The 57,671-nt window shown below is 44.3% G+C and carries 39 protein-coding genes (1 of these 39 running past the window's edge); 15 read left to right on the top strand and 24 right to left on the bottom strand.

Features of this window, described 5'->3' with window-relative positions; all coding sequences use genetic code 11:
- Window positions 1-718, top strand: the 3' end of a protein-coding gene (locus tag IH597_00195; protein ID MBE0660863.1) for an iron ABC transporter permease. The gene continues 920 nt to the left of window position 1, outside the view; the window shows 718 of its 1,638 coding nt (coding positions 921-1,638); the start codon falls outside the window, past its left edge; the stop codon is at window positions 716-718.
- Entirely contained in the window at window positions 715-1,770 is a 1,056-nt protein-coding gene (locus IH597_00190; GenBank protein MBE0660862.1) for an ABC transporter ATP-binding protein, read from the top strand. The genes IH597_00195 and IH597_00190 overlap by 4 nt, the downstream gene beginning before the upstream one ends.
- Before the next feature lie 127 nt (window positions 1,771-1,897).
- On the opposite strand, the gene IH597_00185 is transcribed toward IH597_00190, so the two are convergent.
- Window positions 1,898-3,292, bottom strand: a complete 1,395-nt coding sequence (locus tag IH597_00185) for a hypothetical protein (protein MBE0660861.1) — start codon at window positions 3,290-3,292, stop codon at window positions 1,898-1,900.
- A gap of 197 nt (window positions 3,293-3,489) precedes the next feature.
- On the opposite strand from IH597_00185, the gene IH597_00180 reads away from it, so the two are divergent.
- Together IH597_00180 and IH597_00175 are read left to right on the top strand one after the other, a co-directional pair.
- On the top strand, window positions 3,490-3,783 hold the full coding sequence (locus IH597_00180) for a type II toxin-antitoxin system HigB family toxin (protein ID MBE0660860.1): 294 nt from the start codon (window positions 3,490-3,492) through the stop codon (window positions 3,781-3,783).
- A 4-nt stretch (window positions 3,784-3,787) separates the two neighbouring features.
- Window positions 3,788-4,141 carry a helix-turn-helix domain-containing protein gene (locus IH597_00175; GenBank protein ID MBE0660859.1) on the top strand — a complete coding sequence of 118 codons (354 nt, stop codon included), beginning with the start codon at window positions 3,788-3,790 and terminating at the stop codon, window positions 4,139-4,141.
- 10 nt (window positions 4,142-4,151) lie between these two features.
- Here the strand turns inward: IH597_00175 and IH597_00170 are convergent, their stop codons facing one another.
- The 6 genes from IH597_00170 to IH597_00145 all read right to left on the bottom strand — a co-directional run bounded on the left by IH597_00170 (window position 4,152) and on the right by IH597_00145 (window position 10,292).
- Complete coding sequence (locus IH597_00170; GenBank protein ID MBE0660858.1) at window positions 4,152-6,269, bottom strand: ComEC/Rec2 family competence protein; 2,118 nt, start codon at window positions 6,267-6,269, stop codon at window positions 4,152-4,154.
- Window positions 6,270-6,349: 80 nt separating this feature from the next.
- Window positions 6,350-7,231 (bottom strand): tetratricopeptide repeat protein, encoded by an 882-nt coding sequence (locus tag IH597_00165; GenBank protein MBE0660857.1) that lies wholly within the window; start codon window positions 7,229-7,231, stop codon window positions 6,350-6,352.
- A 22-nt stretch (window positions 7,232-7,253) separates the two neighbouring features.
- Window positions 7,254-8,369 carry a lipid-A-disaccharide synthase gene (lpxB, locus tag IH597_00160; GenBank protein MBE0660856.1) on the bottom strand — a complete coding sequence of 372 codons (1,116 nt, stop codon included), beginning with the start codon at window positions 8,367-8,369 and terminating at the stop codon, window positions 7,254-7,256.
- A 111-nt stretch (window positions 8,370-8,480) separates the two neighbouring features.
- Complete coding sequence (locus IH597_00155; GenBank protein ID MBE0660855.1) at window positions 8,481-8,783, bottom strand: hypothetical protein; 303 nt, start codon at window positions 8,781-8,783, stop codon at window positions 8,481-8,483.
- A 27-nt stretch (window positions 8,784-8,810) separates the two neighbouring features.
- A complete protein-coding gene (gene surE / locus IH597_00150; protein ID MBE0660854.1) occupies window positions 8,811-9,587 on the bottom strand; it encodes a 5'/3'-nucleotidase SurE in 777 nt (258 codons plus the stop codon).
- Window positions 9,588-9,677: 90 nt separating this feature from the next.
- Window positions 9,678-10,292: a DUF502 domain-containing protein gene (locus IH597_00145; GenBank protein ID MBE0660853.1), complete on the bottom strand. Its 615-nt coding sequence runs from the start codon at window positions 10,290-10,292 to the stop codon at window positions 9,678-9,680.
- A gap of 192 nt (window positions 10,293-10,484) precedes the next feature.
- On the opposite strand from IH597_00145, the gene IH597_00140 reads away from it, so the two are divergent.
- Entirely contained in the window at window positions 10,485-12,395 is a 1,911-nt protein-coding gene (locus IH597_00140) for an AMP-binding protein (GenBank protein ID MBE0660852.1), read from the top strand.
- Window positions 12,396-12,414: 19 nt separating this feature from the next.
- Here the strand turns inward: IH597_00140 and maf are convergent, their stop codons facing one another.
- From maf to IH597_00120, 4 genes are all read right to left on the bottom strand, one after another.
- Window positions 12,415-13,011 (bottom strand): septum formation protein Maf, encoded by a 597-nt coding sequence (gene maf, locus IH597_00135; GenBank protein MBE0660851.1) that lies wholly within the window; start codon window positions 13,009-13,011, stop codon window positions 12,415-12,417.
- A gap of 22 nt (window positions 13,012-13,033) precedes the next feature.
- Window positions 13,034-13,963 (bottom strand): geranylgeranylglycerol-phosphate geranylgeranyltransferase, encoded by a 930-nt coding sequence (locus tag IH597_00130; GenBank protein MBE0660850.1) that lies wholly within the window; start codon window positions 13,961-13,963, stop codon window positions 13,034-13,036.
- 78 nt (window positions 13,964-14,041) lie between these two features.
- Window positions 14,042-14,563: an HAD-IIIA family hydrolase gene (locus tag IH597_00125; GenBank protein MBE0660849.1), complete on the bottom strand. Its 522-nt coding sequence runs from the start codon at window positions 14,561-14,563 to the stop codon at window positions 14,042-14,044.
- 3 nt (window positions 14,564-14,566) lie between these two features.
- A complete protein-coding gene (locus IH597_00120) occupies window positions 14,567-15,364 on the bottom strand; it encodes a DUF2520 domain-containing protein (protein MBE0660848.1) in 798 nt (265 codons plus the stop codon).
- Between the two features lie 236 nt (window positions 15,365-15,600).
- On the opposite strand from IH597_00120, the gene IH597_00115 reads away from it, so the two are divergent.
- Together IH597_00115 and IH597_00110 are read left to right on the top strand one after the other, a co-directional pair.
- On the top strand, window positions 15,601-17,895 hold the full coding sequence (locus IH597_00115; protein ID MBE0660847.1) for a BamA/TamA family outer membrane protein: 2,295 nt from the start codon (window positions 15,601-15,603) through the stop codon (window positions 17,893-17,895).
- Between the two features lie 223 nt (window positions 17,896-18,118).
- The gene (locus tag IH597_00110) at window positions 18,119-19,552 is read left to right on the top strand and encodes an AAA family ATPase (protein MBE0660846.1); all 1,434 of its coding nucleotides are present in this window, start codon (window positions 18,119-18,121) and stop codon (window positions 19,550-19,552) included.
- Here the strand turns inward: IH597_00110 and IH597_00105 are convergent.
- From IH597_00105 to porU (IH597_00090), 4 genes are all read right to left on the bottom strand, one after another.
- Window positions 19,538-20,032 carry a 2-C-methyl-D-erythritol 2,4-cyclodiphosphate synthase gene (locus IH597_00105; GenBank protein ID MBE0660845.1) on the bottom strand — a complete coding sequence of 165 codons (495 nt, stop codon included), beginning with the start codon at window positions 20,030-20,032 and terminating at the stop codon, window positions 19,538-19,540. The genes IH597_00110 and IH597_00105 overlap by 15 nt on opposite strands.
- A gap of 4 nt (window positions 20,033-20,036) precedes the next feature.
- Complete coding sequence (gene porV, locus IH597_00100; protein MBE0660844.1) at window positions 20,037-21,269, bottom strand: type IX secretion system outer membrane channel protein PorV; 1,233 nt, start codon at window positions 21,267-21,269, stop codon at window positions 20,037-20,039.
- A gap of 131 nt (window positions 21,270-21,400) precedes the next feature.
- A complete protein-coding gene (gene porU / locus IH597_00095) occupies window positions 21,401-25,210 on the bottom strand; it encodes a type IX secretion system sortase PorU (GenBank protein MBE0660843.1) in 3,810 nt (1,269 codons plus the stop codon).
- 85 nt (window positions 25,211-25,295) lie between these two features.
- Window positions 25,296-29,126: a type IX secretion system sortase PorU gene (porU, locus tag IH597_00090; protein MBE0660842.1), complete on the bottom strand. Its 3,831-nt coding sequence runs from the start codon at window positions 29,124-29,126 to the stop codon at window positions 25,296-25,298.
- A gap of 315 nt (window positions 29,127-29,441) precedes the next feature.
- On the opposite strand from porU (IH597_00090), the gene IH597_00085 reads away from it, so the two are divergent.
- The 8 genes from IH597_00085 (at window position 29,442) to IH597_00050 (ending at window position 42,957) form a co-directional block, all read left to right on the top strand.
- On the top strand, window positions 29,442-30,506 hold the full coding sequence (locus tag IH597_00085; GenBank protein MBE0660841.1) for a type IX secretion system membrane protein PorP/SprF: 1,065 nt from the start codon (window positions 29,442-29,444) through the stop codon (window positions 30,504-30,506).
- Between the two features lie 31 nt (window positions 30,507-30,537).
- Window positions 30,538-32,016, top strand: coding sequence for an SUMF1/EgtB/PvdO family nonheme iron enzyme (locus IH597_00080; protein ID MBE0660840.1), 1,479 nt, complete (start codon window positions 30,538-30,540; stop codon window positions 32,014-32,016).
- 108 nt (window positions 32,017-32,124) lie between these two features.
- Window positions 32,125-33,417, top strand: a complete 1,293-nt coding sequence (murF, locus tag IH597_00075; protein ID MBE0660839.1) for a UDP-N-acetylmuramoyl-tripeptide--D-alanyl-D-alanine ligase — start codon at window positions 32,125-32,127, stop codon at window positions 33,415-33,417.
- 8 nt (window positions 33,418-33,425) lie between these two features.
- Window positions 33,426-34,505, top strand: coding sequence for an anhydro-N-acetylmuramic acid kinase (locus tag IH597_00070; protein MBE0660838.1), 1,080 nt, complete (start codon window positions 33,426-33,428; stop codon window positions 34,503-34,505).
- 50 nt (window positions 34,506-34,555) lie between these two features.
- Window positions 34,556-37,576 carry a tetratricopeptide repeat protein gene (locus IH597_00065; protein ID MBE0660837.1) on the top strand — a complete coding sequence of 1,007 codons (3,021 nt, stop codon included), beginning with the start codon at window positions 34,556-34,558 and terminating at the stop codon, window positions 37,574-37,576.
- A 29-nt stretch (window positions 37,577-37,605) separates the two neighbouring features.
- Entirely contained in the window at window positions 37,606-39,300 is a 1,695-nt protein-coding gene (locus IH597_00060; GenBank protein MBE0660836.1) for a hypothetical protein, read from the top strand.
- A 358-nt stretch (window positions 39,301-39,658) separates the two neighbouring features.
- Window positions 39,659-41,632, top strand: coding sequence for a DNA topoisomerase (ATP-hydrolyzing) subunit B (gene gyrB / locus IH597_00055; protein MBE0660835.1), 1,974 nt, complete (start codon window positions 39,659-39,661; stop codon window positions 41,630-41,632).
- Window positions 41,633-41,655: 23 nt separating this feature from the next.
- Window positions 41,656-42,957: an aminotransferase class I/II-fold pyridoxal phosphate-dependent enzyme gene (locus IH597_00050; GenBank protein MBE0660834.1), complete on the top strand. Its 1,302-nt coding sequence runs from the start codon at window positions 41,656-41,658 to the stop codon at window positions 42,955-42,957.
- A 219-nt stretch (window positions 42,958-43,176) separates the two neighbouring features.
- Here IH597_00050 and IH597_00045 read toward each other — a convergent pair whose 3' ends face one another.
- From IH597_00045 to IH597_00005, 9 genes are all read right to left on the bottom strand, one after another.
- Entirely contained in the window at window positions 43,177-45,981 is a 2,805-nt protein-coding gene (locus IH597_00045; protein MBE0660833.1) for a T9SS type A sorting domain-containing protein, read from the bottom strand.
- 116 nt (window positions 45,982-46,097) lie between these two features.
- Window positions 46,098-47,624, bottom strand: coding sequence for a sugar transferase (locus IH597_00040; protein ID MBE0660832.1), 1,527 nt, complete (start codon window positions 47,622-47,624; stop codon window positions 46,098-46,100).
- A 114-nt stretch (window positions 47,625-47,738) separates the two neighbouring features.
- Entirely contained in the window at window positions 47,739-48,770 is a 1,032-nt protein-coding gene (locus IH597_00035; GenBank protein MBE0660831.1) for a GNAT family N-acetyltransferase, read from the bottom strand.
- A 504-nt stretch (window positions 48,771-49,274) separates the two neighbouring features.
- A complete protein-coding gene (gene wecB, locus IH597_00030; protein ID MBE0660830.1) occupies window positions 49,275-50,510 on the bottom strand; it encodes a UDP-N-acetylglucosamine 2-epimerase (non-hydrolyzing) in 1,236 nt (411 codons plus the stop codon).
- A 274-nt stretch (window positions 50,511-50,784) separates the two neighbouring features.
- Entirely contained in the window at window positions 50,785-51,024 is a 240-nt protein-coding gene (locus IH597_00025; protein MBE0660829.1) for a hypothetical protein, read from the bottom strand.
- A gap of 127 nt (window positions 51,025-51,151) precedes the next feature.
- Window positions 51,152-52,261 (bottom strand): DUF354 domain-containing protein, encoded by a 1,110-nt coding sequence (locus IH597_00020; protein MBE0660828.1) that lies wholly within the window; start codon window positions 52,259-52,261, stop codon window positions 51,152-51,154.
- Between the two features lie 458 nt (window positions 52,262-52,719).
- Window positions 52,720-53,688, bottom strand: a complete 969-nt coding sequence (locus IH597_00015; GenBank protein MBE0660827.1) for a glycosyltransferase — start codon at window positions 53,686-53,688, stop codon at window positions 52,720-52,722.
- A 215-nt stretch (window positions 53,689-53,903) separates the two neighbouring features.
- Window positions 53,904-55,586 carry a hypothetical protein gene (locus IH597_00010; GenBank protein MBE0660826.1) on the bottom strand — a complete coding sequence of 561 codons (1,683 nt, stop codon included), beginning with the start codon at window positions 55,584-55,586 and terminating at the stop codon, window positions 53,904-53,906.
- A gap of 856 nt (window positions 55,587-56,442) precedes the next feature.
- Window positions 56,443-57,561, bottom strand: coding sequence for a hypothetical protein (locus tag IH597_00005; GenBank protein MBE0660825.1), 1,119 nt, complete (start codon window positions 57,559-57,561; stop codon window positions 56,443-56,445).
- Between the last annotated feature and the right edge of the window lie 110 nt (window positions 57,562-57,671).

The raw sequence follows: 57,671 nt of genomic DNA, 5'->3' as shown, positions 1-57,671 counted from the left end.
CCTCCTACCTTTTAGCATGATGATTTACTGGACAACCCATGTTTTTGCAGAAGTGCTATCATCTGATTTCCTGATGCTTTTGCGCAACAGTTTTACCCTGGCATTATTGGCTTCAATTATAACAACGGTGTTTGCCGTTTTTATCGCCTACACGGTTCGAACCTTTCCGTTGCCATTTGTTAAACTGGCAGTATACTTTTCAACCCTTGGTTATGCGCTGCCGGGTGCGGTTGTAGCCATAGGATTGCTGGTCGCTTTACTGTGGTTCGAAGCGGGTGTAGCTGGCTTTATCAGAAACGCCGTGAAGATTACATTGCTGGGAACCTGGTTCACGCTGGTATTCGCTTACCTGGTTCGATTCATAGCCATTGGTTACAACAGCATCGGTAGCGGTAATGAAAGGGTGCCCGTAAGCCTCGACCAAGCCTCGCGTTCATTGGGAGTTTCAAAACTCAAAACTTTGATAAGCGTAAATTTACCGCTGATAAAAACTTCGGTGCTAGCTGCAGCGTTGCTGGTTTTTATAGATGTGCTGAAGGAATTGCCACTGACCCTAATACTGCGCCCATTCAACTTCGACACCCTGGCCATCAGGACCTTTGAGTTTGCCAGCGACGAACGTCTGGCCGAAGCGGCGCCGGCAGCGGTTATTATTGTGATCGCAGGGTTAATCCCTGTTTATCTGTTGAATAAAATGATGAGGAGAGGAAGAACATGAGTGTTTTAAAGGCGATAAATCTTGGAAAAGAATATCCGGGCGCTGCCACCTGGGCGGTCAGCAGTTTTAACCTTGAAATTGAACAGGGCGAAATCCTTGCGCTGCTTGGCGAAAGTGGTTGTGGTAAAACAACTGTGCTTAGAATGATATCCGGATTTGAAGTTCCTGATGCTGGTGAGTTATGGCTTGGTACAAAACGTGTTTCAGGTGATGGTTTTTTTGTCGAACCTGAAAAAAGAGGCATCGGCATAGTTTTCCAGGATTATGCTTTGTTTCCGCATAAAACTGTATCTGAAAACATTGGTTTTGGCTTGTTCAGGCTTGGAAAGAAAGAGAAAGCAGTCAGGATCAGCGAACTCATTGAGCTTACAGGCTTGAAGGATCTTGAGCATCGCTATCCACATCAACTCTCCGGTGGGCAGCGGCAGCGGGTTGCCCTGGCAAGGGCCCTGGCGCCCAATCCAAACCTGATCCTTTTTGACGAACCCTTTAGCAATATTGACAGTGTTCTCAAAAACCAGATACGTAGCGAGATCCGGGATATAATAAAGGCTTCCGGCACTACTGCTATTTTTGTGACCCACGACACCAAAGATGTACTTGCCATTGCCGATAGAGCCTTGGTACTGAAAGATGGAAAAATTCTGCAAATTGACTCGCCCGGAAATCTCTATCAAAAACCTGTCAATTCATATGTGGCCAGTTTTTTTGGGAAAAGCAATTTCATCTCAGCCAAACCTGTAAAAAACGGATTTGAAACTGCGATTGGGTTTATTACTGCTGAAAGCGAACTTTATCTGGATAAACCGAAAGTTACCCTTTCCATCCGCCCGGAATCATTTCAACTTACTGAGCCAAACAAGGAAAATGCCTTTAAGGGACGTATTTTGAGCCAAAAATTCTTTGGGGAATACACTGAGCTGATTGTTGAGGTTCCGGCAAAAGATAAACCTGAAACCATCACAATTCATTCAAAGAAGGGGAATTGGTATCCGGTTAACGAATGTTGGTTTGTGGTTAATGAAGAAGGAGGAGTTGTGATTAATGAATAAACTGCTAGTTATATCCTGACTTTTTACACAGTCTGACGTTATGATCTGTAAATTTACTCAGGACTTATAATAGTTAACTTTGACTTTTGATTAAACTTTCCCGCTTTGTAGAATCAACGGTTCCGTGTTATTGTCTGAGTTCAACAAGCCTATATTGGTATTTTTCAGTTACATTTTTATGTTGTTCAATTTCCAGAGAGTAGTAAGACTTGCCCAGAGTGATTATTGAATGCTCATCACGCATACTATGCAATACTTTTGCATACGAAGTCAAAACAATTAAATAATCTTCTAAGCTTTTCTTTTCATTCACCTCATACAGGATGATATAATTCGAGTCTTCTCTTATTATATTTTCATAGAACCTCGTAAGCTCATCTGCCAATACCAACGAGTCGTTAATAATATATAACCTGGAGTCTACATGCTGTATTAGAATCACATTTTTTATTCCATCCGCCTCACTTACAAGTTTATAAATCTCATCTTTAGTGTATTTGAAATCAGGGAGTCGAACATTAAATGAGAAATCCCGGTAATATCTTTGATCAAATTCCGGGTTATGCGGTATTATGGCATAAGCAACCCTATGAATGCCAGATTTTAATAGTTCTTCTTGCAATCGGAGCACATATTGCATTGGAACTCCCTTATGAATGATGAGGCGAAAAGCCATGAATCTAGCCCGAAATTCATCTATTTGACTCAATAGGTCAGAAAGAACTATTGGCAAATCATCAAATGCCACCTCATAATTATTAATTATAATGACTGGAATGCTTTTCTTGTCACTTCCCTTTGACATAGCAAGGTAAATAGGTTCTTTAAAGTTCGGATACCACAAATGCTCAGCATTCGATTCGGGGAGATCCAATAAAAAGTTATTGTAAACGCTCTTATTCAAGATTATCGCATTTATAGCCCTGTAATCAATCATGTTTATTTTTGAAAATGAGAAGGAAATCAAAGAAACCACCAGAGCGGATGCTAAAAACCAAAATTTTCTTTTGCCATTTATTATTTTTAAAATGCTTATCCAGGAATTTAAGAACAGTACAATGATTATCAGGATAAAGAGGTATTTATAGTCGGGATATAGGCTGAAAGTGTAAAAAGCGCCTTTAATTGTAAACCCAAAATAGTAACCATAGAAAACTGCAAGTTGAAAGAAAACATAAAGGAAAAACCAATTTAAGACTCTTTGATCGTTTAGAATTGATATTCTTAATCGCTTATTCTTCTCGAGTAATTTTCGGGGCCTGTCGTTCCAATACCAAAAGCAAGTTGACTGCCCAATAATGACTGAGATAAATGCAAGAACAAGATTATAGAAATTTACTTCTTCTCGTGAAAGTAACCAAACATCATAGTCATCAGTAACAGAGAGTATTCTGAGCGATTCTCTCATGATGTATAAGAAAGAATACAATGAGAAGGAATAAAGCAATCCAAGCACAACACCTGAAATTATCCTGATTTTAGTCAGGCTAATCACGTTTGTTGGTTTTATTTCGAAGTTCAAATGGTACTGTTTTGATGCTGTGTGCTTCAATAGTGCACAAATATAGAAAAAATAAGTTCATATTGTTGCTATTGAAATGTATAAACCAGCGGTTTGAAAATGTTATTAACAACCTTATGTCAACTCAAGAATTAATTTAGCAGATTTTTACCAAATTGGTAACTTTGTTTTATCTTTGCAGGTAATAATGTTAGTTGATGAGAGTTATAGCCAAAAAGACAATCAGGCAGTTTTGGGAAATACATGCTGATTCGGAGGAGCAGCTTAAAACCTGGTATAAAGAAGCTTCAAAAGCTGTATGGAGAGCTCCCACTGATATTAAGTCTGAGTTTCCGAAGGCCAGTATTCTGAAAAGCAGCAGAGTAGTTTTTAATATTTGCGGAAACAGGTACAGACTTATAACCCGGATTAATTATCATAGAGGATGGGTCTTTATAAGATTCATCGGATCACACCAGGATTATAATAATATTGACGCTGATAAAATTTAAGAATATGAATATCAAGCTTCTTAAAACAGAAAAGGATTATGAGAATGCCCTGGAAAGGCTGGATCAGATATTTGATGCACCTGAAAATACACCCGAAGGGGATGAAGCCGAATTGTTATCCATTTTGATCGAGAAGTATGAAGATGAGTATTACCCAATTGAAGCTCCCGATCCCATTGAGGCCATCAAATTCAGAATGGAACAAATGGGTATGAGCAATAAGGATCTGGCTGAAATCATCGGCTATAAAAGCCGTGTATCAGAGATTTTCAGTGGTAAACGCAAACTCACACTTGCAATGATCAGGAATTTGCATCACAAACTCAAAATTCCTTACGAATCCCTTATGGCTGAGTAAGAATCCTTACCTAAATATCCAAAACAAACGCTCCCTTTTCTCTTACATCGTGATAAGGCACTTCCATTTCAGTACATGCTTCACGCCACAGCGAAGTGTTCCAGGGCGGAACCTTGTTGCTGATGATTACTTTACCGGCTTTGTAGCTTTGCAGGATGTCCTTTGGTTGGCGATGGCTGTCAATAACAATCAGCAAGCTGGCCTGCAATGGTTGTTCTTTATCAATCAATGGCGTGTTGCGGTCAACCAACATGATGAGCTCTTTGCCAAACTGTACAAATGGATGCCTGGCTTTGAATGGCAGGTTTGCCTGCGTAATCGGTTGTTCCTGATGAAGCTCATCGAAAGCCAGCAAACGGGGCTTAATGCCGCAACGGGTATGATGGTTGATCACATGAAAATCCAGGACTGAAGGATCGGATAATTTTGTTGAGTCAACCAACATTAAGCCATTCCGGCCATGAACCATATCAATGGCAACATCATTGCGCAATGCATACACGACAAGAAAATGTTGATTTGCCCTTTCATATTGCCTGTAAACACCAATACCAAAGAACAAAATAATCAGCGACAGAGAGACTTGTAGCAATACGGCCTTTCGGATCGCAAAGGCACGAAAGCCCACCATGATAACCAGAAAGAGCACAAGCATTTCAAGCATGCTGATAAAAACCCCAGTGGTTGCCGAATATGGCAAGCTATCCACAAACGCAACGGAGTTATTCATAGCTTTCAGGAAAACCACAAGCAGCCAGGAAATCCATCCTGAAATCACAGGAACTGCCGATAAAATTACGGTAAGAAAACCGGCATAAAGGATAAGTGAGGCCAGTGGTATGACTAAAAGATTGGTGATGATGAAATAATTCGGAAACTGATGGAAATAATATAACCCAAGTGGCGCTGTTCCGATTTGGGCAGCAATTGAAACAGTAGTTATGGCCCAGATTTTATCAAGCAACCAGTTCCTGGGCCTCCATAACTGGTAAAGGCCAGGCTGTATGGAAACTATCGCAATCACAGCAATATACGAAAGCTGAAACCCCACCTCACGAATCAGATAGGGGTTTATGATGAGAAGTATAAAGGCTGACACCGCAAGACTGTTGTAAATATTTGCGTTGCGGTTCATGCTCATGCCAATAATCACAAAACTGAACATTGTAGTTGCCCTGAGAACCGAGGGGGCAAGACCAGTCAGCAATGCATAAAACCAAATGCCTGAAAGCAAAAGTATAATTCGTAAAAACCTTGAGTAGCGGTTTCGCTTCAGAAAAAACAACATATTGCTGAAAACCAGGAAAATAACTCCTACATGAAGTCCAGATACGCAAAGTACATGCATGGCTCCGGCAGTGGAGAATTCCTTGCGCGTGTCGTTGTCAAGGTAGTCGTCCATGCCAAGAATTAATGCCGTTGCAACTGAGAAATCACGCCCTGCAATACCATGATTGTTAAAAACCCGGATAAATGTTTTCCGCAGACTCAGTGCGAACTCTACCAGAGGATTACCAAACCCGCTACCGGTTTTGATCCATTGATCAGGACGGATGTAAGCCTGGAAGTGAATATTTTTATTCGCGAGGTAGCCCTGGTAATCGAACTCACCCGGATTTGAAGGAGGGGAAGGTGTATTGAACTTTGCGTAAACCAGCAATCTGTCGCCGTAAGCAATGCTTTCAGCAATGCTGTCGAGGGGAAAATAGAGCAACACATCACCGTTTACTTTTAGCCAGACGCTGTCGGTTTCAACGGCAATAATTTCAGCGAGCGCTTTATATGAGTTTGGCCGGGCTTCCAAAGCCCCGTTGATTCTTACCAATACCGGTTCTGTACCTGAGTAATGATGTGAAAGATGATGAGGGTTGCTGCGTTGGTCGTTCAAGCGGCTCCACTCAATCCCGAAAGTAAACATAATCAGGCCTAACAGCAAACCGGGCAGCCACCGGATTCTAAAAGCAACATGCTTTAGAGAAGCTAAATGCACCAATGCCAGCATCAAAATCAGCGCCGGCAAGATCCAATATATAATGTGGATTTGATACCGGGTTCCGGTTTCCAGCAGTATTCCCAGCGCGAAGAATACAAGCAACCTGAAAAGGCTATGTTGGTTCCAGCGGTTCATACTTTTTGATGGGTAAATTCAGGGTATAAAAATAACGAACCGGGAATAGATATGCAATAGCCCTTATCGAAAAAGTACTGCTATTTGCAATATAATTCCAGATATTCCTTTACCAGCGGGTGACCCATTTCCAAGGCGCGCTGCCAATCGGCGCAGGCCCTTATTGTATCGCGGATATACAGATAGGCGATACCACGGTTCGCATAAGGCGCCATGCTTTTAGGATCAATTTCCATTGAACGGCTGAAATCGGCAATGGCACCCTGAAAATCGCCAAGCATATAGCGGGTATTTGCGCGGTTGTTATAGATGCCTGCGGTATTGAAACCCAGTTCCACTGCTTTATCAAAATCTACAAGCGCTTCCTCTAGCTTTCCAAGCTGCCCGAGTGAACTTCCACGGTTAAAATAATACAAGGCATTATTGGGGTCGAGTGTAATGGCTTTGGAATAACTTTCTACAGCCAAATCGTTTTCTGCGCCATGGGTTTGGGTCGCGCCTAAAAAATTCCAGGCACGATGATCATCTTCAACCATAGAGGTCACCTTCAAGAAATCTTCCTTCGCTGCTTTGAAATTGCTTATGTCAACATAAATCTGCCCACGGTAATAATATGCTTTTGGGTGCATCGGGTCGGATTGGACAGCGAAATCCATTTTTTCCAGCGCCGCTGAGTATTCTTTATTCCTGTAGAGATCAAGACCCAGTTTGATATAATCCTCATACGCATTGAATTGCCCGGCGGCTGCCTGCTGCTCAAGATGTGCGATGCCGTCTGCATCTTCTGCATCTGGTACTTGTTGGCTTACAGGAAAGGAATCCCGGTGTTGATGAATGCTATCATCATTAGTTGAAGATTTGGTTTTTGCCTGGTTTCCATCTCCGGATTGGTCTTTTACTGAACCAAAATTGCAAGCGTTTAAGAACAAAAGAGCTAAGAATGCGATTAATGTTTGTTTCATTGTTGTAGAGGGTTAATTTTCTTTATTCAATATGGTTAAGGATATTCCACATGAGTTTTGCTGTCCGGGCCGAAGCTCCTGCTCCGCCAAGTTTAATTTCCATTAATTTGTAATTGCTGATCATTTTTTCGCGCGCTTCGCTATTGTTCAGGAGCAAACCCAGTTCGCGCGAAAGATTCTCCGGGTTCATTTCATTCTGTATCAATTCACTTACAACGGCCTGGTTCATAACGAGGTTGACCAATGATATATACTCAATCTTAACTAACTGCCTGGCAATCTGTACTGAGATCCAATTGCCCTTGTAACAAACCACCTGAGGCACATGAAAAAGCGCTGTTTCAAGAGTTGCAGTCCCGGAAGTTACAATAGCCGCATTTGCCGTACTTAAAAGCTGGTACGTTTGGTCAGTAATAATTTCGGCATTGTGCGATCCGATTATGTTCTTGTATAAGCTTGCTGGCACTGAAGATGTGCCGGCAATAATAAAACGATAGCCTGGGAAATTCGGAACTACGGCCAACATCGCCGGCAGCATTTTATTGACCTCCTGTTTACGGCTTCCTGCCAGCAAGGCCACAACGGGCCGTTTATCTTCGCTTTTTAATGAAGATGGAACTTTGGTTGTGTTATAATTTTCAATTGCATCGAGCAATGGATGGCCTACAAAATCAACTTCAACATTGCTGCGCTTATAAAATTCTTTCTCGAAAGGCAGAATCACAAACATGCGATCCACCCATTTTTTAACTTGAAGCACGCGTGAGCGTTTCCAGGCCCAGACCTGCGGCGATATATAATAGAAAACCTTTATTCCTAACCCGTGGGCAAATTCAGCAATGCGGAAATTGAACCCGGGATAGTCAACCAGGATCACCACATCGGGTTTGAATCGAATGATATCGCTCTTACATTGTTTCAGAAACCGAAGAATGGTTCGCAGGTTTTTAATTACTTCTACAAAACCCATGAAGGCCATGTGACGGTAATGCATCACCAGTTCAGCTCCCTGTTCCTGCATTCTGTTGCCGCCCCATGCCCTGAAAATACTGTCAGGATCAAGGCGTTTCAGTTCCCTGATCAGGTTGGAGGCGTGTAGGTCGCCCGAAGCTTCACCGGCAATGATGTAATACTTCATAACACTATTTCGGGATTCTTATGGTTTAAGCACTGATTTCAGGATTAAAAACAACCTTGATCTTTCCAGTTAACGAATATCCAATAAAGTAATTGATCTGGAACTTTCTAACTATTCCTGCCCGCCATGAATAAACAAAAAATACAATATCGTCATCACAAACATAGCGGCAAGAACTCCTCTTCCTGTTTTATCAAGTTTCAACTTTAACATATAAAACCTGAAAGGAAAAAGGTTCGCAAATATACTTATCATTGCCAATACTTGCTTTCGAAGATAGTGACTGCTGAAAGCTTCCTGAAAAACCTGGGCAAGCCCCCAAAGTGATGCGTAGATGGCAACGCTTATCGCAAAAGCAAGCACCAAGCCGAATGCCAGATTATCCTTTTTTAAAAATTCCTTTATGCCGCTCATGCAGTTAATTATGTTTTAATCAGCGTGTTATTTTTCCAGATCCCATTGCTTGAGTTGCACAATGGCAGCATGAGCTGTCATATCAATATGCACAGGAACAACAGCTATATAATTGTTTGTAATCGCCCAAACATCAGTATCTTCAGCGCCATCTCTGTCTTCAAATACTCCGGTGAGCCAATAATAGCTTCGTTTAAACGGATCAGTTCGGGCATCGTATGTTTCCTTCCAGTATCCTTTGGCTTGTCTTACAACCTTTATTCCCCTGATAGCATCAGCCCCAGACGCAGGTATATTTACATTGAGACAGGTTGCAGGTGGCAGCCCGTTTTTAAGAACTTGCTTCACAATGGTTTTGATATATTCCTCGAACCCATCAAAATTGGCATGTATGGAGTAATCATTCAGTGAGAAACCTATGGCGGGAATATCTTCGATGGCGGCTTCGATAGCCGCAGCCATTGTGCCGGAATAAAGAACGTTAATTGAAGCATTGCTGCCATGATTGATGCCTGATACAACCAGATCGGGCTTGCGGTCAAGTACAATTTTAACACCCATTTTAACGCAATCAACTGAGGTGCCGTTGCAGCTATATTCCGGGTGATTGTTTTCGTTTGGAATCTGATGCACCATCAGTGGGGTTGTTACTGTAATGGCATGCCCCATCGCCGATTGCGGTTTATCAGGCGCCACTACAACAACTTCACCAAGTGAATGCATAATACTTATCAGTTTACGAATACCGGGAGCTGTAATTCCGTCGTCGTTGGTTACTAAAATCAAGGGTTTAACAGATGTCATTTTTATCGGTTGGATTATTGTTTAAAATTGCCGGGTTTTCATTTTCTTTTGTCATACTTCGGGCCCGGCTCTGGAGATATAACTAATGAATTAAGCTATTGGTTCATTTTCCTGATTTTCGATACCTGTAACGCCAGCAGAAACTATAAATTTCATGACTTCCGCAGCGGGTGCATTGATGGGTCTCACATTATCTGCTGAAACAATAAATAGGTTCCCGGAGAAATTATATGAATGCGGCAGGTAAACAGCCACTCGCTTACTGTCAATACCCAATGAACTCAGGTCGCGCTGGGTTACAAAGCCCAGTTTCTCAAGATCACTTTCCCTGTTGACCTTTACAAGAACGGGTTCGGTAAACTTACGTTTTTGCCCAACAAAAGCAGTAAGCAAATCCTTGATGGAGGAATAAATGATTTTGATGAAAGGAACCTTCGCTGCTGCTTTATCCAGGTAGCCCATCATTGGCCTGAAAATGATGGTGCGGCCTAAAAAGCCAACCAACGTGATTAAAAGTACAATAGTAATGAGACCCAATCCGGGAATATTAAACTTCAGGTAGGTCCTTATGTACTGATTGAGCAGCTCGTCAACATAAAGAAAACTAAAGTAAATGGCATAGCCGGTAATAAACAATGGTGCGATGTAAATCAGCCCTTGCAGAAAAAAACCTAGCAACGTCCTGAGTATCTTTTTGGTGTTCATAAAATCATGAATTTAATCGCGTGCAAAATTACTGAAAATAAGGATGGAAGCCGGTTAATAATGCCCACAGGTCTTCGCCAGTAGCTAACTTCGACTGCCAAAGCGTTATTATTGCGAACCCACCCGCGTGTTTGTTGATCCGATTAAAAAATGTTTTATGTTTGCTGTCAGGAGAACAAAACACCACCTATCATGAAAACAATACCATCATTTTTTGAAGCCCATGTTGAGCAATACGCCAGTAACGTGTTGATGTGGGAAAAGAAAGACGGCCCCTACCAGGGCCTCACCTATGCCGAAATGCGTAAACTCGTTCACCGTTTTGCCGGTGGCTTGCTAAGCCTGGGTCTGAACCCCGGCGACCGCGTTGCCTTGCTTTCAGAGGGCCGGAATTACTGGGTAATGAGTGAGTTGGGCGTTCTTTATTCCAGGGCTATCTGCGTCCCGCTATCTGTAAAACTCGATGAAGTTTCTGAAGTGCGCTTTCGTATTGCACATTCCGGTTGCCGCTTTGTGATCGCATCGGCAAGACAAAGGCAAAAAGTGCTGGAGGTATTGAAGGATCTGAAAGAAATTGAAAAGGTTATACTTCTTGATCCGGCGGCTGACAAAAATGACAAGGAAATTTTTGTGGAAGATTTGCTTAAACGTGGTAATGCCTGGCTTGAGAAAAACAGTGATTTGTTTAAGAAAACCTGGAAATCGGTTCAGGAAAATGACCTGGCAAATATTTCTTACACTTCAGGTACTACTGCCGATCCCAAGGGCATCATGCTCACACATCGAAACTATACGGCCAATGTTGAACAGGCCCAAACCCTAATGCACATCCCTGAAACTTACCGGACATTGCTTATTCTTCCCTGGGATCATTCATTCGGGCATACGGCCGGAATTTACAGTTTCATCAGTAAAGGCGCCAGTATGGCATCGCTAAAACTTGGTAATACTGCGATGGAAACCTTGAAAAACATTCCGCTCAATATCAAAGAGATTAAACCCAATTTGCTGATGAGCGTTCCGGTGCTGGCCAAGAACTTCAGGAACAATATTGAAAAAGCCATCAAGGACAAAGGCAAGGTGCTGTACGGTTTGTTCCGGTTTGCCCTGAATGTTGCTTATGCCCACAACCAGGAAGGTTTCAACAAAGGTCGCGGCTGGAGGGTTTTTCTTAAACCTCTTTACTGGTTGTTTGATAAAATTCTTTTCAAAAAGATCCGGGCTGGTTTTGGCGGCAACCTTGAGTTTTTTATCGGTGGTGGCGCACTCCTGGATATTGAGTTGCAGCGTTTCTTTTACGCCATAGGCATACCCATGTTCCAGGGCTATGGGCTTTCTGAATCTTCACCGATTATTTCATCCAACGCCCCTCACAGGCATAAACTGGGCTCGTCCGGCTTCCTGGTTGACAATCTCGAACTGAGAATTCTGGACGATAATGGAAATATTTTACCAACCGGCGAAAAAGGCGAAATAGTTGTAAAAGGCGAAAATGTAATGGCGGGTTACTGGAAAAACGAAAAAGCCACATCCCAAACCTTACGTGATGGCTGGCTTCACACCGGCGACCTGGGCTATATGGATGCCGATGGATTTTTATATGTGCTCGGAAGGTTCAAAAGTTTATTGATCGGCAGCGATGGCGAAAAATTCAGTCCGGAAGGCATTGAGGAAAGCCTTGTGAATCATACCCACTACATTGAACAGGTCATGTTGCATAACAACCAAAACCCTTACACTGTAGCATTGATCTACCCTAAAAAAGATGCTTTACGAAAATGGTTGAAGCACAAACAACTTGAAGTTGACAGCGATGAAGGCCGTGAAGCCATGATCAAAGCCATCAATTACGATATTAACCAGTATCGCAAAGGTGGAAAAAATGAAGGTGAATTTCCTGAGCGCTGGCTGCCCAGTACATTTGCAATCCTCAGCGAAGGTTTCACTGCTGAGAACCAGCTAATGAACAGCACAATGAAAATGATCCGCGGAAGGGTTACCGAGCGCTATCAAACTTTCCTGGATATGCTTTATACTCCGGAGGGCAGGAATATTCAAAACGAACATAACCGAAAAGCCTTGAGGGAGTTGTTTAAGGTGTAAATGAATCGTTCCGGTTAATTCACAAAATCCCGCAAAATTTTAGCAGCTCATTGTAAACCCTTTGAACCGGAAGGCCCATGACGTTATAAAATGAACCGTTTATCTTTTCAATTCCGATATAACCAATCCACTCCTGTATGCCATAGGCGCCTGCTTTATCATAAGGTTTGAAATGCTTGACGTAATAATCAATCTCTTCAGGCCTGAGATGATTGAAATAAACCTCGCTGCAAACATGAAAGGAATGGGTTTTGGTTCGTGAACGAAGGCAAACACCGGTGAGTACCTCATGTTTTTTGCCAGAAAGCTGATTGAGTATAAACACGGCTTCATCAGCATCTTTGGGCTTCCCGATGTTCATATTGTCAATCCATACAATTGTATCAGCTGTTATTAAAACAGTGTGGTTATCCGTAAGGACATCATCAAATGCTTTTGATTTGTGTTCGCACAGGAAGAGCGGTATTTCCTCCCTTTTTAGTTCTTTGGGGTAATCTTCATCAATTTGGCGGGTGAGTACATGGAATTTTAGTCCCAACTCACTGAGCAGTTGTTGGCGACGGGGCGATTTTGACCCAAGTATAAACCGGAAATGATTAAGTTGCTGAACGTACATAATCGTGCTATTAACTTTAAAACTATAAAGTAAGCGAAAATAACTGCATGCCTAGTATACCGGCCACCATGATTATTTTTGCCAGCTTGCCCGGCGCCCTGAAATCTGGTGGCTGTACAGCCTTGTTGATCTGTAGCAAAAGGTTGATCATCAATAACTGAACGGGTATGAGATAGTACCAGAAAATAATTTTTAATCCCTGCTGTAGCAAGAGGTATTGCCCGGCTGCCAGTACAAGCATTGTAAACAATGAGAGCGCCAGTGCAATATTTTTGGCGCCTCCAATCCCTGAACGAACCGGTATCGTTTTACACCCAGCTGCGGTATCTCCCTCAATGTCTTCAATATCTTTCACTATTTCGCGAACCAGGGAAACCAGGAAGGCGAATGCAGCGTAAAATCCCACCACAATACTGAGTTCTGAGAAAACAACAGGATGTTCGTTCACCAGGTTGTGCAACATGTAATACTCAAATAACCATACTACAAGTACAACCAGGGCTGAAAGAAATGAAACAAGCACGTTGCCAATCAGAAAAGAACGCTTGTATCGCGCAGAATAAAGCCATAACAAGGTTGCGATGATCGGAAAGACCAGACCAAGCTTTAACGTACCAACGCGATAAGCCAGGTAGAAACCCAGCAAAACGGCAACTCCATTCATTATCCAATGCAGTAGAATCCCCTGGCGTGCTTCAATACTTTTGCCAAGTATCATCCGCGAAGGCTTATTGATGCGGTCAATACGCAAATCAAAATAATCGTTGATGATATAACCGGCAGCAGCCAGCAGCACAGTAACAAAAATCAACAACATAAAATTAAGGAAGGCAAACTGTGACGACACACCAGCTTGATCAAGGTATGGGCTTACCAGACAATACTTCACCAGCACCTGTGTGAGGATAATAATCAAAAGGTTAGGCCATCTTATCAGGCGTAGCAGCCACATGGTTTCTAGTTTGATTCAAAGTTCAAAGTTCCAAGCCCCAAGCCCCAAGCTCTTTGCTCCAAGCCCCATGCTCTTTGCCTACCAATGAAATGCTCCGTCGCTCATCCATTTTCCTTGTATTTTCATCACCTGCTCTATTACATCCCTCACACTTCCATGACCGCCTTTCTGGTGACTAATATATCTTGATACGGCTTTGATTTCTTCGGCTGCATCGGCAGGACAGGTGGCGACACCGGCGAGTTGCATGATTTCATAATCCGGGATATCGTCGCCCATAAAAAGGACTTCTGCAGGGTTCAAATTATTCTCAGTGATGTAATTCTTAAAAACTTCAATCTTGTTATCAACCCCCAGGAAAACATCTTTGATTTTCAAGGCTTCGAACCTGCGAACCATAGATTCAGAGTAACCACCCGAAATGATAGCCACGCGATAGCCTTTTTTTATTGCAAGTTGCATGGCATATCCATCTTTCACATTGGCAGTTCTCAGCGCATCGCCATTGCTCATAAGAATTACGGTTCCATCAGTGAGAACGCCATCATAATCAAATACAAAGGTGTTTACGTGCTTCAGCAGTTCTTTATAGTTACTCATAGGCTAAGGATTGTTTTCTTTGTTTTTTCGATCAATTATCTTTTCTGTGATCTGCCTGTAAATTTCCTTGTAGTCAGGGAATTTATCCAGCAATTCCAGTTGCCGGGTAATAATGCTGCTGTCGTCGCGGATTGCCGGGCCGGTTTGTGCATCCCAGGGATTCATCATACTAAGTTTATCCAGAAATTCACGGATCAGCGGTATGAGGATTTCAAAGTCAATGTTTCTGCTCTTCAGAATATCAGCAGCCGCCACGTACATGAAGTTCGAGAAGTTGCACGAAAACACTGCGGACAGATGTAGATATTGTCGTTGTTCGGAGTCAATTTCATAAATCTTATTGGTAAGATTTTGAGCCACCTGCCTGATGGATTGCAGTGTACGCTCATCCGAAGCTTCGATGCATACAGGAATATGATCAAAACTAATTGGCCGGGATTTAGAAAAAGTTTGTAACGGATAAAAAACCCCATAGCTTAATGACATGTTTTTCAGCACGGCCATTGGCAGGGTACCTGAGGTATGAACCACAATGCCGTTTACAAACAGTTTTCTGATCAGGCATTCCACAACCGAATCTTTCAGCGCGATAATGTATAGGTCGGCATCGGTATCAAGCTGTTTGAGGTCTGTAATAAATTCCGCATTTATTTTTGCCGAAAGTATTTCAGCTGATCCGCTGGTGCGACTGTATATTTGGCTGATGTTGTAACCCTTCTTATCTAAGGCAATTGCCAGGTGGGTAGCAACGCTTCCCGCCCCCAGAATTACTATTTTGTTTATATCAGCTGGTGTTTCCATATGAGCGGGCTAAATTACGAAGGTATGCAGTGTTTTCATAAAAGGCCGGCATTTTTTATCAAACTGATTGACTGAATGTAATATTCATATGCATGAACGTTATTAAAGCGAACCTTTATTAACTGTACGAATCCGCCGTCATTTTTATGGTTTATCGTACTGTGAATGTATATTTGCACAATTTTAACCTGGCTTGAGGTTTTTTTATGATCCTAAAATCCCGTTTACATCTTTTGATGTCTTTTATGCTACTTCTGATGGCAGCCTCTTCCTGTGTTTCATCAAAGAAGGTGCAGCGCGATGGTTTGATTTTGGATCGCAATAAAATCAAGACTGACAACAAGGACCTGAACATTGAGGAACTGGAGGGATTTATACATCAGAAACCCAACGGGAAAGCCCTTGGTTTTATAAGGTTAAACACCTTTTTTTATGAACGGTTCAAGCCAAAATGGATCAGAGAAACCTTAGGTAAAAAGCCGGTAATTTACGATTCAATGCAGGTTGTTAACTCAATGCGGGATATGAAGTCATACCTTGCCGCCAAAGGGTATTTTCATGCTGAGTTGGATAAAGACGTTAAAAAAAAGAAAAAGGCCGCGAAGGTAACCTACTTCATTTATTCCGGGAGCCCTTATACGTTGCGAAATGTAAGTTACTCAATCCACGACAGTCAACTTGAAGGGTTCATAAACAGTGACCTTGAAAACTCCCTTGTCAAATCCGGCTCAAATTTCGACACCTATACCCTTGACGATGAACGCTACCGGCTTACCACTTATCTCCGGAATCAGGGTTATTATTTCTTTAACAGGGATTACATCTCCTATAAAGTAGACAGCAATTTTCAAAGCCGGCAAATGGATATTGTAATCGAATTTAAACAACCAACAGAGCGCGATAATGAAACCGGGCAAATTATTGAAAAGAAACACCTGCGCTACCGCATGAACGATATCACCATAAATACCGATTACAAGATCATGGTTGATGAATATATTCCATATGATACCCTGGTTGTTCCGCAATGGATCAAATTTCCTGAAAGGCCTTATAAATATTATTTTTTATATCATAACAAACTGCGCATTACACCACCCACCATAGACCGGTTTATATTTCTCCGTGGAGGCCGTTATTATAGCGTTGATAATGCAAACCTTACCTATAACCGGCTGTCAAATCTTGCCATTACCAGGTTCGTAAACGTGAACCTTGTTCCTGCCCAGGAATTTCCTGACGAAGGTTATGGCTACCTGGATGGCTATATTGATATTGGGCGGAACCCGGTACAGGTTTATTCTATTGAAGCCGAAGGAACCAACACCGGGGGTTCGTTAGGAATTGGAAGCAACTTTGTTTATACAAACCGCAACCTGCTCAGGGGAGGGGAGGTGTTTACTATCAAACTCAAAGGCGGCCTAGAGATGCAGCGCTCTTTTGGAGAGTCAACACCTTTTTTTCTTGGCTTTAACACTGTCGAAACTGGTATTGAGGCACGTTTGACCCTTCCAAAATTATTTCTTCCCGGCCGCCAGCAAAAATATACACGGCATGCGGCCCCAAGCACAACATTCACAACAGGTTTGAATTTTCAGTTGCGACCCGATTATACACGGTACATTCTCAACTTTTCTTTCGGTTATGAATGGCGGGAAACCGTCACCAAAAGCCATGTTTTTATACCGGCTGAACTGAATTCGGTACGCATCTTCCGTTCTGCCGAATTTTCCGATTGGCTTTACGGACTGAAAGATCCAAGATTAATTTATCAGTACACCAACCATCTTGTACCGCTTACCAGGTATATATTTACATTCAACAATCAGCCTCTCCGTAAGAACCGCGATTTTATGTTCTTCCGTGGCAATGCCGAAAGTAGTGGTAATCTTCTCTATCTGGCAGATAATTTATTGGAACAACCCACCACCGATGAAGGCTATTATACGAAACTGGGCATACGTTATGCGCAGTTTGTGCGTGGCGAAGTGGACTACAGGTATTATAAATTCGTGAACCCAAAAAGTAATCTCGTTTTCAGGATTGCCGGAGGTGTTGGTGTGCCGTATGGTAATTCGGAAGTATTGCCGGTTGAGAAAGGATTTTATGCCGGTGGCGCAAACGGAATAAGAGGATGGGAGATACGTGCACTCGGACCCGGCAGTTTCAGCGATCCTGAGAATGAATTTGATAAAATGGGTGAAGTCTGGATGGAAAGCAACCTGGAATACCGTTTTCCAATGTACAGTTTTTTAAATGGTGCAGTGTACGTTGATGCTGGCAATATCTGGTTGCTTAGCGAAAATCTCGATTTTCCTGGTGGAGAATTTGACGCAGCCACTTTCTCGGATCAGATCGCAATAAGTACTGGTTTTGGCTTCCGTGTTGATTTAAGCTTTTTTATTTTCCGTGTTGATACCGGTATAAAACTTAAAAACCCATCAAAGGAAATCAATGATCGCTGGGTTGATATGACCCAGTTTAGATTGCGCGATGTTGTATGGAATTTTGGAATCGGATACCCGTTCTAACTATTGAAGTGCTCTCTAACCATCCTAAACTCTAAACCTTCTAAACTTCTAAACCCTATAACCTCGAACCTTGAACAAAAACATAGAACAATTGAACAATAGAACAATAGAACAATTGAATTATGAACTCTTAACCAGCAACCAGCAACCAGTAACCAGCAACCAATCTCTAAACCCCCTAAACTCTCTAAACCCTCTAAACTTTCTCTTCTGAACCCATTCAATGAACCAAAAGGAATTTACCGGATCTATACTTGAACACCTTCAGCATACACCAACTGCCGGGCAAGAAACCCTGGCAGATCTGCTGGCTGAATTTATATTTTCAAGGCAGGAAAATCAGCGATATCCTGTTTTCGTGCTGAAAGGTTATGCAGGAACCGGTAAAACATCCATGGTCAGTTCGCTCGTGAAATCCCTGCCATTGCTTGGTAAGAAGACTGTTTTGCTTGCCCCGACAGGAAGAGCGGCAAAGGTTTTATCGCTGTATTCGGGAAAACCGGCGTTCACGGTTCACAGAAAAATTTATATGCACCAGGCTTTACCGGGCGGAGGTATCAGCATCTCGCTCCGGACTAATCTGCACAAACACACCCTCTTCATAGTGGATGAAGCTTCAATGATCCAAAGCGAATCTGCTGGGAATGACACCATTTTATCCTCACGCAACCTGCTCGACGATCTTATTGAATACGTGTATAGCAGCAATTGCCGGCTGCTTCTTACCGGCGACACCGCACAGCTTCCTCCTGTGGGTCTCAATATCAGCCCGGCACTCGATACAAGCTACCTGGGCGCTTCTTATCCTTTACAACTTACGTCCTTTGAACTTACTGAAGTTGTGCGGCAGGAAAAGGAATCAGGTGTGCTTTTCAATGCAACTTTGCTGCGTGAAATGCTTAAAATGGATTCTTGTGAACCGCCTTTCTTCCAATTGAAAAACTTTGATGACATAATAAGAATTAATGGAAGTGAGTTGGAAGATGCCTTGAACCATAGCATACATTCAAAAGGAGTGGAGAGCACAGTGGTGGTGACACGTTCAAATAAACGCGCTAATCTTTTCAATAAAGAAATCAGAAACCGTATTCTTTTCCGCGATCCGGATGTAGCAGCCGGCGATCTTATGATGGTAGTGAAGAATAATTATTTCTGGCTACCGCCCGAATCACAGGCCGGATTTATTGCCAATGGCGATACGATTGAAATTTTGAGGGTTCGCAAAACAGAAGATTTGTATGGATTCAGGTTTGCCAATGTACATGCCCGTTTGGTGGATTATCCGGATGAACCGGAGCTTGAACTCAAGATTATCTTAAATACAATTGATTCAGAATCTGCTGCCTTGACGCAAGAAGAAAGCAAAAAACTATTCGGAGAGGTAATGTTGGATTATGAAGCAATCCCATCCAAAGCTGAGCGTTTCAGGCAACTGCGCAGTAATCCGTATTACAATGCTTTACAGGTAAAATTTGCCTACGCGCTCACCTGTCATAAAACCCAGGGCGGCCAATGGGAAGATGTATTTGTTGACCAGGGTTATCTGCCCGATGATGGAATAAACAGTGAATACCTGCGCTGGATTTATACAGCACTGACCCGCGCTGTAAAACGGGTGTACCTGGTAAACTTTAACGATAAACTATTCGGCGGCTAAAGTTGCGCGATACAGCAATGCTACAGCATAGGCGGCTGCGCCTTCCTCATGCCCTACGAACCCAAGCCCTTCGGTTGTTGTAGCCTTGATCGAAACCTCATTGGCATCAACCTTCAGGATACCTGATAAAACGCTCCTCATTTCTTCGATATAAGCAGAGATTTTTGGGGCTTGCAACGCAATGGTGCAGTCAATGTTTCCGACCATCCATCTGTCTTTCTGTAACAGGGCTGCTACATCGGCAAGTATATTCCTGCTGTCAGCATCCTTGAAAGTCGAATCGGAATCTGGAAAATGAAATCCTATATCACGTAAACCGGCGGCTCCCAATAGGGCATCACAGATTGCGTGAATGACTACATCGGCATCAGAATGCCCGAGCAAACCTTTGGTAGAAGGAATCTTGACACCACCCAGGATCAGCTTACGCCCATCGGCAAAGCGATGAACATCATAACCGAATCCAATACGGAAATTCATGGTATTAGTTAGTAGTTGCTGCCTGAGCGCGGAAGGCTTCAAAATCAAATGACAATGTGAACCTTAAGGTATTTTCAAGCGGGTGTTTTTGAGCTGTGGGAACCAGGTATGAAAAATCCAGCCCGAAAACGTTGTATTTTAACCCGACGCCCAATGTGAAATACTTGCGGTTTCCTTTGGTGGCATGTTCGTGGAAATATCCGCCACGCAAGGCAAACTGTTTGTCGTACCAATACTCCAGCCCAATTCCGAAACTAAACTCGCGAAGTTCTTCCTTGAAGCCATCGGGTGCATCATGAAAACTCTGAAACATGCCTACCGGTACTGAGACTTCGGGATCCATGCCCTTGAAAATAAGCTGACGGCCATCATCGCCAATAACCGGCTGCCCAAGCGAATCAAGCATATACAGCGGAGGTGTTGGAACCAGCAGTTTGTTGAAATCGGCAAGCACAGAAATACGGTTATAATCGTCGAGATCGAAGGTTAAGCTGGGGCCAAAGCGTAAATTGGTAGGAATAAAATCTTTCTGGATATTGTCATCGCTGTAAGAAATCTTTTGACCAATATTTGAGATATTGATACCCCATGCCACAAGTGCATCGGTATTAAAAAGATCAACTTCTTTCTGATAATAAACGGCAACATCGGCAGCAATTGAGGTTCCTGGTTTGGTTGCCTGGCTTTGCACTTCCTGTCCCTGGGTCAGATTGGAATGAATAAAACGGCCTGCTACAGCGCCTGAAATGTGTTGTGAGAATTTTCTGGCATAAGTTGCTGACAGGGCAAATTCCGAAGGGCGGTAATTACCGATTGGCTGACCTTCAATATTAGTAAAAGTGATATCGCCAAGTGAGAAGAAAAGCAATGCACCAGCGACGGATGAATTTTCATCAAGACGTTTGTAACCCGTCAGGTAAGCCAGGTTAATGTCGTTTACAAGTGCTCGCAACCAAGGGCTGTAGGCCATAGAGAAGCCCATGTCTTTTTCGATGAATGCATATTTGGCAGGATTCCAGTGCAGTGAGTTGATGTCGGGAGTTGATGAAACCCCTACATCGCCCATCGAGCCGGCACGGGCATCGGGGGCAATCATAAGAAAAGGCACTGCGGATGTTACAGTGTTCAGCCGCTGACCGATATAATTTGGGTTTTGTGAAAAAGAGAGAGAAATTGATGAGAAAAACACGAGGGTTAATACAAACCTCTTCCAATTGGTTAAAACTCGCATACACATAATTTTTGGTGTGGCAAAAGTAAGGAATTAAGAATTGAAATATTGAAACGGTATTTCAAAATGAATATTGCTTATTGCATCCTGAATTTGCAAGACTGAGATTATATGCGGGTAAATCCTTCCGATATAGCTTACCGAACGATCATCAGCTTACCTTGCATGGTGCTGCTTTTCCCGTTCAGAGTCTGTGTTTTTACCGTATAGATATAAACACCTGAGGTCAGGAACCGGCCGTTTTCGCTTGTTCCATCCCAGTATATGGGAGTAATGGCGGAATTTGATGATGGAACATTCAAAGGCCCGATACTTTTCACTTGTTGTCCTGTAATATCAACAATATCAATAGCAACATTCACAATCTGGTCGTAGTAATTGTGTTTGAACCGAAACCAGGTACCTGACGAAAAAGGATTTGGATAATTATCCATGTCGCCTGTGGCCAGTTCCATGGATGTATTGACAACAAATTCAATAGTAGCTTCTGAAGAGTTATTGTTCAGATCAAATGCCTTGAGGCGAAGGGTATGCCTGCCATCGGGCAGATTCAGGAAGCGATATTGGATGCTGCCGCTTTTATAAGTATCCATATCTGGTTCAAAATAGCGGTCGAGCAAAATCGGGTTTTGGGTGTCCTCGTTAAGAAAAGCAACAATTTCATGTCCGATGCCAAGTTCAAAATAATTAATTCCACTTTCGTCGGAGAGGTTTGCAAGCAAGAGCGGATTAGCGCCTGTTGGATCGCCGGAACTGAAATCGGTAGTATTCATGTACATTTCAATAAGCGGCCCAACATCATCATTTGCCTGCGGATCGAGGCCACCAATCTCAAACTCGTCCAAATATCCGTTGGCGTCCGTTTGGCCATTGGTGGCATAATAAGAGATTTTGCCATTGCCCATCAAGGGGTTCACATCACGTGGAACTACAAAACTGAAAGAGAAATCGCCGTTAACAATTGAAACCTTTCCTTTGTACAGTACCGAATTTTGCAGGCTGAAAGGTTTAGGTGTACTGGAACTGTGATTGGCATTTGTATAGTATTGCATTGATTTGTCGTATACAACCGGATAAAGCAATCCGTTAAAGCCAGTCATTTTGTTCATCTGATTATCGGCAACATGACCGCTTATCGTCACTTCGGACATACCGAGCACTGCAGTACTTTCTTCAATTTGGACACCATTTACCGAGGTTGTAATTACATTGTTTGCAGGAATAGCGGGCTTAAGCGAGGGATCGCCTAATAAAACAAAATTCCTGATGTAAAGGTTATTTGCATTATCGTTTTTTGCTTTCATGAGAATTTCTCCGAGCGAAGAAATATTTCCGTTGGTTCGGTCAAAAAAGAAACGTGTAAAACTTTTGTTGAGCTTGAAGTTATATGAACTATAAGCCAGCCGGGAAGTTGTGAACAAGGCAATGCCACCGCCATCGGCGTTCAGCACTACCATTTCGCCGGCAGAAACGAGTTCGGGATTATCAAAGCGACCGAAGGAACAGGTGGCAGTAAGGAACACAGGCATGTTGTCAAGATTTTGCCAGGCATTGATATCCGAGATAGTAAGCACCTTGGAATGCGCCCAACCGGTTTCGCCTCCGTGCCCGATATAATTTATCAAAAGTGCGCCTTCACTTACCCTTTCGTTGATAGCCAGACTCACATCAGGATAACGGTAGCCGCTTGGAACGTAAACCCGCTGGTAGGCATCAAGATAGATTTTATCGAGCGAAAAAACCGTGTGGGTGGTGTCGAGATAGCTGGCAAGTTGCTCGGCCTGGTCAAGATGCACATCATTATCTTCATCGTGCGCGATAAGTGAAACGGAATTTCTCCAGGGCATGTGGGTCTTTTCCTTGTTCAACAGGTAATACTCCACTTTGTTATGCAGAATTGCAGCCTGCTCAATTGAATTAATAGGGAAGCGTCCGATACCTATATCCAGGCTACCGGCAGCTCCCAAACCCTCACCGTCGTCCAGCAAACCATAATAATCGTCAGTAACGTAAGTAGCATCAAGCCGTAATGATTCATCAGATTGGTAAGTAGGTATAAAGTTCATATTGTTGCTGAGCCTGTTTTTCGGGTCGTAAGAACCATCGCCAAATAAAAGCAGGTACGACGGTTCGTTGCCACCGATTTCGCGGTCGTAAAGCATTTTCATAAAATCCCTGATCGCCGTAGGGTCAGGGCTTCCGGATGCAAATTCATTAAAAATTTGTTCAATGGGAACCACTTTGACTGAAATGTTTGAACCCGACCGCCTGAGTTGTGCATAGTGTTCGGCTTCAGGAAGAAATTCCAAGGGGCTGACAATGATCAAATCGTGGCTTTCAACGGCATGAAGATTTTGGTTCTGAATTGCCTGAAGGCCATGAACCCGGAGTGCATCTTCGGTTCGGAAAGCAAGGAATTCACGCAATACTTCCGTCGAGAGCCTGAATTCAAGTGTATCTTCAGTGATTGTATGTTCAATCCGTGCCGGTTCGCCAACATCAGTAACTTCCCATATTTGAATATCTTCTGCAGGGTTCTCAAGCCTGAAATTGCTTACATAAAATTCGCCGATTGCCGTTAAATCGCGGAAAGAAAACTGGCCACCGGTATAAACCAGGCGGCGGCGAAGGTTTAACTCAACAAAGTCAATCCAGGCTGAGGCAGATGAATTGGAGTTGACATACTCAACGGAAACATTAAAATCAGGATTGCTGGTGTAAAAGGTAGCTGTGATGGGCGCTATATTGGCATACACATGCGCACTGGGCACAGCAACCAGGGATCCTAAAAACCCGTTGTCGTTCACATGAATCCGGACACGGCTCATTTCTGTCGCTTTTACTGCGAACCGGCCCCTGACAAGTACACGGTATGTTGAATCAATATAAGGAAAACTGAAAGAAGGGAGTTGCAGTGGGTCAGAACCTCCCGTAATTTTGTCGCCGAACCACTGACGGCCTACTTTTGCGAGGTTTACAGCATCGGGCTTGTAAATCCCATAATCATGAAAAGTTGTAACCTGGTGTGTGGCCGGCTGTGTCAACGACTGCAAATTCTGGATCCTTTTACCTTGTGGTTCTGCAATTGTAATAAAGTAATAGGAAGTGTCAGCGTAAGCGTTTTTGCTGAACTCAAAGCGAAGACTGCCACCCGTTGTGAGCGGTCTCCACCGGTGAGGCGATGGGGCATAAAATAACAGAAAGTCGTCAGTGGCAAAAACTTCTGAATTTGCTGAAACAAATTCAATGGCAACTTCCCGCAGGTCATCAGTGCGTGGAAGATCATTTTGTTCGTTGAGCATGGCCCCGCCGTTGCCATATAGCCTGATCCGATCGGGGTGAATGTCCTGCAGGTTGAATCCGGCTGCAGTCAATTCCTGAAAAGTGATCTTATGAATTCCTTTTTCGGTGGTGCTTATTTTAAGCCAGTCGCCAGTTGCAAGTACCGATTGGCTTGCGTATTCGTGGGTTGATTTCATTTCCCTGATGCCCGATCCTAAAAACTCCAGGTGGAACGAAACGAGTTTTTCAATATTTCCGGTAATAGCATTTCGCCTGAATGGCAGCAAGGTTACATATACATGCGGTTCTTTACGGATATAAGAAATCTCTTGTTTTAAGAGCGCCACTTCGGGGCCGGGTTCAAAAAACGAAGGGATTGCAGAAACCTCCTCTGCAGTAAGTGGCTCGAAAACAGCGTTGCTGATGATTGCCTCGTAATGTTTGAAATTACCCGAAACAGTAAATCGGGAGGCGAACAGCGGCAGTCCATTTTCTTCGTCAATGATGCAATCTTCGAAATAAAGCCCGCTTGCATTTTGGGAGAAAGTAAGTATTGCCGGATCAATTGCCTTCCATTGCAAATGGCGGTCATAGTCCTGGGCTTGTGTGAACCGGACTACCGATAAGACAATCAAAATTGAGAGGAGTATAACTTTTTTCAACATTTTAGAATTCAGGTTTAAACTTTTACTCCACAAAGATAACTTTCTGAATTAAAAGGTTGCATCTTACTTGCGAATACTCATCCAATTACTTTTCCAGATGGCGAATAATTACAAGCTTGTTTCCTTTTTGGGCAATTCCGCTTTCAGGGCTTCTAAGTATTACCTTATATATATAGGTGCCACTTTCAAGCAGTTGACCATCGTCGCCTCTGCCATTCCATGTAACGGGGTCGGAACGGTAACCGCCTGGACGAATGTTTTCGCTAATCACTTTTCTTAACCTGCCGTCAAGTGAGTAAATCTGGATTTCAAGTTCCAGGTCGGCACCAGCCTGGTTGTGTTCAATTCTAAAATGGGTATAATCGCGGAAGGGGTTCGGATAAGTGAGGATTTCTTCAAGTGCAATTGTCCCGTTACTTGCCACAATAAATTCTATTTCTTTTTCAGCCGGGTTATTGTAAATATCCCAGACCTTGAGCTTTAAATGATGCTTTCCGTTGGGCAGGTTGAAAAATGGATAACGGATTGTTCCTTCCTGGTAAGTGTCGAGGCTGGCAGTGTAAAAATCGTTCAGCACATAAGCTTTGTCGGTTTCGTGGTTCAAGACCGCAGTGATATCGTGCCCGATGCCACTACCGGTTGTGTTGATCCCTTTTTCATCCCGCACAAAGGCAAGGAGTACCGGGTTCTGATCAGTGATTCCTCCGCTTTCAAATTTCTCATCGTTGATATACAACTCTATTTCCGGGCCATATAAATCATCTAGTGCAGTAACATTAAATCCACCAATTATAATCCGCTTGTCAAAACCATTTGCATCAATTACGCCATCGGTTGCATAATAACTTATTTTACCTGTGTCATAGGCATAGGCTATGTCTTTTGGTACGATAAATGAAAAACTGAAATGCCCGTTTGTAACGCTGGCATTTCCCTTGTAAATGATATTTTGTTGGGTCGTAAAGGCATAGGTTGATCCACCGTCGTTGGCAAGGGTATTTATTTTCTGAACCTTGTCAAAAACCGTAGGGGTTAGAACTCCATTAAAGCTTTCCATAACATTTCCTGAATAATCAGTCACAATTCCTTTAATGGTAGTCATGGAGAGCGCTTTAAGTGTGTCGGTCACAGTATTAATATCATACTCATTTACATGGGTGGTAAGTACATTATATTCAGGTATTGCCAGTTTTAGTGCAGGATCGCCCAGTAATAGGAATTTCTTTGCATTAATAGCAGCGGGCTTATTGATGATGTCTTGTTTTGCTAAACGGATTATATCGCCAAATCGCAGGTATTCATTGTCTTCGCGCAGGAAGGCGAACTCAAACAATCGCTTGTTTATCGTAAAATTAGGTGAGGCATAAGTTGGCCTCGAAGTAGTGAACAAAGCAACACCGCCACCTTTGGTGTTCAGCAGCACCATTTCGCCGGCTGAGGTGATGGCGGGATCATCAAAATAAGCAAACTCGCAAGTAGCGGTAATAAATACGGCAAGCTTGTCGTAATTGGTCCATCCTTTTATGTCGGAGAGTTCCAGCACACGCTCTTTTGCCCAACCCAATATTCCGCCGTGGCCGGTATAGTTTACAATAAGCGCACCCTGCTGTACACTTTTGTTAATGTCCTGGTTGGCTTCGGGAAATCTTTCTCCTCCGGGCACAGAAACCTGCTGGTAAGCATCGAGATAGATTTTCGAGAGGTTGAAGAAAGCGAATGATGTATCAATTGTGCTGGCCATGGTTTCAGCTTGCGCAATGTGGAGGTTATTGTCTTCATCATCAGCAACAAAGCAAATATTGTTTCGCCAATCAGCCATCGTTACATGCGAATTACTGGCATATTGTATGATTTTATCTACCATAGCTATTGCCTCATCATTGGTGCTCACAGGCAAGCGGCCAATTCCAATGTCAAGTATATCAATACCGTCAGCGCCTTCGTGGGGGTCAAGAAAACCAAAGAAATCATCGGTAACATATGAATTGATTGGATCGAGCGATTGTTCTGAAACCCAAACGGGAACCATATTGGTATTGTTTGCTATCCTGTCTTTATAATCGTAAGAGGCATCACCAAAGAGAAGCAAGTAACGAAAATCAGATCCAGTGCCACTGCGCTCGTAAAACATACGGGCAAAATCCCTGATGGCACCAACATCCTGTTTACCTGAAGAAAATTCATTGTAAATCTGAGGTGTGGTAGCAACCAGTACACTCAGTCCTGAAAAACTAGTATGAAATTCTGCAAGACGATTGGCCTGATCAAGGAAGATGGGATGGGTCACAATCAACATATCAGGAACGGGAGCGCTATGCAGGTTTTGGTTTGGGACGATTTCAACGAATTCAACAGACAGGTTTTTTGACGGATCGAACACAATAAACTCCCGAAGCATATCTGTGGTAAGCGTAAATACCATTTCATTGCCCGATTGGTTGGTTTGCTGCTCCGATACATTGCCTGCATCAGTCACATTCCAAACCCTTAGTGCATTGCTTGTATTCGCAATCCTAAATTCCGAAACACGGTTTGTGCCAACACTGTACCTGTTTCTGAATAACATCTGATCGCCACTCATGCTCAAACGGCGCACTGCATGCACCCTGATATAATTGAGCCAGCCTGTTGATGGCATTGGGCTTTTATTGTAAGTAAGCTTAATGTCAATGATCTCCTGGTTGATGGCGAGATTACGGGTCATGGATGCATCGCGGGCATGTGCCGCGTATGGGCCATCACTTACAGGAGCAACAGAGGTTTGTACGTTGGTTCCATTGATGTTAAATGTAAACGATGAACTCTGCAGCGACCTGGCAGCTACATGCGCCTGGATGTTTACAACAGAATCGAGCACCCTGTTTGGAAAAGAGAAAGAAAAATTTCTTGTCAGTATGGCGTCGAAAACTTCACCATACCATTGCCGCCCCGATTTAATGAGGTTCGAAGTATTATTCTCATAAACCTGATAATCATTGAATGTGGTTATAATATCGGTCGCCGGTAGTGAGGCTATTGGCTGGGTTCCGATCCTTTTGCCCATGCCTTTGTCGGCAGTGAGAAAATAATAATTGTGGTCATCATAAATATTGTGCAAATGCTCAAAAGCCGGTGAAGCAGGCGAGTATTTCCACTGGTGTGGGCTTTGCCCGAAAAACAGGATATAATCGCCCTGGTTAAAAACGCCGTCTTCCTCGCCAACCACTATGATGGCATTTTCGATCAGATCGTCGTGGCGAAAACTGTTGTTGGGTTCCGGAAGCATGCCGCCGCCATTGCCAAATAAACGGACGTGCTGAGGGTTAATGCCGGCAGGGTTAAGACCTGCGCCTACCAGGTCGTTATATGTAATTCTGTGAACCCCGGTTTCCGAAACTGCAAATTTGTACCAGTTGCCCGATGCCAGCATTGATTCTTCAACAAAAATGCTTTTAAGCATTTCGGTTTGAACCGCTACAGTTTCATACTGAATGTGAATATCAAATGCTATCAGGCGGAGAATTTTTCCGGTTTCTGGGTTCCTGACCAGTGGGATAAATGAAACATTTACGCCCTTTTTATGCCTTGCCATGATGGGATGTGCTTCAACCACCAGCTCATTGTCTATAAGCAACAAGTCTTCAATCCGGACGAAGGCTTGCTGGTCAGTTGAGTCAAATACAAGGTTTTTCAGTTCAAGCGATGAAAATTCTGTTTCATTGGAGGGAAAAAAAACGGACTTCTGGAAAGCCGGAAGAAAGGGGTTGTAGGAATAATAGGCATCATTGAAAGAAAGTTGATAGACTCCGGATTCATCAATCTGAACCAATACGGGATCATTCCACCGCAACTTTTTACTGATGAATATTTCATCGGCAAAAACATTGGGAACACTTAATACAAGAAATAATGCTGCTAATGGAAACACTTTCTTCATCTGCATATTTTAAGGTTTCTTTGGGTGGTGATTGATAGGGGAAATTTGAGAAGACTACACAAAACTATGTTGATGAGTTTTATGATTTACGAACGGCTGACAAAGAAAAATATTGTAGTTTCCCTTGCTGAAAGGATTCATCAGCTCATTGTATGACGCTAATGATAGTGCATGTAGTGCAGACTTTTAGCTATAAAAGTAAAATAATTGTACATTCATCCTCAGGGTTCCTGCTTGTAATATGCTGCTTCAGCACTTATTAACAGTGGGCTCTGGCCAAATGTCAATAATTATAATGTTTTCCGTTATAAAAACATGTCTGTAACAGATGCTATTGTGAGGAAAAAAGTATTAATATTGTTGCCTGAAATTCTTTTGTTACTCCTGCACATGAAAAAAGGTCTTGTACAATTAATAATTATTGTCATCTTCATGCTCAGTGGGGTTATTGTGTCTAAAGCACAAGATCCCGGATTTTCACAATTTTATGGCAACCCGGTTTATCTTAACCCCGCACTTTCAGGGAACAAAATCTGCCCACGCTTAACATTGAATTATCGCAACCAATGGCCATCCATCCCGGCAAGTTTTGTTACTTATGCAGCTTCGTACGATCAATACGTTGATTTTTTGAGTGGGGGAGTCGCAGTAATGGTTGTTTCAGATCAGGCAGGTGATGGTATGCTTACAAACAATTCATTCAGTGGTGTTTATTCTTACCGGCTTGATTTATCAAGACATATTGTAATGAACGCAGGCTTACAGGCCACTTATCATCAAATTACGATTGACTGGGACAAATTTATATTTGCCGACCAACTTGTTGGCGGCACAGCAAGTGATGAACCAAGGCCCGCCAGTCTTAGCAAAACTTTCCCCGACTTTTCAGCAGGGCTTATCTTCGGATATCGCGAAAGTGTTTACCTGGGTTTGGCGGCACATCACCTTACGCAGCCCGACAATGGCTTTTACCCAAATTCAGGAAGCCGGCAGGAAATGAAGATAACAGCACATGCAGGGGCAATATTCAACCTGGTCCCCTATGCATCTTTTGAAGAACAAAAATATTTACCCTCTTTATCGCCTAACATCCTTTATATGCAGCAAGGCGAATTCCGCCAAATGAACGTGGGCACTTACCTCAACCTTTATCCTTTTGTAGGCGGATTATGGTTCAGGTATAATTTCGACAACCCCGATGCTGCTATTGCTTTATTGGGATTTGAACACAGGCAGTTCAAAATTGGTTATACATATGATTATACCGTATCGCGGCTTTCGAACGCCACTGGCGGTGCACACGAAATCTCTGTAGCCTGGCAATTTGCCTGCCGTGAAAGAACAGAAAAGATCAAAGCAATAAAATGTCCCACTTTTTAGTTATTATCAGTAAATAAAATTTCAAACAACAATGATCCTGAAGAACAGAAGCATCAGTTTCTTATTAATGTTTGCACTTTTTGTGCTCGTTTCCTCCTGCTCAAAAGAGCGTTCACGAACAACCGGCTGGGAATATAACGACCCTCAAACAGGAGGTTTTGAGGTAATGCCTTACCGTGACCAGATCACCGGTCCCGGCCTCGTCTTAATTGAAGGAGGATCCTTTGTAATGGGCAGAACCCTTGACCATCCCATGCATGATTGGGACAATACTCCAAGGCGGGTAACGGTTCCAAGTTTTTACATGGACGAAACAGAGGTTTCAAACGTTGATTACCTTGAGTATTTATATTGGTTGAACCGGGTTTTTGGAACCGATTATCCCGAGGTTTACCGCAAAGCCCTGCCCGATACACTTGTTTGGCGCGAAAAGCTTGCCTACAATGAACCACTTGTGGAAACTTATTTAAGACACCCGGCTTACAGAAATTACCCTGTTGTAGGAGTCTCCTGGGTTCAGGCCAATGATTATTGCTCATGGCGTACTGACAGGGTAAACGAAATGATGCTCGTAAAACAAGGCATCCTTGAGTTAGATCCGGATCAGACGCCAAAAGAAAACTTTAATACTGAAGCCTACCTGGCCGGACAATACCAGGGACTGGTCAACAAACCTTTGCCGGATTTAAATCCAGCCGGCACTGGCGAGCGTATTGCCCGCCTCGAAGATGGAATTTTACTACCGCGTTACCGCCTTCCAACCGAAGCCGAATGGGAATATGCAGCACTCGGCCTGATTGGCGAAACCAAATATGAGCGCATTGTTGAGAGACGGATGTATCCCTGGCAGGGAGAAAACCTTCGTTCCGACGAACGTAAAAGCTACGGTGAATTCATGGCCAATTTCCGTCGCGGACGTGGAGACTATATGGGAGTAGCAGGATCACTGAATGATGCTGCCGATATTCCCGCCGATGTTCGGGCTTTCTGGCCCAATGACTTTGGCTTGTACAATATGGCCGGCAACGTGGCCGAATGGGTGCTGGATGTTTACCGCCCCATGTCGTTCTCAGATGTTGCAGATTACCGCCCCTTCCGTGGCAATGTTTTTCAAACCCGTGTTACCGATGATGAAGGATTCCTGGTTGAAAAAGACAGCCTGGGGAGAATACAATACCGTGATGTTACACTCGAAGAAGCATCGGGACGTTATAACTACCGCCAGGCCGACAATATCAACTACCGTGATGGCGATCACCAGTCAAACATTGATTCTGACTGGACCATCACGCCAGAGGAAAACACCACCAATAAGATGTATGAGTACGCAAAAACATCTTTGATCAGCGATAAATCAAGAGTTTACAAAGGAGGCTCATGGCGCGATCCGGCCTATTTCCTTTCTCCGGGAGCACGCCGTTTTCTTGAACAGGATAAATCCACAAATAACATTGGTTTCCGCTGCGCAATGACGCGTGTTGGTAGCCCGGAAATGGCAGGAAAAAGATAAATATATTTTCAATCTTTTCTGCCCGCAAAGTACCCCAGCGCTCACAACCATCTTGTATGGTGAAGGCAGCGGTTACTTTCCGGGCAGATTTTTTTAATGCACAGGCCTATGGATCAAGCTCAACTTTACAAGCTTTTTACTGAGCATCCTCATATCAGTCTTGATTCAAGGATTATTCCTGAAAACTGCCTGTTCTTCGCCCTGAAGGGAGAAACCCATGATGCCAACTTTTTTGCCAGCGATGCGCTTGAGAATGGAGCAGCCTATGCCATTGTTGATAATCCCAACGTAGTCGCATCCGACAAACATATTTTTGTTGACGATGTGCTCAGCACATTACAGCAGCTGGCAACATATCACCGAAACCAGTTCAACATTCCTGTGATTGCCATTACAGGCTCGAACGGAAAAACTACAACCAAAGAACTTGTTGCCGCGGTTCTCAGTAATAAATATCCATGTTTATTCACACAGGGAAACCTGAATAATCATATTGGCGTACCACTCACGCTGCTACAGTTGAATGCGACTCACCGTATTGCCGTTATTGAGATTGGCGCGAACCATGTAGGGGAGATCAAAAAACTTTGCGAACTCGTATTGCCAACCTATGGTTTAATCACAAATATTGGCCGGGCCCATCTTGAAGGCTTCGGTAGTTTTGAAAATGTAATTACAGCCAAATCCGAATTGTATGCAGCTATCAGGCAAAACACGGGTAAGGTTTTCGTAAATATTTGTGATGATTTACTTATTAAGCATGCAGGAGATATTTCCCGAGTCACTTATGGTATAGATCCAACGGCAGATTACAGGGGAGAGATCACAAGCAGGCACCCATTCATTTCACTCGATTGTTCGGAAAACTGCACTAAATACAAAGTTCATAGTCAACTTGCTGGATCGTACAATGCAAATAATATATTGGCAGCCATTTGCATAGGAAGATATTTCGGGGTTGCCGTCAACGATATAATCGATGTTATTGAATCATATATTCCGCGAAACAACCGCTCGCAAATTATTACTACTGCGAAAAATCAGGTAATACTTGATGCTTACAATGCCAATCCTTCGAGTATGGATGTTGCCCTTGAAAGTTTCAGCGCTTCCCCCGGGCAGCCCAAGATGTGTATTTTAGGTGATATGTTCGAACTTGGTGAATTTGCGGATGCGGAGCACAAAGCTATTATCGGCAAGGTTCTGAAAGCAGGATTTGAGAAAGTTCTTTTTGTCGGCACTAGTTTCAGTCTTCATAAAATCGCCGATCCTGTTTGCACTTTTATTGATGATACGATAGAGGCAAAACATTGGCTTGCACAGCAGCAAGTCAAAGGGTTCAGCATTCTGGTAAAAGGTTCGCGCAAAATGCGGCTCGAAACTTTACTCGACGAACTTTAACTCATCTGATGGATTTCAACGAAAACACTATTTACAGGGTCACAGGCATTATGTCGGGCACTTCACTGGATGGCATGGACATGGCAGCCTGTATTTTTCGTGTTCGTGACGGGAAATGGGAATATACAATTGAGCATACTGTTACCTGGCCATATACGCCTGAATGGAAAAGCAGGCTGCAATCATTATTCAATGCAAGCGCTGCTGAACTTGCAAAAATACATTTCGACTATGGCAGGCTGAGCGGTGAACTGGCCAAAAGCTTTCATACTAGAACTAATTTCGATCCTATACTCATTGCTTCTCATGGTCACACTGTTTTTCACGATCCCCAAACAGGGTTCAGCATGCAGATTGGCAATGGTGCTGCGATTGCTGCCGCCGGCGGAAAACCGGTTGTTTGTGATTTCAGGGCAATGGATGTATGCCTTGGAGGACAGGGCGCGCCATTGGTTCCAATGGGTGATGAAATTCTCTTTTCGCAATATGATGCCTGCCTGAACCTTGGCGGGTTCTCAAATATTTCGTTGAAACGTGATGGTAAACGGATCGCATTCGACATTTGCCCGGTAAACACGGTATTGAACCAATTGGCCGGTAAACTGGGTCATGAATTTGATTTTAATGGCAACCTGGCGAGAGATGGCCAAATCATAGAACCATTGCTTGAAAAGCTAAACAGCTTGCTTTATTATGAACTTCCAGCACCAAAATCGCTGGGAACCGAAATGTTGATCAGGCAAATGTTTCCTATCCTGGAGGATTCTAATTATCCGGTAAATGATTTATTGCGAACCTTTGTGGAGCATATTTCAGTACAAATAGGCAGGATCGTTAGACAATACAAGATCAAAGAAATATTGCTTACCGGTGGGGGAGCGCACAATCTTTTTCTGATCAGCAATATAGAAAAAGCCTGTGGCTGTAAGCTGGTCATTCCTGATAATGAGACGATAGAATACAAAGAAGCCCTCATATTCGCCTTATTGGGATTGCTGCGGTGGTCCGGTAAAACCAACATCCTTTCATCAGCCACCGGCGCCATTGCCGATTCCTGTGGAGGGGCAGTTTACCTGCCTGCAAAATAAGCCCGCACATCTTACGTTTTCTGATCATGATTCAGTTCACCTGCTAAACCATGATAAAAAAATCTGTTTTTTCATTCCTGATCCTGCTGGCCGTTTCAGGTCATCAGCTACAAGCACAGCAAACCAAATCTCTTCCATCGTATGCTGAACAATTCAGGCAGGCGGAGGCATTATTTGAATTGGGGAAATATGCTGCCGCCAGGCCACTTTTTGAGAGTATTGCCGATCCTTCCTCTGAAGCCGATCCGCTTCTGAAAGTCCAGGCAGCATATTATACTGCCCTCAGCGCTGTAGAACTTGAACACAACGATGCTGAATTTCTACTTGAAGATTTTTTAGCCAGGAACCCTGAGAGCTCTGTGCGTAATTTAGCATATTTCAAGCTGGGAGCGCTTCAGTTTAAGAAAAAGAACTACCGGGGAGCCTTACGGTCTTTTGAGGAAGTCAATGCCAGGGCGCTGAGCAATAAGGAGCTGGCAGAACTCTATTTCAAAATGGGATTCGGCTATATGCGCGCCGGAGATAATGCCAAGGCGAAACAAAATTTCAACCAGGTACGCGAAACCCAAACCGATTACACCATACAGGCTACTTATTATTATGCACACCTTTCTTACCTCGACGGGGAATATGAAAAAGCGTTGCTTGATTTCGATAAAATTAAAAATGAACGGGCATACCGCTCAATAGTTCCGCATTACATTGTTCATATTTATTATATGCAGGGTCAATATGATGAGGTGATCCAACATGGAATGCCCATGTTCACTTCAGAACGCAGCCGCCAGAACCTGGAAATGGCCCGAATGATAGGTGATTCTTATTACCGGATCGGAAATTATGATGAAGCATTGCGCGTGTTGCAATTTTATCACGACAACAATCGCCGCCAGCCCACCCGCGAAGAGTCGTATCAACTGGCATTCCTGAATTATCTGAAAGAAAATTATGCCGAAGCCATCCGTTATTTTCAGCCGGTTACCAGTCTCGATGATTCGTTAAGCCAATATGCGTATTACCATCTCGCCGATGCTTACCTGAAAACCGGCCAAAAGCAATATGCCGGCGACGCTTTCAATTCGGCATACAGGATGCCGTTCAACCCGGCAATCAGGGAAGATGCACTGTTTAACTACGCAAAACTGTCGCTTGAAACAAGCGCAAATCCTTACAATGAATCCATCAAAGCGCTTAACCAGTACCTCAGCGATTATCCCAACGGAATCCGCCGTCAGGAAGCGCTTTCGTACCTTGTGCATTTGTATCTGACCACGAATAATTACCGGGAGGCATTGGCTTCAATAGAGAATATAAAGGAAAAGGACAACCGGCTCAAGGAAGCTTACCAGAAAATTACGTATTACCGGGGCATTGAACTTTTTAACGACCGTGATCATTTCAATGCGATTGCCATGTTCAAGAAATCGCAGGAAAACCCTGTTGATGCTGCTTTAAACGCCAATTCTCTTTTCTGGACCGGCGAAGCGTATTTCAGGTTGACGCAAAACGACCTGGCTATCAATTATTTTAATCGCTTCATAAATGCCAGCGGAGCGCGAAACCTTCCCATGTTTCATTTTGCGCATTACAACCTCGGCTATATTTACTTCCAGCAGAAAAATTATAACCTGGCCCTTCAGTCCTTCAACCGTTTCCTGGCGAATGAAGCCAGGGAAAACAAACGAATGGTCAGCGATGCATATTTACGAATTGGTGATGCAAATTTTATTTCCAAAAGTTATCAGAACGCCATTCAACAATATGATAAAGCAATACGAACCGGTGGGGGCGAGTCAGATTATGCAACATTCCAGAAGGCACGTGCCCAGGGCGCTTTGGGCGATCAGCAAGGTAAGATCGCCACTTTGAGGGCATTTCAGCGCGAGTACAGCACATCGCCATACGCCGCCGAAGCCTTTTATGAAATGGGCAACACCGCCCTGATCCTGAACCAAAACAGCGAAGCGCTGCAGTTTTTCAGCGCCCTGATAAAAAATTATCCGGGCAGTAACCTTGTGCGAACGTCGCTGATGAAAACCGGTTTGGTGTATTACAATACCAACGACAATTCGCGTGCACTCGAAACATTTAAAAAAGTTGTGCAGGATTATCCCGGATCTCCCGAAGCGCACGAAGCACTGTCGAACATCAGGAATATTTATGTTGATTTGAACAATGTGGATGAGTTTATCACTTATTCAAGCAAGCTTTCCTTTGCCCAGGTTACTGACCGCGAGCAGGATTCGCTGATCTACATTGCTGCTATGAACAGGTATATGGCGGGTGATTGTAACAGTGCAAAACCTGGTTTCGCAAATTACCTTACACGCTATCCGCAGGGATTTTATTCGCTTCACGCCAATTTTTATAAAGCAGAATGTGAAATGAGGGAAAACAATACTGCGGAAGCATTGGGAAGTTACGAGAAAGTAATTGAAAGGCCGCGTTCTGAATTTACAGAGCGATCGTTGCAGCGTGCAGCCAGGATCAACCATGATCTAAAAAACTATGAAAAAGCGCGCGGGCAGTATGTTGAACTCGAAGAAATCGCCGGCAATCCCACTATACGCATTGAAGCCATCACAGGCCAGTTGCACACCAGCAAACAACTCGATGATTACAGCGCAACCTTGGTGGCGGCCGAGAAACTTTTAGCTGATGAGAGGGTTCCCGAATCTTCGCTTGCCGAAATTCACCTTCTTGCCGGCAAAGCTGCCAGGGTGCTGCAACAGGATGAAAAAGCACTTGAATCGTTCAGGCAGGCCATCCGCTTATCTCCAAGAGGAGCTTATGGCGCCGAAGCCACCTACCACCTTGCTTCGGTTCAGTTTAAGCAAAACAAAACCACCGAAGCTGAGAACACAATTTTTGAGCTTTCAGCCAATTATGCCTCCTACGATTATTGGGTTGCCAGCGGGTTCATTATGCTTGCCGATATTTACCGTGATACAGGGAATATTTTCCAGGCACGCCAGACCTTGTTAAGCATCATTGAGAATTACCAGGGCGAAGACCTGAAGGAAGTTGCAAGGCAAAAACTCAATGCTTTACCTGAACTGGGAAGCAATTAATGTTTGATTCACTGAAAATGAATATCGCAATGAAATTACAGCATAAAATATTGAGCCTGTCAGTGGCGCTTGTGGCAGTCATATCCTGTTTTCTTTCTCCGGAAATTCAGGCTCAGACACCACACAAAGAGGAAATCACCGTTATTGCACCTTACGAACCCACACTTCCTGATGTGGTGAAGATCAATCTTCAGCCCAGGATAGAAACAGAGGAAATCAGCATGCCCCCGGTAGTTATAAGCATTACCCCTCAAAAAATTAATGTGACCCACAGCACCGAAGCTATTCAGGAAGCCTCTCCCGCTAATGAACGATTAAGTACAATTTATCGCAATCATATTCGTGCCGGCATTGGCAATTATTTGACACCCTATATTGAGTTCAACGCTGGAAGCCTTCGCAACTCAAAATATCTTTTGAGTACCCAGGTCAGGCACCTTTCAACGCACGGAAAGATAAAGGATTACGGGCACAGCGCCTTCAGCGATAATCTTGTCAGGGTTTCTGCCAAACGCTTTTTTGACGAACTTACGCTGGAAACTGAAGCAAGATACGACCACAATGTGCTGCATCATTATGGGTTTCTCGCAGCCGAATTTCCTGACACTGTTTTTAATACATCCAAAGAACACCTTCGTCAGCGCTTTAACCAGGCCGGGCTTTACATAAAAGCCAATAGCAACAATAAGAACCAGGAAGGACTTCATTACGCTGCCCAACTCGGTTATGGGTTCATCAACGATCTTTTTGAAACCACTGAGCATCGCTTTGAATTTGGTTCGGATGTGAAATCGTCATTTAGTCTCATGCGAACCGATGATAAGCAAAACCTGGGCTTAAAACTGGACATTGGCAGTTTTAAAACAACAGATAGCCTGAAAGTATGGAATAATACCCTGGTTCAGGTGCAGCCATATTACCGGTTCAAATACCAGGAATATGAAATAAAGGTCGGGTTGGGCCTGGCGTTCGATACCGATACTTCCACTCATTTCCGGCTTTTCCCGATTGCTGAAGGACGACTTCAACTGGTTGAGGACAGGCTCGCAGTTTTTGTTGGCATTGACGGAAAAGTACAGAAGAACTCGTTTTCCAGTCTTGTTGAAGAGAATCCATTTTTGCATTCCGCGCTGGAATACCGCAATACCGATCATAAATTACGCTTTTATGGCGGCTTGCAGGGAAGCGCTGGCAAACGCATTGATATTACCGCGAGTATTGCCAACAGCACCATCGGAGATATCCCTCTTTTCGTAAACGATACGCTACCGCCTCATAACAGGTTCAATATAATTTATGATAATATGAACCTTGTACATGGGAGCATTTCAGGCACGTATGCTATCTCCCAGCAGTTAAGGATCAATACTGGCTTCGATATTTTTCATTATTCGCCCGACAGGGAAGAGAAAGCCTGGCATAAACCTTCATTTACAAGCTTTTTTGAAGGCTGGTATAACTATTCTGATAAACTTGCTTTCAGGGCAGGATTGCATGCAAATGGCAAATCATGGGCTAAGGTCAGAAACGAGACCACCAACCTTTTCGAGGCTTTGGAAATCAAGCCCTGGCTTGATCTGAGCCTGGGAGCCACTTACCGTTACAGCGATCAACTGCATTTTTTCCTTGATGCCCGAAACCTCACTGCCGGAAGGCATTTTTACTGGTACAACTATCCCAGTCAGCGAATGGTTGTGATGGCAGGAGCGGGATTTTCGTTTTAAGAACTTAATCCACTTCGAGAAGTCGTTATGCCTCAAAAGAGGATGTCACAAAACTCTCGGTTTTATCGTTTTTTGTCATTCTGATCTGCCGCGACGGAGAAGAATCTGTTTTACAACTATATAGAGATCCTTCACTTCGTTCAGGATGACAAGATTCAATTTTATCACTATCTACAAAGTCATTAGCATACGTAGAAACCCCAGTCCTGACAAGCCTTTTGAGCCTGTCATGACTATTTGTTTTTATCCACCGGTGCTTGTTGATAACTTACAGTTTATAAACCCTTGAAAATACCAGTTAATTCAGCTATTTTCATTACATTTGTACACTTATCAAAAAAATATTATATTACTGATTATGAGCGATATAGCAAAAGGAAAAAACAACGGCAATCAAGATTACACCGCCAGCCAGATACAGGTGCTCGAAGGCCTGGAGGCAGTGCGTAAGCGCCCGTCAATGTACATTGGCGACACCAGCAGCAGGGGCTTGCACCATTTGGTGTATGAAGTTGTTGACAATTCCATTGATGAAGCCCTCGTAGGCTATTGCTCCAAGATTGAGGTTTTTATTCACAAGGACAATTCCATTACCGTAATTGACGACGGACGCGGAATCCCGGTGGATCTTCACGAAAAAGAAAACCGCTCAGCGCTTGAAGTGGTTATGACCGTGTTGCATGCCGGCGGAAAGTTTAACAAGGAATCATACAAAGTCTCCGGTGGTTTGCACGGTGTTGGCGTGAGTTGTGTGAACGCCCTTTCAACCATGCTCAGGGCGGAAGTTCACCGCGATGGGAAAGTCTACGAACAGGAATATGAATGCGGGAAACCAAAATATGCGGTAAGGGAAATAGGGGTGAGCGATAAAACCGGAACAATCATTACTTTCATACCCGACAATAGCATCTTCACCGTTACTGAATATGATTATGATACACTCAGTTCACGCCTGCGGGAACTAGCTTTTTTGAACAAGGGAATAACATTGAGCATTACCGATGAACGAAACCATAATGGCAATGGTGAATCCGGTAATATAAGCCAGGTTTTCTACTCCGATGAAGGTTTGAAAGACTTCATCATTTATCTGGATGCGAACCGCGAAAAACTTATCCCTGAACCAATTGCGATCGAAGGTGAGAAAAACGGCATTCCTGTTGAAATTGCCATGCAATACAACACATCTTTTGCTGAAAATATCCATTCCTACGTAAACAATATCAACACGCATGAGGGTGGAACCCACCTTGCAGGTTTTCGGCGTGGTTTGACCCGAACGCTAAAAAATTACGCGGAAAAATCAGGGATGCTTTCAAAACTCAAGTTTGATATCAGCGGCGATGATTTCCGGGAAGGGCTTACAACCATTATATCAGTGAAAGTTCAGGAACCGCAGTTCGAGGGTCAGACGAAAACCAAACTGGGAAACAATGAAGTAATGGGTGCAGTGGATCAGATGGTAAGCGAACGTCTTGCCTATTATCTCGAAGAAAATCCAAAGGAAGCCCGCACCATTGTAAATAAAGTGATCCTGGCTGCCACTGCCCGCCATGCCGCCCGTAAAGCCAGGGAATTGGTTCAGCGGAAAAACGTATTCAACAGCAGTAGTTTGCCTGGTAAACTTGCCGATTGTTCAGAACGTGATCCTGCCTTATGCGAAATCTACCTTGTTGAGGGCGACTCGGCAGGTGGAACTGCCAAGCAAGGCCGCGACCGGAAGTTCCAGGCCATTCTGCCGCTCAGGGGCAAAATCCTGAACGTGGAAAAAGCCATGCAACACAAAATATTCGATAGCGAAGAAATCAAGAACATTTATACCGCGCTGGGAGTTTCAATCGGAACTGAGGAGGATACAAAAGCCCTCAACCTCGAAAAGTTGCGTTATCATAAAGTGATTATCATGACCGATGCCGACGTGGATGGGAGCCACATTGCCACCCTGATCCTCACCTTCTTTTTCCGTTATATGCGGGAGTTGATCGAACAGGGCTATGTGTATATCGCCACACCACCGTTTTACCTGATCCGCAAAGGCAAGGAAGAACAATATTGCTGGACGGAAGAAGAAAGGCAGGAAACCGTGAAACGATTCGCGAACAACGGTGATGAAAAAGGCATCCATATACAGCGTTACAAGGGCCTTGGTGAAATGAATGCGGAACAATTATGGCTTACTACCATGAACCCTGAATTCCGAACCCTGCGCCAGGTAACCATTGATAACGCCACGGAAGCTGACCGCATTTTCTCCATGCTCATGGGCGATGAAGTTCCGCCACGCAGGGATTTTATTGAACGCAATGCCAAATACGCCAACATTGACGCGTAAATTCGTTAACTAAAAATACTGCTATGCAGAACAACAAGAAACAAGCTCTTGCCGTAAACCTAAATCTTAACGTCAGGGGCCTGTCTCCCTCTTCAACGCTGGCCATTAACGAAAGAAGCAATCAACTGATCAAACAAGGCCGGACCATTTATAAACTCGGCCTCGGCCAAAGTCCGTTTCCGGTACCCGAAAGGGTAGTTGAATCGCTCAGGCAACATGCACACGAAAAAGATTACCTGCCCGTACGGGGTTTGCCGGCCTTACGCGAAGCTATTTCCGGATTCCTTAACCGTACCCAGGGGATTGAACGCAGCGCTGATGATGTGATCGTTGGACCGGGATCAAAAGAACTTATCTTTATTCTGCAACTTGTTTATTATGGCGATCTTATCATTCCGACCCCAAGCTGGGTTTCATATTCGCCACAGGCCAGGATCATAGGAAGGCATGTGCATTGGGTTCCCACCACAAGCGAGAACAACTGGAGATTAAGCCCAGAGAAATTAGACCTGATTTGCCGTACCGATCCCGACCGTCCGCGCGTTGTGATCATCAATTATCCGAGCAACCCGGTTGGATCAAGCTATCCGATCGAGCGCCTGAAGCTGCTTGCCCAGGTAGCACGCAAGTATCATGTAATTCTAATTTCTGACGAGATTTATGGAATGATCCATCACCACGGGCAGCATGTGTCCATTGCCCGGTATTATCCTGAAGGAACCATTGTAAGTACAGGTTTAAGTAAATGGTGTGGCGCAGGTGGCTGGCGACTGGGAACTTTTGTGTTCCCACCCAATCTGCGCTGGTTGCTTGATGCTATGGCTATTGTGGCAAGCGAAACCTATACGGCTACAAGCGCTCCAATCCAGCATGCGGCTGTAACTGCTTTCAACGGGGGAGCCGATATTGATGAATACCTGCACCAATCGAGGCGGGTGCTACGGGCCATTGCAAAATTGCTTGTTCAGAAACTGCATGAAGCAAATGTTTCGGTTCCAATGCCCGATGGGGCTTTCTACCTCTTTGCCGATTTCGGTTTTTACAGTGAGAAGCTTAAGGAACGGGGCATCCTGACAAGTGTGGAACTTTGTGAAGCGTTGTTGGAAGAAACCGGTGTGGCCATACTCCCGGGCGCTGATTTTGGCCGACAGCCCGAAGAACTCACCGCCCGTATTGCCTATGTGGACTTTGATGGGAAAGCTTCTCTTGAGGCTGCCTCAAAGATTGAAAATGGAAAACCGCTGAACGGGCAGTTTGTGAATGAAATAAGCCCGAGGCTGGTAGAAGCATTTGATAAAATCTGCAATTGGTTAACCGCTTTGTAGGCCGGACCGGTAGGATAGCGCCATTTTATTTTTCTGGAATATTGGGTATTGAGGGGCTCACTTAAAAGTTTGGTTCCCGTTGCTGCTTCTGCACCTGAACGCATAAGAAAAGAGGTGATGCATATAAAGATTTACTGAATTCTTAAGATCACCACGACCAGTTTTCAGGTTTGTGCTTCTGATGTTTCAGCTTCTGAGTTATTTTACCTGAAAGTGTATTTACGGAATGATAAACTTTTGCGAAATAACCTGGTTGCCTTTCAACATTCTTACTACGTAAAGGCCTGATGAAAGATGGGCAGGGAGTTCATACGAAATAGTATGCCCGCCTCTTTTTAATTCGCCCTCATGAACCGTCGCGACTTTTTTGCCCTGGAGGCTATATAATTCAAGAACAACCTGATAGTTTTCAAGTAATGTGAACCCAATGTTTACATGGCTTTCAGCCGGGTTCGGTGAAATAGTGAGATTGCCGGAACCGGTTCCGGCGGGGTTAAGCTCATCTATACCTACAACATTTACAGAAGTGTAAAGCCTGTATTCAGAGGGCTGAAGCTGTAAGCTCATGTTCACATCGGTAACGTTGAGCGAGTCGCCACTGAAATATTCATACCACCAGCCTGTATGCTGGAATTGTGGAGTAGCATTACCTGCCTGAACATCGAAGTTCCCGATTACCAATGCATTCATTGATGCATGATTCAATTTAACAAATTTAATGGCTCCGCTCAGCGAAGTGCTGAAATCAGTGCTACGGAAAACATCATAGTGCTTCTTTAATCTGATCAGTTGCGCATATGTTGTGAAGACTCCGTCTCTGTAGCCTTCTTCGGTGTAATCCCAGCGTATAGGTTTGGCGCTTGTGCGGCAATTATCATTAATAGTGCCGTCGGGGCAATGGTTAATTGAATAGTCATAACCCAGTTCTCCAAATTGCCAGATCATTTTTGGGCCTGGGATTGAAAAGAATAAAGCTGCCGCAGTTTTCTGCCGTTGCAAAGCGATGGTTGTATCTTTCACATCATGCATTGGATTGGCCGAGTTGCCATAGGTAATGTTTTTATACATCAACCGCTCTTCATCATGGCTTTCCATATAACCTATCAGATGTGGGACTCCCCATCCGCGGGTTTTGTATGAAATACCTGAGAAGTTGGAATTTGTTAACCAGCCCATTGTTGACTCGTTGTATGTGTAGTTCATATTTCCCCAGATGAGCATGCCGTATTCTGCCAGCGCTTTTTCCTCGGTATTGTCGGCGAAATGCTCAAGAATCACATAGGCATTGGGGTTAACATTCCATATTTGATCGGCCATGCGTTTGAGAATGCCAACACGGGCAGCATCATAATTTGATCCCTGGTTGCCCGTTTGCTGGTTTGTAAAGCCCTTGGTAAAATCAAAACGGAATCCATCTACCTTAAATTCTGTGAGCCAATATTCATTAACACGATCAACAAATTCCTGGGTGTGAAGGCTCAAATGATCGAAATCATAACCCCAGCACCAGGGTTCGTGAGGGCAAACCTGGTTGTACCAGGGATTTGCAGCGGAAGGTTGCCCCCATTGCCCCGCTGATGGGTCAAAATACATCTGAACCAATGGCGACAGTCCAAACGAATGGTTCAGAACCATATCTATCAGAACTGCTATTCCACGTTTGTGGCATTCATCAATAAATGCTTTATAATCCTGCTTCCGGCCATACGCCTTGTCGGTGGCAAAATAAAAGGCAGGGTTGTAACCCCATGAATCATTGCCTTCAAATTCATTGATGGGCATAAGTTCGATGGCGTTCACACCGAGACGTTCGAGGTAATCGAGGGTATCAGTAAGTGTTTTGATATCGCGGGTGGCAATGAAATCGCGGATGAGGAGCTCATATATAACCAGGTCTTCAGCGGCGGGCGCTACAAAATCAGTCGCTTCCCATGTAAAAGGTGTTTGCGCAGTTTGTAAAACTGATGCGACGCCGGATGTTTTGTTATCGGGATATTCGATCAGGTTTGGATAATTGGCATCGGGAATCCAATGATCATTCCATGGGTCCACAATTTTGTGGCTGTAAGGATCGGCAAGACGAAGATCACTGTCAATGTAATACTGGAATATGTATTCTTTTCCTGCTTCAAGGTTGTTGATTGTGAGCCAATAGTGAGTTCCATTGGGAGTACGGTTCATGTAATAATCCTCGTGTGCCATCCAGTCGTTGAAATCACCTATCACGAAAACATACTGCTTGAGGGCAGGAGGATCGTGAAGAACGAGGGTCACAGAATTGCTGTTAATATAATTGATACCGTTGATCACTCCTGTGGGGAGTTCAGCTACCGGTACGGCGCCACGAACAAAAAAGGAAACCGAATCTGTGGCCGACTGGCCATCATGTTTTGCAAGAATTCTGATCCACTGAGTTCCCGGAGTATCAGCAAGCAATGCATAATTGATAGAATTTCCTTCCACTGCGGAAAGCAGGTTGGCGTTCAGGAAAAGAAACATGCTGTCGGCTTCATTTGCCGAGGCCTGGACATTGAGTGTTTCATCAAGCTCAACAATGGCACCGCTTTGCGGGGAAACAATACTGATATTGAGTCCGGCAGTATAAACATCAACAAAAAGATCTTCGGTTTGCGGCGAACCAGTCGAAGCCCTGAACACAAAAGCCATTTTCTGTATCACTGCCTGTGCAGATGCTTCATAGAACTGGCGTATTGAAGGAGTGATTTCAAGGGTGTAAATATTTGGTGCAATGCGGGTCATTTGAGGTTGGGTGCTGTTGACACCCCAGGTGCCGATTACATGTTGCCACGCAGACTGGCCTTCCAGGATAAGCCCGGTGTGGGTGTAAACATCGCCGGTGTAACCTGCAAGTCCGCCACCGCCCTGGGTGGCATCAAAGGTAATTGTAACAGGTGCGTCAGCAGTGGGAAAAGGCGGATCGGTTGTAATAACCTGTGCAAAGCCCCGGGTGGTTAAAACCAGGACGAATAACAATGCTATAAGCGGGAGTTTTAGATGCTGCATGGATAATTTTTTAAATAAATTAAACTGACGACGAAGATACTTGTTTTTCAGATTACGATGGCAGGCAGTACTGTGATTTCTGAAATTGTAAGATATGATGATACGGGATTTATGCCTTATTTGCTGCGTGCGTGCCTGAAAACGATGTTGTAAAATGCCCTCCAGAAGTATGTAAAATCTGTCTTGAAAGGGCTTCTAAAATAGTCTTCGAGGTATTGATCTTCGTTGGCCATTACTTCTTCAAGGGTTTTTGGGGTTGGATGTTGGGCGTAATAGGGAGGTACAAGCCCGGGTTTAGTCCTGTTCCTCTTTTCCTGAAGTTCCGGGGTGTAAAGTGAGAAATATTGTTTGCTAAGGGGTCTTACACCAACAAGTTTCAAGTCACCATTGAACAGATTGATCAGCATGGGCAATTCATCGAGCCAGAGCGAACGCAGGAAACTTCCCCAACGGGTTACACGGAAATCATTGTTGAACTTGCCGCCTTCCTGCAGATTGCTTTGCTTGTACACATATTCCTGCAAATATTCGCTGTAGGCGTGCATGGTTCGCATTTTATACACATTGATTATCTTTCCTCCTTTTCCGGTTCGCTTTAAGCGGATCAAAGGCCCATAGGTGGGCTGATAATCAAAAACCGGCGCGGCCACTCTCTTTACCCTAAACCACATCAGGTTTTCAAAGATTTCATATTTTTCAAGTTCGAATCCGCAGGAATAAAGACGTCCAAAAATTTCAGCCTGCGACAATACCCTGTTCCTGCCGGTAGTGAACATAAAGTAGAGTTTCTTTGAAACAGGGAATTTGGGAACGACCCTGTTCACCAGGAAATCCATAGCATACGCCATCCAGTTGAGCAAAGGTGGATAGGATTTCATAATCCGGGCTTTACGGAGACAAAGCGTTTCAACAGCTCCAATATACACACCGCCGTATTTCAGCTTCACATTAATGGCCTCAAGCAACTTGTTAATATATTGCACATCGTTGATGCGCTTGAGGTTCACAATGGTTTCAAAATAATTGTTGGGCAGGTTCATAATATTGAACCTGGTGGTGGTGGCTATGATTTGGGTAAGCGGTGAGTCAATATCAATGCGCTCTTCAAGAAACATCAGCACTTCACGCCCTGATTCTTCAAGAATGGTTTCACGGTATTTGCGTTCACGTACATCAATACTCGGTCTTATCTCACTCACCTGCTCATTCATCAGCGATTGCCGAATAGCGCGCTCATGTTCCAGGTCTTGTCTCTCGGGGATCAACACCGCCATACGCACTGCCTGAAACAGCGATACCCATAAAAATTCCATTACAAAAATTCCCAGCATTGTTCCCAGGATGATAAAGCGCGAAAAGTAAGTGAGCTGTAAAAGGTACATGGCCAGCACAGTGATGCCCGCCGTGTAGAACAATGCTTTCGCGTAAAGGTTAAGCATGGCTACATAACCCATGCTCTGGATATGCTCATATTTATTGAGCCAGAAGGAGATGATCAGAAAAATGGTGAGGAAAACGATAAAGGGCGTTTGGTACTTATCAATCACAGTATCAATGGGACCCTGATAGAACTTGCCTACAATGATAAATGCCAGGGCAACAATTACCATATCAGCGATCAGGTGAAGAAGAAAACGCTTCATTAGCAGGATTAGTAAGCAGTGGTTGATTGCAGGATTAGCAAAGGTATATAAATTCTTTTTGCATTAAATATTGATTCCATTCTGAAAAGTTGTTTTGCCCCTAAACCTAATTTCTTAAACATTCCTGAGTATTCTCATCATGTTGTACCCTATTTCGGCGATTGTGTAAAACACGGAATTATTAACACGGCTCCAACGTCCATGGTTCACCCACTCGCCACCAAATCGTGATTTAAATTCCCTCACTCCATAAGGCCGCGAAGGTATGCCCAGCCCCATAAAATCAAAGGACTTGCATCCCAGTTGGTTGCCCGCCTCTATGGCTGCCCAGGTGGCCATAACACTGGGAAAAATTTTATGGCTGCGGTATTCCTCATCCAATCCGCAAACATACCATTCATACATGGATGCTCCTGGTGTATAAGGGCAAACAATCCCGCTCACTATTTTCCCTTTAAAAGCACAGAGAATGATCTTTCCATGAAAGCTTCCATTAGTGCTTAGCGAATAAAAGCGCTCAAAAAATTCACTTGAGGGCAAAGGTTTTCTGACCTTGTATCGGTATAATTCAAGCAATTGATTGTAAAATTCAAGCATTTGTTCATGGCTGGGATTGCTAATCACTTCGATTCCGTGCTTGCGGCTGCTGTTTATCTGTCTTTTGCGCGATGCGCTCAGCGTTGCCCAGGCTTCTTCAAGATTATGAATGGGTTTGATAAGGTTCAGACGATCACGCCAGTGGAAGCCTGCGTTCCTGAAAGCCGGGTCATTTACCGATTGAGCTGTATCATTACGAAATTGGGTGAACAGAGAACCCTGGCTCACATGATTAAGCTCTTCAAGTAGAACACCAAGCATCAAAGCAGGATCTGATCCTGATCCTATAACCGGATGTCCGTAAATAACCGTACGCTCCGAAGCCCATGCTTTCAGCCCGCTACCTTCACGGATATTTGTGCCGCAGAGTGTAGCCAGAATCCTGCGATCCTGCTTTATGATAAGCATAAAAGGCCGGAAACCATGAGTTCCGTTCAGTAGTTCAAGAAAGTGGAGGCTTTGGAAGAAGGAGGGAGGGTGGTGATAAAAAAAATCCCGGAGCTCCGGGCTGGCATTGGTAGGGTTCCTTAGAATTTCGGACTGGAACATAAAGGGGATTTTGCTGCGAAAATAGGGTTTTTCCAGTCAACAGCAAAAATGGGCGTTCCTTACCACAATAGAAAAGTTTGAAAAAATTTAAATTACATAGGGTCAGTTTTTTTTGTGATGCAGTGAAACGGTGATGCTGTGTTGAGTGGTTAATTGGTTGATTTGTTAACTTGTTAACTTGTTAATTGGTCAATTAGTGGGGTGATGGAGTAATGGAGTTATGGAGTGATGGAGTAATGGGTTCCGGTGGCTGAGTGTCGAAGCCTGGAGTAATACAATTATTTAATTCAAAATTCCAGATTTAAGATTGTAAAATCACATACGACAGCTATTTGGATTTTGGGTTTTGGATTTTGAATTTTGTGCTTGGGGCATGGGGCTTCATGTGAGCTAGGTGGGGCAAAGGATGCAAACCCTGACCAACGGGAAGGGGTGGCATCCTTGATGGGCAACGGGCGTGGAATCTGGAACCTCGAAACTGGAACTTGAAGAATTTATATGAGCTTACCGCAGATGGTTCTCAAGAATGGCTTGCAGGCATCTGTCTGCAGTGTTGCCGTCCCATAGGGATGGTCTGTATGGCGAACGCGACTTTTTTAAGGCAATATAGTATTCATTCCGGATCTGATCAATGTTATTTCCGACCAACACGCTTGCCCCGCCATACTCCCGGAGCGTAACGGGCCGCTCGGTATTCCACCGCAAGGTGAGGCAGGGCGTTCCCAATACCGTGCATTCTTCCTGCAATCCGCCACTGTCGGTTAACATCATGCGGGCTCCCATGTTCAGACGAAGCATTTCGCGATAGGCAACCGGTTCGAGCAATATAATGTTCGGGTGTGCGGCAAGGATTTCGTACAGGCCGAAATCTTTCAGCTTGTTCAACGTGCGTGGATGTAAAGTCCACAGCAGGGTGATGTCGCTCAGAACCTCATCAAGTATAAACCGCACGATTGGTTCCAACACTTCTTTCGTGTCCACATTTGAAGGACGGTGCAGGGTTAAAACAGCATATTTTTCATTTTCCGGAATGCGTGTTTTCAGTTCAAAGCTTTTGGTAAGGTTTTGCATGATAATATTTTCGAGGCTCAGATCTGCAGCAACGAGGCGGTTTGCTTCGAGGGTATCAATCATGATATTGCCCACAAATCTGATCTTGCTTTCCGGCACGCCTTCTTTCCTTAGATTTTCAGAGGAAAGCTCATCGGGAGTGAGCAAAAGATCCGCTAAACGGTCGGTTACCAGCCGGTTGATTTCCTCGGGCATTTTCATGTCGTGCGAACGCAAACCGGCTTCAATATGGCAAAGTTTGACCCATTCTTTCTTTGCCGTTACCGAGCATGCAAGGGTAGCGTTTACATCGCCTACCACCACCACCCAATCGGGTTTTTCGGCCCTGAGTACTTTCTCAAATGCGATCATGGTCTGTCCAACCTGCTCGGCATGGCTTCCCGAACCAACCCCAAGATTTATATCTGCCTGGGGGATATTGAGTTCGCGGAAAAATTGTTCTGACATGCGATCGTCGTAATGCTGGCCGGTATGAACGAGGAGGTGTTCGAGGTTCAAAGTTCCGGGTTCAAGGTTCGAGGTAACGGGTTTTGCGTTTGACGTTTGACGTTCGGCGTTCGGCGTTCGGGGTTCTGGGTTTTGGTTATGGTTGTTGATGGCACGGATGAAGGGCGCAATTTTCATAAAATTTGGTCGTGCGCCGACCACGGATAGGATTTTTAGTGACATGGGAGGATAGGGTTTTTGTTCGAAGTCAGTGGGCAAAGGATGCAAACCCTGACCAACGGGAAGGGATGGCATCCTTGGTTGGGCATGAGGTGAATCTCGTTTGGCAATCGGGGTTCCGGGTTCAATGTTCAAAGAAGGTTCAAGGTTGAGTCTGCTCCGAAAAGTGCGATATGCATTTCTTAACACATAGTCACATAGAACACATAGCCTTTAAATATTGAGCAATCAGCTATATAATCTATGGGTTTTCTATGTGGCTATGTGTCTATGTGGTTCAAAATAACTTTTCGGAATCTCCATGATCCGGACTGTGTTTGAGATTGTGGAGGAAATCCTCTTTTTCTTTTTCGTCAAGTATACCTGATTGTAGTCCTTCATTTATTGAAATGGCCAGGCCTATGTCCTCCATTTCGGCTAAAGTCAATTTTTTGACTCTGAAATTTAATTTCCGGGCTAGTTCAATCAATAAGCGCGAGTTAGACTTTGATTCACCTTGTATTATTATCGCTTCCATTGTTTCGGTTTTTTACAAAGATACTTAAAACAGTGAAGACCGTTTGATGTTTGACGTTCGGCGTTCCGTTTTCTAAGTTTTAGGTTAGACAATACTTTCGGGGGTGTAAATCTCTGTTGCCTACTGCCTACTCCCTACTGCTACCGCCAACTTCCCAGAAATTAAATTGATACTCAGGGTTTTGTTTCATGGTATGCAAGCTTGAAGGCCAGTTTTCGATGAACCAGGTTAAAAAGCCGGAAACGTTGATGAATGATGCCAGCATCATATTGCGGCGATGCTGGTAAATCTCGTTGTTTTCAATGAGTATAAAACCAATTTTTTTCACTGCCTCATCAAAAGCAGTGGGTTTGAACCCATAGGTAAGTTTCCATTTTTCTTCCTGTTCCTGTAAGTAGCTTATTCGCCCGACAAAATCGTTGATGCGAACCGAGGGAACACCTAAACATGCTGCCTCTGAACACATGGTTTGACCGTCGCTGATGATCATTTTTGCATATGCCATTAAATGATGCAGCCGTGCCGGATGTATCCGCAATGGCTCAGTGCCCGGAATCTGTTCCCCACCCGCTTCATGGGTAAGGATGATCCGGCCATGAGGCTTTAAAGTTTTTGCCAGCGTATGCATTTGTTCCCTGTCAATGCCTTTGATGCCTTTGTCGTGGTGCGCCTTTAATGAAACCAGCCTGACGATAAAGAATGTTTCGCCTGACTGAATACCCTGCTCTTTCAATACAGAAGCATCGGGTGTAAAAACTACCGGATGCAGATAAGCGAGTTCATGGTAACCATCATAATAAATTGTGTTTTTGCTATTGCCTTCATGACTGAGCGCCTGGGGACGCAACAATGCTGCGGCATTGGTATGCGCCAGCGAAGCAAAATAAGGGGTGGCTTTTTTGTCGTCGTCATCGCAGACAATCACTGGCATAGCCGATATACGGCTCAACAATGGCAACGTCACAGAAATTCCAATGCCTGCATCAAAACGCTTTTGCCTGTGAAGATTATAGGTTCGGAACACAAACCCGACTTGTTTTAAAAGCTTTCCAGTGATACTTTTCCCTTTGCTGCCCAATACCAAATATTTAATGCCAGCATCATCGAGGATTGCTTTCAATACAGGAATATCCTTAATTAGCACCGTCGTATCATGACCGTTTGCAATCAACTGCCGTATTGTGTTTTTAAACAAATGGCCGTGGGCGGGGTGGTTGAGCTCGAAGAGGAGGTTCATTTTGGGAATGGGAGAATTGGAGTGATGGTGTGTTGGAGTACGGGAGCGATGGAGAGGGTTAATTGGTTGATTAGTTAATTGGTTGATTGTTTGGAGTGGTGGAGTAATGGAGGGGTGGAGTAATGGAATTTTCGATTTCAGATTTCAGATTTCCGCCATGTCGGATATTTGCATTTTCTGTCTGCTTGATGGTTTGCCAATTAATATCGGATTATGCTTTTCCATTTGCCAACAGCCTCCTTCCAACTTTGAATTTTGAGCTTTGTTCTTTGAGTCCACTCCGAAAAGTCACAAATTGCTGATTTTTATCGTTTCTAACCCCTGACCCCTAAAGGGGAAACGTTAAAAATCAGCAATTTGTGGAAGTCCCCTTTAGGGGATTTAGGGGCAGATTTACTTTTCGGAGTGGACTCTTCTTTGGATTTTGAATTTGGGACTTTGGCCTTGGAGCTTGGGTATTAGACTAGTTGGTTGTAAAGGTTGAGTATTTTTTTTGCGGAGGATGTTGTGTCTAGTTTTAGGTTGAGGATTTGGTTATGGCCGTTTGTGCTATTGCTGTTGCTTGCGAAGGATAGGGCAAGTTTGAGCTTTTCAGATACTTCACTGGGATTGAATCCGGTTATGTAACAACCCTCCGTTTCTCCAATAACCCAGGCTGCATCGCCGACATGGGTGGCGACTATGGGACAGTTGCAGGCCATGGCTTCCTTGATCACGTTGGAGGAGCCTTCCATAAACGAAGTGTGAACCAATACATCGGCTGCATTCATGTATTTTGCTACAAGTTCAGACCCAACAGGGTAGGGGGTAAGCAACTCAGTTTCCGCATCATTGAGCAATTGAACGGCCTGCTCTGCCAGCCCGAAGTTTTTCCACTGATGCGTTGGGTTCGCAAGGAAGAGAATGTATTTTTTATTGGGTTGCAGGCCAAGCGCCTTCCTTGCATCCATCTTGTTTTCCGGTTTGAAGCGCTCCAGGTTCACACCATTGGGAATAATTTCTGTGATGCTTTTTCTGTAAACCTTTTGGCGGATATTTTCCGATTTCACTATGATGGCGCTTACAAAAGGCTGGATAATCCGCGTAAGCCAGACAACCGGCAGGCTTCGCAGAGAGATTTTATGAGGTCCTGTAAATTCACCCAATGCATCGCTGCCCATCAATGATAAAACTATCGGTTTGCCTGAAAAAGCAAGAATGGCAGTCAGGCCGCAAAGCGAATAATGGGCATGGATGAGGTCGAACTGCCCGGATCGTATAAACCTGCGCAATGGTAAGCTGTTTTTCAAATAAGAAAGAACGCCTTTTCCCTGAACCTGGAAGATTTCTGCTTCAACACCCAATTCCTGCAAGGATTGCACCTGTTTTGTGATAAAAGGCGCTATGGCAGATTCGCTTTTGGATCGTATGATGTGGAGGACTTTCATTGTGTTAAAACCTGAATTTGCGGAATGTAAATACAGAATGGTTCGAAGACAAGTCAGATCGACTGGCTCAAGGTGTTTTGGTTGAATATAAGTAACCACTTAGGCACTAAGGACACTGAGAAGACACTAAGTTTAGAACCCTGAATATTTGCCATAATATGCTCAGTGTTACTAAGTGATCTGAGTGCCTTAGTGGTTATAAGCAGATTCCACAATTAAAACCCAATCCCAAACCCCAGCACCAGACCGTGTGTTTTGCCGTGGAGGTAGGCGGGTGTGAATTTGTTGAGGTAATATTGGGCGGTGTTGTCGTCGAGGTCGTAGCCGTTGATGTTGTTGTAAGTGTATTCGGCGAAAACGCGGGTGTTTTGCAAAGGCAGCATTTCAGCCCGGAAAGTGATGCCTGTGCGATCCCAGGATTTTTCTTCCAGCACCGGATGCTCGTCTACGGGGAAAGGCAGGTTGTGATCGTACGGATAATCATTGCCATGCATTGCATAGAGGAAATCGAGGGTAAGCTGCAGCGTTCCTACAGGACTATACCTCACTGAACCAAACAATTCCTGCGAATTGCCTCCCAGGTAGTGGCCAAGGTTGAACTTATTGGTTTCAAAAGTGGTGGTCTCAATATAATGCTCAAAAGTATTCGGGTAATTTATAGTGAATTCTCCCGTGAGGGCCAGGTTTTTCAGTGGCCATCCCGTTAATGAAGCGCCTCCTTTATAGCTGATGAAGTTGTGGCGGTCGGGGTCGGAAATACGGGTTTTTGAAAACTCGTCAATAAATACCGATGCGTAAAGGTGGAGGTGTTTGATCTGCCTTGAGCTGATGTTTACGAACATCATGGAGTTTTGGTTCTCAATGCCACGGTTGATGGTGTGATCCAATGATTTGAAAAAGAAAAATGGGATCATATATGCCGGGTGCGCGTTCATATCGCTGTAGATGATGGCGTTACCCACCGAAAAGTGCAGGCGCTTAAAAGGCTTGAACGTGTACATATTGCTGGCAATAAACTTGTTTCTGTATCTCGCCCGGAAGTGCCCACCCTGGGTAACAAAAGAGTTGGCGCTGTCAATTACCTGCGAAACCAGCCAGCCGTGAAAATAATTGAATTCGAGCCAATGCACCGGGTTCATGTTTAGCTTGATCACAGCGAATGAGGGCGTGCGACCCGATAGAATATTGCTGCCATTGTTGTTGTCGCCCCACTGGATATGGTCTTTGAGCAAGCCCACCGATCCCCAGTTCCAGGAGTAGGTGATGCCGCCGCGCATTTCGCTGTAATCGCCGCCTTTACGACCACCCTCATTGATCTTGTAATTGCCGCCGGGTTCAAGGGTGAGGTAGGAGGGAAGCGCCAGCACTTCTTTGTTCTGGTAGTTGTCGCGCAGGCTCGCATACACCGACCAGTTTTTACCAATATAGGCGATGGCTTCGGCGCCACCGTAGCTGTGGTAAAAGTTGCCGGCTTCGTAAGAGAAATACCGGATGCCATAGATGGGTCGCAGTATGGCCCTGAAGAGTGTATCGCGCCACACCACCTCGGGAGGCAAGAGGTGTACCGACAATTGTTCGTCCTTTTGATACAGGCTGGCCCGACCGGTTTTTAGCGTTCCGGATTCAAGGGAATATTCCTGCAGGTGAACCTTGAGCCTTGCGCGCTGCGCCTTGCTCAACTGTTCCTGGTTTGCCTCTGCTTGCTTCAACCATACTGCAATCTGGCTACGGGAATAGGGTTTAATGGCCGTGGTCACATCAATAAGATGCAGGGCAGCCAGGTCGTCAATGAAGGTGTAAAGGTTTGTATTTGTTACATGCTCGTAAGCCGTTTGAGCCGGTAAGGCTGTCTGCAACAGGATTAGGAGGGATATGGATAATAGTCTGATTAGGTTCATTTTATTAGTGATATTTTTTGGTTACGTTTGTTTCGTCTCCTGAATACATCATCAATCTTGCATGCTGTTGAAAATGCGTCTTTTAATAAGTTTTTTTAATGTTACTTTTGGCTTGAACCAAAAGTACCCAAAAGTTCAAGGCTTGATAAAAACTCCTTGAATACTACGTCAGGTTTTGGCCGCGCATCATGAAGAATTTGTGATGGCACTTTTGGCTTGAACCAAAAGTACCCAAAAGTTCAAGGCTTGATAAAAACTCCTTGAATACTACGTCAGGTTTTGGCCGCGCATCATGAAGAATTTGTGATGGTACTTTTGGCTTGAACCAAAAGTACCCAAAAGTTCAAGGCTTAATAAAAACTCCTTGAATACTACGTCAGGTTTTGGCCGCGCAGCCCGAACCGTGCCGCAAGAAAGTTAAGTATTCCATAGCAGTGTCTTGAGCGCGGCACTACGCGTGCTGCTGGCGCAAGGCCCGCCCTGAGAAATGCAACTGTTTTTCTTTGTAGTTCAGTTATGTAAGCTTTCTCAGTGCTTACCCTGCAAAACCTTCCTTGTATTGCTACGGAGTTTTTATTATGCCCCCCTCCAGCACTTAGCAGACTGTTATGCTTCAGAAGTTCTTTAAAACCGGAAATGAGAAATCGCTGAGGCGGTGAGAATTCCAACTTCCCATTTTCTTCCCAAAGTTTTACGCACTGCTATAGGTCCCTCACCCTTTTCTCCTATCTCCTCGCCCTTGACTCTTGTCTCTTGATCTTGTAAGGTTGCCACCCCTTCCCGTTGGTCAGGGTTTGCATCCTTCGCCCTTGTATCTCTTCGTCCCTCGTCCCTCGCCCCTCGCCCCTCGTCCCTCTCACCTTTTCACGTAGACAAGTAAATATTTAACAACATTCTTAGCGTTTTGAAAAACAAGCTCTTTGGCCCAGGGTAGGAAGACATTGTTCCAGCGTTGGGGATGGAAGGTCATCATGATATGATCGGGCAATTTGCCTTTGTTGGCGGCTTTGATGATATCGGCGGTGGAATGGAAAACCAGTCCTTGTTTGATCCATTCGTCCTGCTGCGGGACTTTGTCGCGGAGACTTACCTTCCATCCATCCCAGCGGCGGCCGGTATCAGTGAGATAGAAGAAGTCGTTTCGCGGTCCGGTCACTGAGCCTGTCGAGTTGACGGTTTCAGGGTTCGGCGTTCGAGGTTCGGCGTTTGACGTTTGGTATTGAGGATTCGGCGTTTGCCTTCTGCCATTTGCCTCCCGATAGCTATCGGGATGCCTACTTTGGCTGAAGTCTGTACCAAAGTTTAGGTCGAAGTAGGGTTCGGCGAGGATGCCATAGGCTTTGTAGTCAAATTTTTCCCAGAGGGCGCGGTTGTCGTATGATGACAGCGGTGCGCCTTCCATAGTGATGGTTTCAACGGGCGCGATGGTTCGCAGGAAATCAAGGTGTTGCTCGAAGCGAATGATGGCATGGTCGTGATTGCCTTTGCAAAATGAGAGGTCGTCGTAATGGTAGCCTATCTCGTGGCCGAGATCAGCGATGCTGCGTATAAACCTCGTGTTCCTGGGTTTCGGATAAAGCCTGAAATAATAACTACCACGGATGCCCATTGCATGCTGGATCTGGGCAAAGCGTAAAGCGTTGGGGTAGCGGGCTTCTACGTCGTGACGCAGTAGGATTAATTTCGGATTGACGATTTTGGATTGACGATTTCGGATGGTTGATGGTTGGAGGTTGTTGCTTTTAGTATCCGGCGCGCCCCCTCCGGCTCCCCCTAAAGGGGGAGGGAACTCCACCGCACCCCCTCCGGCTCCCCCTAAAGGGTTAGAGGACTCAGCCGCAGCGGAAGCAGATTTCTTAACTTCCGGTGATAGTTTAGTTTCGCTCTTCATATAATCCGCCAGGGTGGTGAAGGCATAGCCTTGGGATTGCAGGGTTTGCAGGAGTTGTTTGTATGTGTTGAAAGTGAAATCCATAGTACTTTGGCGTTGTTAGTCTTAGTTCAAGGTTCGAGGTTCAAGGTTCGAGGTTCGAGGTTCAAGGTTCGAGGTTCAAGGTTCGAGGTTCGAGGTTCAAGGTTCGAGGT

It is taken from the genome of Bacteroidales bacterium, from assembly GCA_014860575.1.
In the GTDB taxonomy this organism is placed as follows: Bacteria; Bacteroidota; Bacteroidia; order Bacteroidales; family JAAYJT01; genus JAAYJT01.
Note: the sequence above shows the minus strand (reverse complement) of the source record. Positions and strands in the feature narration are given on the sequence as shown.

Coding starts and splice junctions, on each gene's coding strand:
- IH597_00125 (MBE0660849.1), bottom strand. CDS start 14,563: ATGAGTAACTATAAAGAACTGCTGAAGCACGTAAACACCTTTGTATTT.
- IH597_00005 (MBE0660825.1), bottom strand. CDS start 57,561: ATGGATTTCACTTTCAACACATACAAACAACTCCTGCAAACCCTGCAA.
- IH597_00015 (MBE0660827.1), bottom strand. CDS start 53,688: ATGAAAGTCCTCCACATCATACGATCCAAAAGCGAATCTGCCATAGCG.
- porU (MBE0660843.1), bottom strand. CDS start 25,210: ATGTTGAAAAAAGTTATACTCCTCTCAATTTTGATTGTCTTATCGGTA.
- IH597_00065 (MBE0660837.1), top strand. CDS start 34,556: ATGATAAAAAAATCTGTTTTTTCATTCCTGATCCTGCTGGCCGTTTCA.
- IH597_00060 (MBE0660836.1), top strand. CDS start 37,606: ATGAAATTACAGCATAAAATATTGAGCCTGTCAGTGGCGCTTGTGGCA.
- lpxB (MBE0660856.1), bottom strand. CDS start 8,369: ATGAAGTATTACATCATTGCCGGTGAAGCTTCGGGCGACCTACACGCC.
- IH597_00025 (MBE0660829.1), bottom strand. CDS start 51,024: ATGGAAGCGATAATAATACAAGGTGAATCAAAGTCTAACTCGCGCTTA.
- IH597_00140 (MBE0660852.1), top strand. CDS start 10,485: ATGAAAACAATACCATCATTTTTTGAAGCCCATGTTGAGCAATACGCC.
- IH597_00190 (MBE0660862.1), top strand. CDS start 715: ATGAGTGTTTTAAAGGCGATAAATCTTGGAAAAGAATATCCGGGCGCT.
- IH597_00010 (MBE0660826.1), bottom strand. CDS start 55,586: ATGAACCTAATCAGACTATTATCCATATCCCTCCTAATCCTGTTGCAG.
- IH597_00145 (MBE0660853.1), bottom strand. CDS start 10,292: ATGAACACCAAAAAGATACTCAGGACGTTGCTAGGTTTTTTTCTGCAA.
- wecB (MBE0660830.1), bottom strand. CDS start 50,510: ATGTCACTAAAAATCCTATCCGTGGTCGGCGCACGACCAAATTTTATG.
- IH597_00165 (MBE0660857.1), bottom strand. CDS start 7,231: ATGAAACAAACATTAATCGCATTCTTAGCTCTTTTGTTCTTAAACGCT.
- IH597_00045 (MBE0660833.1), bottom strand. CDS start 45,981: ATGCAGCATCTAAAACTCCCGCTTATAGCATTGTTATTCGTCCTGGTT.
- porV (MBE0660844.1), bottom strand. CDS start 21,269: ATGTGTATGCGAGTTTTAACCAATTGGAAGAGGTTTGTATTAACCCTC.
- IH597_00115 (MBE0660847.1), top strand. CDS start 15,601: ATGTCTTTTATGCTACTTCTGATGGCAGCCTCTTCCTGTGTTTCATCA.
- IH597_00070 (MBE0660838.1), top strand. CDS start 33,426: ATGGATTTCAACGAAAACACTATTTACAGGGTCACAGGCATTATGTCG.
- gyrB (MBE0660835.1), top strand. CDS start 39,659: ATGAGCGATATAGCAAAAGGAAAAAACAACGGCAATCAAGATTACACC.
- IH597_00170 (MBE0660858.1), bottom strand. CDS start 6,269: ATGAACCGCTGGAACCAACATAGCCTTTTCAGGTTGCTTGTATTCTTC.
- IH597_00120 (MBE0660848.1), bottom strand. CDS start 15,364: ATGGAAACACCAGCTGATATAAACAAAATAGTAATTCTGGGGGCGGGA.
- IH597_00110 (MBE0660846.1), top strand. CDS start 18,119: ATGAACCAAAAGGAATTTACCGGATCTATACTTGAACACCTTCAGCAT.
- murF (MBE0660839.1), top strand. CDS start 32,125: ATGGATCAAGCTCAACTTTACAAGCTTTTTACTGAGCATCCTCATATC.
- surE (MBE0660854.1), bottom strand. CDS start 9,587: ATGACATCTGTTAAACCCTTGATTTTAGTAACCAACGACGACGGAATT.
- IH597_00155 (MBE0660855.1), bottom strand. CDS start 8,783: ATGAGCGGCATAAAGGAATTTTTAAAAAAGGATAATCTGGCATTCGGC.
- porU (MBE0660842.1), bottom strand. CDS start 29,126: ATGAAGAAAGTGTTTCCATTAGCAGCATTATTTCTTGTATTAAGTGTT.
- maf (MBE0660851.1), bottom strand. CDS start 13,011: ATGTACGTTCAGCAACTTAATCATTTCCGGTTTATACTTGGGTCAAAA.
- IH597_00085 (MBE0660841.1), top strand. CDS start 29,442: ATGTCTGTAACAGATGCTATTGTGAGGAAAAAAGTATTAATATTGTTG.
- IH597_00180 (MBE0660860.1), top strand. CDS start 3,490: ATGAGAGTTATAGCCAAAAAGACAATCAGGCAGTTTTGGGAAATACAT.
- IH597_00040 (MBE0660832.1), bottom strand. CDS start 47,624: ATGAAGCGTTTTCTTCTTCACCTGATCGCTGATATGGTAATTGTTGCC.
- IH597_00035 (MBE0660831.1), bottom strand. CDS start 48,770: ATGTTCCAGTCCGAAATTCTAAGGAACCCTACCAATGCCAGCCCGGAG.
- IH597_00130 (MBE0660850.1), bottom strand. CDS start 13,963: ATGTGGCTGCTACGCCTGATAAGATGGCCTAACCTTTTGATTATTATC.
- IH597_00080 (MBE0660840.1), top strand. CDS start 30,538: ATGATCCTGAAGAACAGAAGCATCAGTTTCTTATTAATGTTTGCACTT.
- IH597_00050 (MBE0660834.1), top strand. CDS start 41,656: ATGCAGAACAACAAGAAACAAGCTCTTGCCGTAAACCTAAATCTTAAC.
- IH597_00105 (MBE0660845.1), bottom strand. CDS start 20,032: ATGAATTTCCGTATTGGATTCGGTTATGATGTTCATCGCTTTGCCGAT.
- IH597_00020 (MBE0660828.1), bottom strand. CDS start 52,261: ATGAACCTCCTCTTCGAGCTCAACCACCCCGCCCACGGCCATTTGTTT.
- IH597_00175 (MBE0660859.1), top strand. CDS start 3,788: ATGAATATCAAGCTTCTTAAAACAGAAAAGGATTATGAGAATGCCCTG.